Source organism: Cohnella sp. WQ 127256 (assembly GCF_024519285.1).
GTDB lineage: Bacteria > Bacillota > Bacilli > Paenibacillales > Paenibacillaceae > Cohnella.
On the sequence record NZ_JAMZCY010000002.1, the window covers coordinates 115,343 to 173,013 of the forward strand.

At 44.2% G+C, this 57,671-nt stretch carries 46 protein-coding genes (1 of these 46 cut by a window edge); 31 read left to right on the forward strand and 15 right to left on the reverse strand.

All coding sequences use genetic code 11. From position 1 onward, the window contains the following. Positions 1-14: 14 nt before the first annotated feature. The 5 genes from M1K58_RS08770 (at position 15) to M1K58_RS08790 (ending at position 5,433) form a co-directional block, all read left to right on the forward strand. The gene (locus tag M1K58_RS08770) at positions 15-941 is read left to right on the forward strand and encodes an ABC transporter permease (RefSeq protein ID WP_256758390.1); all 927 of its coding nucleotides are present in this window, start codon (positions 15-17) and stop codon (positions 939-941) included. A gap of 26 nt (positions 942-967) precedes the next feature. Beyond that, the gene (locus M1K58_RS08775; RefSeq protein WP_256758391.1) at positions 968-1,843 is read left to right on the forward strand and encodes a carbohydrate ABC transporter permease; all 876 of its coding nucleotides are present in this window, start codon (positions 968-970) and stop codon (positions 1,841-1,843) included. 51 nt (positions 1,844-1,894) lie between these two features. Next, on the forward strand, positions 1,895-3,457 hold the full coding sequence (locus tag M1K58_RS08780; RefSeq protein WP_256758392.1) for an extracellular solute-binding protein: 1,563 nt from the start codon (positions 1,895-1,897) through the stop codon (positions 3,455-3,457). Between the two features lie 180 nt (positions 3,458-3,637). Beyond that, entirely contained in the window at positions 3,638-4,540 is a 903-nt protein-coding gene (locus tag M1K58_RS08785; RefSeq protein WP_256758393.1) for an aldo/keto reductase, read from the forward strand. Between the two features lie 149 nt (positions 4,541-4,689). Continuing rightward, complete coding sequence (locus tag M1K58_RS08790) at positions 4,690-5,433, forward strand: hypothetical protein (RefSeq protein WP_256758394.1); 744 nt, start codon at positions 4,690-4,692, stop codon at positions 5,431-5,433. 338 nt (positions 5,434-5,771) lie between these two features. Here the strand turns inward: M1K58_RS08790 and vanT are convergent, their stop codons facing one another. From vanT to vanG, 3 genes are read right to left on the reverse strand one after another with little or no spacing between them, the layout of a single operon-like run. Next, positions 5,772-7,070 carry a serine racemase VanT catalytic subunit gene (gene vanT / locus M1K58_RS08795; protein ID WP_256758395.1) on the reverse strand — a complete coding sequence of 433 codons (1,299 nt, stop codon included), beginning with the start codon at positions 7,068-7,070 and terminating at the stop codon, positions 5,772-5,774. Beyond that, on the reverse strand, positions 7,067-7,870 hold the full coding sequence (locus tag M1K58_RS08800) for a D-alanyl-D-alanine carboxypeptidase family protein (RefSeq protein ID WP_256758397.1): 804 nt from the start codon (positions 7,868-7,870) through the stop codon (positions 7,067-7,069). The genes vanT and M1K58_RS08800 overlap by 4 nt, the downstream gene beginning before the upstream one ends. After that, complete coding sequence (gene vanG / locus M1K58_RS08805) at positions 7,867-8,928, reverse strand: D-alanine--D-serine ligase VanG (RefSeq protein WP_256758398.1); 1,062 nt, start codon at positions 8,926-8,928, stop codon at positions 7,867-7,869. The genes M1K58_RS08800 and vanG overlap by 4 nt, the downstream gene beginning before the upstream one ends. Before the next feature lie 301 nt (positions 8,929-9,229). On the opposite strand from vanG, the gene pdxR reads away from it, so the two are divergent. Together pdxR and M1K58_RS08815 are read left to right on the forward strand one after the other, a co-directional pair. Then, positions 9,230-10,663, forward strand: coding sequence for a MocR-like pyridoxine biosynthesis transcription factor PdxR (pdxR, locus tag M1K58_RS08810; protein WP_256758399.1), 1,434 nt, complete (start codon positions 9,230-9,232; stop codon positions 10,661-10,663). A gap of 34 nt (positions 10,664-10,697) precedes the next feature. Then, positions 10,698-11,885 carry an MFS transporter gene (locus tag M1K58_RS08815; protein ID WP_256758401.1) on the forward strand — a complete coding sequence of 396 codons (1,188 nt, stop codon included), beginning with the start codon at positions 10,698-10,700 and terminating at the stop codon, positions 11,883-11,885. A gap of 138 nt (positions 11,886-12,023) precedes the next feature. Here M1K58_RS08815 and udk read toward each other — a convergent pair whose 3' ends face one another. Further along, positions 12,024-12,638, reverse strand: a complete 615-nt coding sequence (udk, locus tag M1K58_RS08820; RefSeq protein ID WP_256758402.1) for a uridine kinase — start codon at positions 12,636-12,638, stop codon at positions 12,024-12,026. A gap of 122 nt (positions 12,639-12,760) precedes the next feature. Continuing rightward, positions 12,761-13,399 carry a hypothetical protein gene (locus M1K58_RS08825; RefSeq protein WP_256758403.1) on the reverse strand — a complete coding sequence of 213 codons (639 nt, stop codon included), beginning with the start codon at positions 13,397-13,399 and terminating at the stop codon, positions 12,761-12,763. Positions 13,400-13,554: 155 nt separating this feature from the next. Here M1K58_RS08825 and M1K58_RS08830 point away from each other — a divergent pair, with 155 nt between their 5' ends. The 3 genes from M1K58_RS08830 (at position 13,555) to M1K58_RS08840 (ending at position 17,518) form a co-directional block, all read left to right on the forward strand. Then, on the forward strand, positions 13,555-14,304 hold the full coding sequence (locus M1K58_RS08830) for a response regulator transcription factor (protein ID WP_256758405.1): 750 nt from the start codon (positions 13,555-13,557) through the stop codon (positions 14,302-14,304). Further along, a complete protein-coding gene (locus tag M1K58_RS08835; protein ID WP_256758406.1) occupies positions 14,282-15,667 on the forward strand; it encodes a sensor histidine kinase in 1,386 nt (461 codons plus the stop codon). Before M1K58_RS08830 ends, M1K58_RS08835 begins: the two co-directional genes overlap by 23 nt. A 96-nt stretch (positions 15,668-15,763) precedes the next feature. After that, positions 15,764-17,518: a methyl-accepting chemotaxis protein gene (locus tag M1K58_RS08840; RefSeq protein WP_256758407.1), complete on the forward strand. Its 1,755-nt coding sequence runs from the start codon at positions 15,764-15,766 to the stop codon at positions 17,516-17,518. A gap of 91 nt (positions 17,519-17,609) precedes the next feature. Here M1K58_RS08840 and M1K58_RS08845 read toward each other — a convergent pair whose 3' ends face one another. The 8 genes from M1K58_RS08845 to M1K58_RS08880 form a co-directional block, all read right to left on the reverse strand. Continuing rightward, the gene (locus M1K58_RS08845; RefSeq protein WP_256758408.1) at positions 17,610-18,455 is read right to left on the reverse strand and encodes a S1 family peptidase; all 846 of its coding nucleotides are present in this window, start codon (positions 18,453-18,455) and stop codon (positions 17,610-17,612) included. Between the two features lie 170 nt (positions 18,456-18,625). Continuing rightward, positions 18,626-19,084: an ion transporter gene (locus tag M1K58_RS08850; RefSeq protein WP_256758409.1), complete on the reverse strand. Its 459-nt coding sequence runs from the start codon at positions 19,082-19,084 to the stop codon at positions 18,626-18,628. 102 nt (positions 19,085-19,186) lie between these two features. After that, on the reverse strand, positions 19,187-20,953 hold the full coding sequence (locus tag M1K58_RS08855) for a sensor histidine kinase (protein WP_256758410.1): 1,767 nt from the start codon (positions 20,951-20,953) through the stop codon (positions 19,187-19,189). 19 nt (positions 20,954-20,972) lie between these two features. After that, the gene (locus M1K58_RS08860) at positions 20,973-21,794 is read right to left on the reverse strand and encodes a response regulator transcription factor (RefSeq protein WP_256758411.1); all 822 of its coding nucleotides are present in this window, start codon (positions 21,792-21,794) and stop codon (positions 20,973-20,975) included. A 78-nt stretch (positions 21,795-21,872) separates the two neighbouring features. Beyond that, positions 21,873-23,468, reverse strand: a complete 1,596-nt coding sequence (locus M1K58_RS08865) for an extracellular solute-binding protein (RefSeq protein WP_256758731.1) — start codon at positions 23,466-23,468, stop codon at positions 21,873-21,875. A 54-nt stretch (positions 23,469-23,522) separates the two neighbouring features. Then, positions 23,523-24,416 carry a carbohydrate ABC transporter permease gene (locus M1K58_RS08870; protein WP_256758412.1) on the reverse strand — a complete coding sequence of 298 codons (894 nt, stop codon included), beginning with the start codon at positions 24,414-24,416 and terminating at the stop codon, positions 23,523-23,525. A 25-nt stretch (positions 24,417-24,441) separates the two neighbouring features. Continuing rightward, positions 24,442-25,302, reverse strand: a complete 861-nt coding sequence (locus tag M1K58_RS08875; RefSeq protein ID WP_256758732.1) for an ABC transporter permease — start codon at positions 25,300-25,302, stop codon at positions 24,442-24,444. A gap of 127 nt (positions 25,303-25,429) precedes the next feature. Beyond that, positions 25,430-26,557 carry a family 10 glycosylhydrolase gene (locus M1K58_RS08880; RefSeq protein WP_256758413.1) on the reverse strand — a complete coding sequence of 376 codons (1,128 nt, stop codon included), beginning with the start codon at positions 26,555-26,557 and terminating at the stop codon, positions 25,430-25,432. A gap of 230 nt (positions 26,558-26,787) precedes the next feature. Between M1K58_RS08880 and M1K58_RS08885 the strand changes: the two genes are divergently transcribed. From M1K58_RS08885 to M1K58_RS08985, 20 genes are all read left to right on the forward strand, one after another. Continuing rightward, entirely contained in the window at positions 26,788-27,528 is a 741-nt protein-coding gene (locus M1K58_RS08885) for a Bax inhibitor-1/YccA family protein (protein ID WP_256758414.1), read from the forward strand. Positions 27,529-27,776: 248 nt separating this feature from the next. Next, entirely contained in the window at positions 27,777-28,355 is a 579-nt protein-coding gene (locus tag M1K58_RS08890) for a sigma-70 family RNA polymerase sigma factor (RefSeq protein WP_256758415.1), read from the forward strand. Next, the gene (locus M1K58_RS29640) at positions 28,345-29,313 is read left to right on the forward strand and encodes a DUF4367 domain-containing protein (RefSeq protein ID WP_256758417.1); all 969 of its coding nucleotides are present in this window, start codon (positions 28,345-28,347) and stop codon (positions 29,311-29,313) included. The genes M1K58_RS08890 and M1K58_RS29640 overlap by 11 nt, the downstream gene beginning before the upstream one ends. A gap of 255 nt (positions 29,314-29,568) precedes the next feature. Continuing rightward, complete coding sequence (locus M1K58_RS08900) at positions 29,569-31,344, forward strand: sensor histidine kinase (RefSeq protein WP_256758419.1); 1,776 nt, start codon at positions 29,569-29,571, stop codon at positions 31,342-31,344. Positions 31,345-31,374: 30 nt separating this feature from the next. After that, positions 31,375-33,033 (forward strand): response regulator transcription factor, encoded by a 1,659-nt coding sequence (locus M1K58_RS08905; protein WP_256758421.1) that lies wholly within the window; start codon positions 31,375-31,377, stop codon positions 33,031-33,033. Positions 33,034-33,138: 105 nt separating this feature from the next. Beyond that, positions 33,139-34,845 (forward strand): extracellular solute-binding protein, encoded by a 1,707-nt coding sequence (locus M1K58_RS08910; RefSeq protein WP_256758422.1) that lies wholly within the window; start codon positions 33,139-33,141, stop codon positions 34,843-34,845. Positions 34,846-34,934: 89 nt separating this feature from the next. Beyond that, complete coding sequence (locus tag M1K58_RS08915; protein ID WP_256758423.1) at positions 34,935-35,849, forward strand: ABC transporter permease; 915 nt, start codon at positions 34,935-34,937, stop codon at positions 35,847-35,849. 17 nt (positions 35,850-35,866) lie between these two features. Then, the gene (locus tag M1K58_RS08920; RefSeq protein WP_256758424.1) at positions 35,867-36,754 is read left to right on the forward strand and encodes a carbohydrate ABC transporter permease; all 888 of its coding nucleotides are present in this window, start codon (positions 35,867-35,869) and stop codon (positions 36,752-36,754) included. Between the two features lie 324 nt (positions 36,755-37,078). After that, positions 37,079-37,768: a response regulator transcription factor gene (locus M1K58_RS08925; RefSeq protein ID WP_256758425.1), complete on the forward strand. Its 690-nt coding sequence runs from the start codon at positions 37,079-37,081 to the stop codon at positions 37,766-37,768. Further along, positions 37,765-39,024: a HAMP domain-containing sensor histidine kinase gene (locus M1K58_RS08930; RefSeq protein WP_256758426.1), complete on the forward strand. Its 1,260-nt coding sequence runs from the start codon at positions 37,765-37,767 to the stop codon at positions 39,022-39,024. The genes M1K58_RS08925 and M1K58_RS08930 overlap by 4 nt, the downstream gene beginning before the upstream one ends. A 136-nt stretch (positions 39,025-39,160) precedes the next feature. Continuing rightward, complete coding sequence (locus M1K58_RS08935; protein ID WP_256758427.1) at positions 39,161-39,922, forward strand: ABC transporter ATP-binding protein; 762 nt, start codon at positions 39,161-39,163, stop codon at positions 39,920-39,922. 1 nt (position 39,923) lies between these two features. Beyond that, positions 39,924-42,269: an ABC transporter permease gene (locus tag M1K58_RS08940; RefSeq protein WP_256758428.1), complete on the forward strand. Its 2,346-nt coding sequence runs from the start codon at positions 39,924-39,926 to the stop codon at positions 42,267-42,269. 268 nt (positions 42,270-42,537) lie between these two features. Next, entirely contained in the window at positions 42,538-43,488 is a 951-nt protein-coding gene (locus tag M1K58_RS08945; protein ID WP_256758429.1) for an NEAT domain-containing protein, read from the forward strand. A gap of 24 nt (positions 43,489-43,512) precedes the next feature. Continuing rightward, positions 43,513-45,234, forward strand: coding sequence for an S-layer homology domain-containing protein (locus M1K58_RS08950; RefSeq protein ID WP_256758430.1), 1,722 nt, complete (start codon positions 43,513-43,515; stop codon positions 45,232-45,234). A 94-nt stretch (positions 45,235-45,328) separates the two neighbouring features. Next, positions 45,329-46,228 (forward strand): heme ABC transporter substrate-binding protein IsdE, encoded by a 900-nt coding sequence (isdE, locus tag M1K58_RS08955; RefSeq protein WP_256758432.1) that lies wholly within the window; start codon positions 45,329-45,331, stop codon positions 46,226-46,228. 11 nt (positions 46,229-46,239) lie between these two features. Beyond that, on the forward strand, positions 46,240-47,217 hold the full coding sequence (locus tag M1K58_RS08960) for a FecCD family ABC transporter permease (protein WP_256758434.1): 978 nt from the start codon (positions 46,240-46,242) through the stop codon (positions 47,215-47,217). After that, on the forward strand, positions 47,207-47,989 hold the full coding sequence (locus tag M1K58_RS08965) for an ABC transporter ATP-binding protein (protein ID WP_256758435.1): 783 nt from the start codon (positions 47,207-47,209) through the stop codon (positions 47,987-47,989). Before M1K58_RS08960 ends, M1K58_RS08965 begins: the two co-directional genes overlap by 11 nt. Before the next feature lie 512 nt (positions 47,990-48,501). Further along, on the forward strand, positions 48,502-50,037 hold the full coding sequence (locus M1K58_RS08975; RefSeq protein ID WP_256758436.1) for a sodium:solute symporter family transporter: 1,536 nt from the start codon (positions 48,502-48,504) through the stop codon (positions 50,035-50,037). A 5-nt stretch (positions 50,038-50,042) separates the two neighbouring features. Then, the gene (locus tag M1K58_RS08980) at positions 50,043-50,357 is read left to right on the forward strand and encodes a hypothetical protein (RefSeq protein WP_256758437.1); all 315 of its coding nucleotides are present in this window, start codon (positions 50,043-50,045) and stop codon (positions 50,355-50,357) included. 38 nt (positions 50,358-50,395) lie between these two features. Then, on the forward strand, positions 50,396-51,724 hold the full coding sequence (locus tag M1K58_RS08985) for an LLM class flavin-dependent oxidoreductase (RefSeq protein WP_256758438.1): 1,329 nt from the start codon (positions 50,396-50,398) through the stop codon (positions 51,722-51,724). Between the two features lie 96 nt (positions 51,725-51,820). Here M1K58_RS08985 and M1K58_RS08990 read toward each other — a convergent pair whose 3' ends face one another. Both M1K58_RS08990 and M1K58_RS08995 read right to left on the reverse strand, forming a co-directional pair. Further along, on the reverse strand, positions 51,821-52,591 hold the full coding sequence (locus M1K58_RS08990) for a response regulator (protein WP_256758733.1): 771 nt from the start codon (positions 52,589-52,591) through the stop codon (positions 51,821-51,823). Then, complete coding sequence (locus M1K58_RS08995) at positions 52,563-55,526, reverse strand: histidine kinase (protein WP_256758439.1); 2,964 nt, start codon at positions 55,524-55,526, stop codon at positions 52,563-52,565. Before M1K58_RS08995 ends, M1K58_RS08990 begins: the two co-directional genes overlap by 29 nt. Before the next feature lie 175 nt (positions 55,527-55,701). Here M1K58_RS08995 and M1K58_RS09000 point away from each other — a divergent pair, with 175 nt between their 5' ends. Then, positions 55,702-57,671, forward strand: the 5' portion of a protein-coding gene (locus tag M1K58_RS09000) for an S-layer homology domain-containing protein (protein ID WP_256758440.1). Its footprint extends 1,642 nt past the window's final position; the window shows 1,970 of its 3,612 coding nt (coding positions 1-1,970); it begins with the start codon at positions 55,702-55,704; its stop codon lies off the right edge, out of view.

Consider the following 57,671-nt stretch of genomic DNA (forward strand, 5'->3'; position numbering starts at 1 on the left):
AGCAGGTGAGGACATTGAGAAGCAGAAATGGATTTTTGGCGGAATTCAGAAAGAATGGCTCCTATTATGCGATGGCAGTTCCGGGATTATTGATCTTGTTTGCGTTTGCCTACCTCCCTTATCCGGGAATGATTATTGCCTTCAAAAATTTCAATCCGCTTAAGGGGATTTACGGAAGTGATTGGTCGGGCTTCGACAATTTTAAGTTTTTTCTCGATAACGGCGATTTTCTACGGATCACCTTTAATACCTTATGGATCAATTTTAATTACATCCTGTGGGGTACCCTTCTAGCTATTACTTTTGCGTTAATGTTGAACGAAATTAAAAACGCAAAAATGAAGAAGTTTTTTCAAAGCGTAATGTTCCTGCCCTACTTCTTCTCCTTCGTTATCGTAGGGAAGCTGATCCTACTTCTCTTCAAAAATGAGCATGGCCTGGTTAACGAGCTCATCCAATCCTTCAATGGCGAACCCGTTCAATGGTATATCGAAGCGGAGCATTGGGTGAAGATCATTGTCTCAACGAATATATGGAAAAACGTTGGCTACTCCGTAATCATTTACCTTGCGGTCATTGCAGGGGTTGATGAGGAGATGCTAGAAGCCGCATCATTGGACGGGGCATCACGGATGCAGAAGATCAGATATATTTTGTTTCCTAATCTGGTTCCAACCCTCATTATCTTAACGTTACTCTCGATCGGTAGAATCTTCTTCGGAGATTTCGCGCTCATATACGCCATTGTTGAGAATAACGGAATGCTCTATCCAACAACGGACGTTATTGATACCTACATTTATCGTTCCTTGATTAATGGCGGTCAAGAATACGGAATGATTACAGCAGTAGGCTTATGCCAGTCCATTGTAGGCTTTATCGTAGTTATTGGAAGTAATTGGGCTGTGAAACGTTATGACAAAGACTATTCCTTATTTTGAATGCAGCTGAGCAGAGGTGAAGCCCTATGAATCAAAGTAAAGCTTATAAAATCAGTTTCATGGATATTGCTATTTACTTCATCCTTATTGCCTTTTGCTTGGTGACTCTAGTTCCCTTTGCTTTGGCGATTATCGTCTCATTTTCTGATGAGAAATCCGTTGTGCTTCATGGCTATAGCTTTATTCCGGATAATTTTTCATTGTCAGCCTACAAGGTTATTTTTCAGGATGGTGTTGTCCTTGCCTCCTATAAAATAACGATCATTGTGACGATAGTAGGCACGATCTTCTCCCTCATCATCTCTTCCTTGCTGGGATATATGATGTCGGTTTCCAAAGTCAAATATCGTAATGTTATAGCTTTCATCCTATTTATTCCGATCGTGTTCAGTGCGGGTCTTGTCCCCTGGTATTTGAATGTGACGAATAATCTTCATTTGAAGAACACACTACTGGCCTATATTTTGCCGCTAGCCCTTAATCCTTTTAACGTGTTTCTATTGCGGAATTTTTACAAGAGCATTTCTCCCTCCTTATCTGAATCTGCTGAAATAGATGGAGCAGGGCCTTGGTATGTTTTCTATAAGATCATAACTCCGCTTTCGAAACCCATTATGGCAACGATTGGACTGTTCGCTTCCTTATCGTATTGGAACGACTTTACGATGCCTCTATGGCTTATAGACGACCGGAAGCTATTTTCCGTGCAGTATTTGCTTTATCGGATTAATACGATGGTTAAATACATCAGTACCCACTCCAATATTGCGAACGTAGGGCTTCCCTCAGAGACTCTAATATACGCATTGTTTCTCGTTGCGATTGGCCCCATTATCTTACTCTATCCTTACATTCAGAAATATTTTGTTAAGGGAATTATGATCGGTTCTATTAAAGGTTGATGCCGGCTTTCCGGACAACATATACTAATGAAGAGAAAAGGGAGCGAAAGTATGAAGACTAGCAAAAGAATGTCATTCCGCATTGTGTTAGCTTTGGTATTGATAATGTCGTTATTGGCAGGCTGCAGTAGTTCGAAAAACAATAACAAAAATCAAGGTAGCCCATCTACGGCCTCTGCACCGAACTCATCTTCGCCTGCAGACACTGCGGCGGAATCATCTGAGCCGGCTAAAGAAGTGACGCTAAAAATCTTGTTTCCTGGAGATCCGCCGAAGGATTTAGATGCCGTCAACGATGCCATTGCTAAGAAGCTGAAGGCAGACGGATTAAATTTCAAGTTGGACTATACTTGGGCGCCATGGGATACGTATTGGAATAAACAAAGCTTAGTCGTCGCGGGTGGAGAGGGATTCGATTTGACCTGGTCTCATATATCCAATCTGCCGCAAAGCGTAGCGAAGACCGTGCTGATGCCTATCGATGAATTTCTAGAAAGCGATGGACAGCAACTGAAGGAAAGCACACCTGATTATATGTGGAAGGGCGTTCAAATCGGAGGCAAAACTTATGCCATCCCACGTGTCGTTCCAACTGCGCAAAGCAATGATACGTATCAGATCCGTGGAGATTTGCGCAAGAAATATCAATTGCCCGAGATCAAAACAATTGCGGATTTTGAGAAGTTTCTAGATGCCGTCAAAGCGGATGATCCAACAATGTTACCCGTTTACGGCATAGACGGGCTTGTTCGGGAATATGCGTCGAGCTATTATACGAATGGAGATTTCTTTGCTAGCTCCTTCTATATCGACGTGAATGAACAACCGTTAAAGGTCAAAAATCTACTAGCTTCCGATGCATTCGAGCAAGTCATGAACAAAGCAAGAGAATGGTACAAGAAAGGCTACTTGGCCAAAGACCCTAGCTCAATTAATGGCGAGTTTGTAAAAGGGACAGTCGCAGCAGCGGGTTCAAACGTGCTCCGTCCAACTGAAACTATCGATGCATTGAAATCTAATGTTCCCGAAGCGGAAATGGAATACGTGCAGTTCAATTCGGATAAGCCGAAATATATTTTTAGTTCGACTGATAACTTATTAGCTGTATTATCTACGAGTAAGCATCCGAAAGAGGCGATTCAATTCGTCAACTGGATGCGGAGCAGTCAAGAGAACTATGATCTGTTCTCGCTTGGTGTACAGGATATCAACTATAAAGCAGATGGTAACAGCGCTTCTTATGAAGGAATTGCCCCTGAGAAGCAATATTTACCGATTAGTTGGGCGTGGACGGATATGCGCTTTGCCAAGTTCAGCAAAAACATTACGCCGGATCAGCTTGATGTGATCAAAAAGTGGGATGAAAATGCAGTGAAAACCCCTTTGATCGGCTTCAGCATTGACTCAGAGCCAGTAAAGAATGAATTGGCTAAAGTAGATGCGATCCGAAAAGAATATGTGCTTTCCGCTGCTGTAGGTCCGGTGTCGAGTGGGATGGTTGACTTCTCTTCGGTCAAGGAAAAAATGTTGAAGCGTGTAGAAGAAGCTGGTATCGACAAGATCCTTGCGGAATATCAGAAGCAGCTAGATGCATACTTGGCTGCTCAGCAGTAGGGATGCCAATAAATCAGTATGAATAGACAGCAAGCGCTGACTGCAAAGTCAGCGCTTGTTGCTGTGTATATAGACTGAAACGACCAAAAGGACTGTAGACAGTAGTGGTGAAATAAGGGTAACGTAGGAGGACGATGAAATGAATCTATACGAATTTATTCGGAGGTGTTAATGTTCTCGATGAAAAAAAACCGACTAGGCTCTTCTGAGCTTATGGTCAGTGAAATCGGCCTCGGCTGTATGTCATTGGGTACGGATGAACGGAAGGCAGTAGCTCTCGTCCATGAAGCGTTAGACCGAGGCGTAAATTTGCTGGACACTGCCGATTTATATGACAGCGGTCTTAACGAGGAGTTTGTTGGCAAGGCAATCCAAGGGCGCCGCGATCACATCGTGCTAGCCACGAAAGCAGGCAATCGGCGCATTCCTGGGCAAGAGGGTTGGGTTTGGGATGCATCGAAAGAACATATCAAGTCGGCGGTTAAGGCTAGCTTGATTAGACTGAATACGGATTATATCGACTTGTACCAGCTCCATGGGGGAATGATTGAGGATCCCATTGATGAAACGATAGAAGCATTTGAGGAATTGAAGCAAGAAGGTTTAATTAGGCAGTATGGGATTTCCTCTATAAGACCGAATGTGATTCGAGAATATGTTACCCGTTCTTCTATTATCAGTGTAATGAATCCCTATAGTATCGTGGATCGACGCGCGGAAGAGGAAGTGCTACCGCTGCTTCAAGACCATGGAATAAGCATGGTTGCGAGAGGTCCCTTGGCTAGTGGGATACTTGCTGGGGATAGGAAGCTAACTAAAGGGTATTTGAATTACGACTTAGAGGATCTTCGGCATCTTAGGGAGCAATTGCAACGACTAGTGACGAGTGAGCGAAGCTTATCGCAGCTGGCTATTCGTTATTCTCTCAGCAACCCAACCGTAGCCGCCGTTATACCGGGAGCGAGCTCTCGGGAACAGCTCATCCAGAACATAGATGCGGCGAACATCCCGATGCTGGTGGAGGAAGAAATACAGAAGATTCGCCGTCTGAGCAAGCCTAATCAATATGAGCTACACCGCTAGAGCTTTTACAAATGTGGAAGAATGGTTGAAAAGAGTCCGTCCTCGTGCTATATTTTTTCTATAATATTTAACACGGAAGCACCGTGCATGCAGAATTGTTCTTTTCTGCGTGCGCGGTGCTTTTTCGTGCAACCAAAGGAGGCAATATTATGTACGCTCAGGTAAAGTCACCTGGAAAGAAAGTGACAGAGAAATGGTTGGATCAAGCCTTTGCCCCGCTGAAGGATTATTTGGAAAGGGAATATCCTGAGGAGAAGGATCAGATTATGGGATATCTGATGTTCATGGGGAACGAGGACAATAAGTTTCATTATAAAAACAGCATAACGAGAAGCTACATCATATTTGATCAGGAGGGGGCAATCGTGCAGACCTGTGATTCGGCCTTACAGTATCAATTCGAAGAGATGTTTGGTCCTCGAGGGGAGTATGTGTCTTTAGAGTCTCGACGTCTACATCCGAATGTGACCCGTTGGATTGAGCAATCATTAGGTAAGCACGCTGCCAAATTTGGATTAGAAGTAGGCGTGTTTCTTCAGGAATTATGGGGACCCATTGTTAATTTTGATTTCAGTGATCTAAAGATTGGTTTTCCACTTTACAGAACTCGTGTGCCTTACTGCCTCTATATATACCCTTCGGAGTTTCATTCCTTAATTGTCTTTCATTTCGTCGGGGATGAAATTGTTGAACGAAGATGTAACTCCAGCCAGTATTCGGATTATCTCCAAAGGGAACGTGAGTTGATGTTAGAGGATTGGCGAAACGTCGTCATTATTCGCGAAATGCTTGAACGGATCGATGGGCTAAGAAGAGATCTGCCTATGCTGCTTCAGAACGCTAGTTTACGCGATCCCGCGTATGAGTTGAACCCTGCGCTGTTCTCGAAATAGGCTAAGTCAGAGGCAGAAGATTAAGTCGCTGCTCCTAATTTCATTATGGCAGAATCATTTTTCCGGTCAGGAATACTCCCTGTAGAATTAACCCAAACCCATCAATACTGCTAAGGTCCCCTATTGTAAGGAAAACGAAGGCAGTTTTTTGGCCTTGGTGAACCAAATGTAACTGTGGCGGCTAAATAAAGGCAGTTTTTTGGCCTTGGTGAACCAAACGCAACTGTTGCGGCTAAATGAAGGCTTGGTTTGTTTACAGATTTCGCACCTCCTCAGTCCATTAACTGAGGAGTATTACCTTCAGTGCTGAATCAAATCTGCCATGTTCTTGCAGCCTTTTAGGAAATATAAACACGTTCAACTCGACTTCCGATGCGACTCACGATTTCATTGGTTACTGTTCCACATCGTTTGGCGATCTGGCCCGCTGTGATGATTTCCATTCCATCCTGTCCAATTATCGTTACTACATCTCCTTGGTTAACCCCATCTATAGAAGTGACATCTACGATAAATTGATCCATACAAATGCTTCCCTTGATACTCGCTCGTTGACCGTGGATAAGTACGTACCCACCCTGATCAGCTAAAGTATTCGGAACGCCATCAGCATAACCGATGGACACTGTTGCAATCCGAACATCCTGATCTGGAATAAACTTATGTCCATATCCGATCGGACAACGAGCGTGTATGTCTTTGACTTGTGTGACCGTAGCCTTGAGTGAAAGGACAGGTCGCAGTGTGACTTGTGCTGCCGTTTGATCATAATCATTGCTGAGCAAGCCATATAGCGCAATACCAGGGCGCACTAAATCGTGTTCAAGAGTCGGATAATTCAATATTCCGTAGCTGCTCTGGATGTGGACGACACCGGGATTATATCCTGCTGACTTAATGTGATGAATCACGCTGTTGAAATTGTCCACTTGCCTATTCGTAAATGCGATATCCTCATGAACAAGTCGGTCGGATACGGACAAGTGACTGAATGTGCCCGTCACTTGCAAATACTTGTACTCATAACAGGAAAGGATTTCGGTGGTGTTCTGATAAGGCTCACCAATACGATTCATGCCGGTATCAATCTTCACATGTACCTTCAGCTTACGTTGGCATTCCTCAAGTACTCGTCCATATTGTGCGCTGACAATCGTCTGAGTTAGCTTATAGCGAGATAAGTCATATACACGGTCAGGTGAAGTATAGCTTAAGATTAGAAGTTCGCCTTTGACCCCCTGCTTACGTAACTGAATCCCTTCATCGATCTCGGCGACCGCAAAATGGTTAACAGCTATCCGATTAAGAAACTGCGCTACCTTTACGCTTCCGTGACCATAAGCATTTGCTTTGACTACCGCCATTATGACAGAGGGAGAGGGAAGCACCCGCTTTAACTCCAACAAATTATGCTGCAAGTGATTCAGGTTAACTTCTGCCCAAGCCCGATGAGAAGTAGGAGCTTTGTAAGTGGTTCTGTTCCTGAATAGGTTTATTCGAATCACACGCTTAGCTAATAGAACGGAAAGTAGAGTAACGACTATATAGAGTAAGAGACTATTCGAAATGAGGGGTGTGACAAGTAAGGCGGCCATCAGCTTAAACAAATCAATAGGATAACTATTGTGCTGATTCACTGGGACCCCTGCTCTTGTTCATGGAACATCGTAATAATAAATCCATCGCTATTATTGCCAGACCACTCATACTTGGAATCACTCTTAATCGGTAACCAGGTCTCGATATCCTCAGCACGAATATAGTAAATCTCAATGTATTGATTGTTCATCTTTGTGTGCAGGTGGGAGCCCCCAAAAGGAAATTGTTTCAAAAACATAATATATTCTTCTAAACACAGCTCATGCTGTTCCATCAAAATAGAGTGCGGAACTCCAACATAGCGGTAATGCCATGGCTCACATGCGATGTTCGTTATGTGCTCCTTACCTTCTTGATATCTTTGGATAAAGCCGTATTCAGCAGCGAGCTGCTTGAATGAGGCATATATACCATGGTCGGGGAAGGAGGGACAAAGGTAATCTACATCCTCAAGCAATTGTCCAACATCAACGGCTAGTCCGGTTTGGTGTTCACTTTCACCCGGCCGGGCGACATAGCTTGCGGTAAACTCGGCTCCATGATCTAGGAGGGAAGTGTCATAAATATGCTTCTGCTGCTCCTGAGAGCGATAACCACTCACCACTCCAATATTTTCGAGGGCATGGCAAGCTTCAAGTAAAGAAGCCAACTGCTGTAAGCAGGTCTGATTCAAGCGCAACTCTTGTTCTTCTGTACCTGCCTGTTGAATTGTCGTAAGGGGTACAAGGCGACAATCCTGAAGGGACGTCACTACCGGATTTGTTTGATTAACCAACACTAATTGCCCGCTGTGGATCATATCGGGATGAAGCCTGATTACAGGGTTTGTATGTTTCATCCGTGTGTCTCCCGCGCAACGGCTAGCTCGATAAGCTTGTCCATTAACTGGGGATACGAAATATCGCTATGACCCATCATGTTCGGATATCGGCTTGAAGCCGTGAATCCTGGCATCGTATTAACTTCATTAAATACGATTCGCCCATCCTCCGTCAGGAACATATCCACCCGCGCAAGACCTGTACAACCGAGCGTTTTGTAGATCAGCAGAGCTGACTCCTTCACCTTAATTGCTATGTCAGCATTAATTCGCGCAGGAAGGTGGATCTTCGAAGATCGTAACGAGTATTTTTCTTCAAAGTCAAAAAACGCACCCGTTAGTTCAATCTCATCAATCTCAGCGATGAGCGGGTCTGATTGCCCTAATACCGCACAGCCGACTTCAAATCCATGTACGTTTTGCTCAATAATGACCTTGCGGTCATGTAAGAATGCATCGCGAATGCCATTCTTTAACTCTAATTTGTTATGTGCTTTCGTAATGCCGAAGGAAGAGCCTGATTTGGCTGGTTTAATGTATAAGGGGAAGCCTAACTTCTCAGTATCTCTGATAGCTAGATCAAGGTCATCCCCCACAAATACCGTAACAGAAGGGGCTGTTTCAATGCCCGCAAGTCGAACTAACTGACTAGCTATCCCCTTATCCATACTGATTGCGGAGGATAAAGTATCACAACCGACGAAGGGGATTCCGGAAAGCTCTAGCAAGCCTTGAACGGTTCCATCCTCTCCGTTCTTACCATGAAGAACAGGAAAGACAACGTCCACGGCCGTAGTACGATATTCTGTGCCAATGAGTTCAATTACTCCAGCTGTACTCCTGCTAGGAGAGATAAAGGCTGGAATGCAGCTAGAATGTGTATGCCAGCTGTCATTGCGTATATCTTCCGTTTTCCCATTGTATCTCAGCCATGATCCTTCTCTGGTAATGCCAATTAGAATAACATCATATTTACTACGATCTACATGGTCGATTACGGAAGCGGCCGATTGTAAAGATACCTTATATTCAGTGGAGCAACCGCCGAATAGTACAGCTACATTAATTATTGTCATCGTTAAATCCCCCTGTTCCCTGTTGAGAGTATAGAATGAATTGTAAGGAACAGAGTTAAAGCAATTGACAAGAAAAGGTTAAGAATTCTTAAAAATCTATGAATAATCATAAACGAAAACAATTGGTGAAATACCGGCTCCAAGTTTGTCACTCATAATTACTTGCGCATGCATTGAAACATTTCTTTTCTACTATCAAAATCCTATTGCTGAAATCTTCAATCAAACCTTATAATGAAACTGACCTTCTATAAGTGGTCGTTTTTATATATTTCAAAAAGACAGTAGTGCGAGGGACTCTATGTTTGATATATTGCTTGCGGATTCGGATGAAACAGATCAGCCCCTCTATATGCAGCTTTATACGCAAATTCGTAAACACATTCGAAGTGGTGTTAAGAACGGTACGCGGATGCCCTCCGTCCGATCACTTCAAATGCAATTGAATATAAGCAAAACCCCCATTGAAACGGCATATCAGATGTTATTGGCTGAGGGATATGTGAGGAGTAAGCCACGTTCTGGGATGTACACGGTAAATCCGCATGATACAATCCCCTCATTGCTCCATAACGGGAACGCAAACCCCATTCTCAAGGACCAGCAGCATGACGTCCAGAACTCCGAAGTGCAGGACTACCTCATCGATTTCAATCCTGCAGTCGTGGATGAAGAAACTTTTCCGAATCGGGCATGGAGAAAAATGATAGTTGAAGCACTAGAGGATAAGGGGAAGAGTATTTATCAATATGGTGATCCTCAAGGGGAGTATCCGCTCCGCAGTGTTCTGGCTGACTATTTAAGGAGCTCCAGAGGCGTTAATTGTACACCCGAACAACTGATTATCGGCTCGGGACTTTCTTACAGTATTGGTATCCTTACGAAGCTACTTACAGGCATTCAGTACGTGGCTATGGAGGAGCCGGGTTTTGCACCGGTTAGGGAACAACTCAGCCATCATGGATATGACCTTATTCCGATTTCCGTTCAAGAGAAAGGACTTTCGCTAGAGCAATTAGAGCAGAGTAAAGCACAAGCCGTATATGTGACACCTTCTCACCAATTCCCTACTGGAAGCATTATCCCTTATGCCGAACGAGAGTATTTGCTAGAATGGGCGAATACGAGAAATGCCTATATCATTGAAGATGATTACGATGGTGAATTTCGTTATTATGGTAAGCCAATTCCCTCTTTGCAAAGTCTCGACCATAAGGGAAGGGTTATTTACATTGGCACCTTCTCAAAAGCATTTACGCCTGCAATCCGCATGAATTATATGGTTGTTCCCATAGAAATGATGGACAAGTTGCTGAAATTGCAACATCTGTTATCGAGCCCCTCACGTGTGGAGCAATTAGCTATGCACTCTTTTATCGAGCAAGGGCACTGGTATCGTCATATTCGGAAGATGCGCAACACCTATCGGAAAAAGCATCATCGTTTAATACAATTGCTGCATACTCATTTTGCCGACGAGATTGTAATCACAGGACATAGCGCGGGGCTTCATATCCAATTAACGGTGAGAACAGAACGACAAACGTCTCAAGATTTACTGAAGCTAGCTGCGGCTAAAGGTGTGAGGGTGTATGACTTTCAACAAATGTGGATGGGGAAGAGTCCACCTGGTTATCCGGTCATTTACTTGGGCTTTAGCGGATTAAGTGAAGCCGAACTAGAGAGAGGCGTTTTATTGTTAAGAGAAGCATGGGCTTGCATGAAAGAGGAATAAAAAACCAATCGTATTGCTAGGAGAGTGCAACAGTTTGTCATCAAGTGTATTACCTTCAGAATCTCTTTCCTTTCGTTATCGTTTAATCACTTTACTTCTGGTCGTTGTGGTCGCGGGTATGAGCCAAGGGTTATTACTACCGCTGCTATCGATCATGCTTGAGGATGCCGGTGTCTCATCAGAAATGAATGGGATGAACTCGGCGGCTATGTATATCGGGATTTTCTGTACGATGTTTTTTGTAGAAAAGCCAGTTTTGCGTTTTGGGTATAAAAAAGTAATATTAACAGGCATCACGCTAGTTACGATGTGCAGTATAATGTTCCCATTCACCGAGTCGTTAGCGGTCTGGTTCGTCTTAAGGCTGCTTGTAGGTGTAGGTGACAGTGCACTCCACTTTACAACTCAGCTATGGATTGTCAGTTCAAGCCCTGCCAGTGGGCGAGGGAAATATATCTCTTATTATGGGATGGCATACGGACTTGGCTTCAGCTTGGGCCCCCTTGGAATTAATCTACTGCCTCTAGGCAGAATGGTGCCGTTCCTTGTGACAAGCTCGTTTTTTGTTTGTGTTATATTGCTCGTGCTTCGGATGAAAAATGAGGTACCCGAGCGGGCTAAGAAAAATGCTAAGAGCGAGAATCGGTTCGTGGCAACGTATCGTGTCGCGTGGTTTGTGCTCATACCAGGTATCTTATACGGTTTGATGGAAGCATCAATGAACAGTAGCTTTCCGTTGTACGGCTTGCGTATTGATCTGAGCCAGCATTGGATATCCCTTCTGTTATTGTCATTTGGCGTTGGCGGTCTGATCCTCCAATTACCGCTTGGGATACTGAGTGATAGGATCGGTCGCAAACCAATACTGATTGTCTGTGGATTAGTAGGTTCGCTAGCTTTCTTCGCGGTTCCCATAGCAGGAAATAATGTTACGATGCTGTTCGTGTTGTTCGCTATTGCAGGCGGAGTCGTCGGTTCTTTCTTTACGTTGGGTCTTGCTTATGCAGCGGATATTTTGCCTCGGGCGATATTGCCAGCGGCGAACGTCATCGCTTCCATCCATTTCAGCATAGGAAGTATGATGGGCCCAACTCTCGGTGGTTATGGTATGCGTTATGTATCTGATCACAGTATCTTTCTATTTTTGGGTGCTGCGTTTCTTATCTTTGCGCTGCTCGGTCTTGGATTTCGTCCGAAGAGCAAGGCGGAGGTTGGGGGTTAGGCTGGGTTTGAATACAATTGAATGGAATAGAAGAGGCTGCAGCCTCTGCTGGTTAAATACAAAGAAAACACAACCTCATGCGGTTGTGTTTTTTCGTGGTGTCGAGTTAGTCCGACTAACGCTAATGCAGACGTATAATTAGTTCGTTAAATACTTCTCGGTCAGAACGGACAGAAGCTGGATGCCGACCTCATTCTGGCCCCCTTCAGGGAGGATCAGATCGGCGTATTTCTTGGATGGCTCAATAAAAGCTTCGTGCATGGGTTTTACTGAATTCAAATATTGCTTATGAATCGACTGGATCGTCCGGCCGCGTTCCTCGATATCTCGGAGAACCCTGCGTAGCACGCGTACATCGGGATCCGTATCCACGAATACTTTGATGTCGAGTAATGAGCGTAGATTCTCGTCAGACAATACATGGAGCCCTTCGAGTATGACAATGTTATTCGCCTTAAGCTCTACTGTATCTACAGCGGAACGGGCATGAACGGTGAAATCATATACTGGAGCGCGAGCGGGCAGGCCCATTTTAAGACAATTAAGGTGCTGAATTAATAGATCGTTGTCAAAGACAAGAGGATGGTCGTAATTAAGCGCTTCTCGTTCTGGCATGCTGAGATGTGGTTGGTCCTTGTAGTAGTTATCCTGAGAAATGAACGTGACTTTGTCTTGTCCTAGACGGTCAATGACGGAGCGGGCAACCGTTGTTTTGCCTGATCCTGTGCCACCGGCGATTCCAATAATTAGCATGGTGAATGAAGAAGCCTCCCAGAGAGGATTGAAGTTGTAAAAATAACATTCTAGCATAGCTATCTTATGTAATACAAAAAAAAGCACCTTCTCGTAATCGAGATAGGTGCTATTATGCTGGATTATTTAGCTGCGGATTCCAAATGGGTGATTTGCTGTTTGTATTGCACATGTAGCTTTTCTAATGATTGCTTGATCACTGTAGCATCTTTGGATTGAACGGCTTCGGTTAACTCGATTTGCGCTTGGAAGAAGGCCATGTGAGTATCTGTATTATCATTTTCAATTTTTTCTACATTCATGGATTGTAGCTCGATCTTCTTCATCGGTGTAAATTCGGCTGCAAGGGATTCCACGGGCTTAGCAAGAGTCGTTATCGTTGCACTAAGCGGGGTATCCACTTTAGTGACAGCAGCATTTCCGAGTGAACCCGCTGCTGTCACTTCTGTTGTAGAGGAAAAGCTAGTAATAGGAGTTGCTCCGATTAGCTTATCATACTGTGCCATTGTTTTATTCCAGTCGGCTAAGGTGTCAGGTGCGTACTTCTTAACGATTTCTATAGGATTTGTAAGAGTCGCAATAGGTACGGCCTTAATCGATGTAACGGCTGGAGTTGAAGCCATCCTCTGTGCGGATTCAAGCTTGGTAAGCGTCTGAGTATGCTTATCGGCAGCGTTCGTAATGGCAGGGCCAGTAGCGACGACGGATGCAAATAATGCGGATGAAAGGGCAATCTTAGACAAGGTTATTGAGTTAATCATAGTTTCACACTCCTAATGGGTTTGTCTTACAAGATCTACTCTATAGAAGGGCTGTGGCAGAACATTGGTGTATTTGTGGAAAAACAATGGCACAGCCCAAATGCATTTGGAGCCTTGGTATACTTACAAAGGAAGGAAATAAGGAGGTTGTTGCATTGAGTAGCCATTATCGCATCGCCGTTGTGGACGATGACCAACATATACGTAATCTGGTTGAGGCTTATTTGAATAAGGAAAGCTATCAAACCATTGGCTTAGAAAGCGCAGAGGAAGCATTGCGTTTGTGGAAGCAAGATCCACCTGATCTGTGGGTACTGGATATTATGTTACCTGGAATGGATGGGTACGAATTGTGCAGGCAGATTAGGAATGAGGCTGAAGTGCCGATCATTATGATTTCGGCTAAAGATACAGAGGTAGATAAAATATTAGGCTTAGAGCTGGGGAGTGATGATTATTTGGTTAAGCCGTTTAGTCCCCGCGAGCTGGTTGCCCGCATTAAACGTCAGCTTCAGCGTTCATACAAACTGAACCACTCCGAAGATAAGGGGACGCTCCAGCAACCTCCTATACCATCAGTATCAAGGATGGAGAGTGGGAAGCTTCAATTAGTACTGGAGGAAAGACGTGTATTCTGGCACGGTGAAGAAGTGGACATGACCAGCAAGGAATTCGAAATGCTTAAAGTCTTCTTAGAGCAGCCGAATCGTGCCTTTACGAGAGAGGATCTGCTGACGTTAGTCTGGGGTGAAGATTATTTCGGAAGCGACCGTGCTGTCGATCATCTGATTAAACGCATACGCAAAAAAATCGAAGATTTGCCCATTGAGTCCGTATGGGGACATGGCTATCGGATGAGAACAGATCGGAGTGTGCAATCCTATGAAGCTAGTCCATCAAATTAATCTCGCGATCGGTGTCGCACTCGTGCTCGTCTTATCTATAACAGCGGTCTTGATTCACTATGTGCTTCTGGACCACTTCATGGGGACACAGAAGCAGGATATGAAGAAATTCGGAGCGGCTTTAACGGCTACAATGGTGCAGGAAGCTTCTATTCGTTCAGAAGTTGGAGTAACAAAACCTTCAACTCTTACGACGTTACCAGCTACGTCCATATCTCCTGTTGCTTCTGGTATTTCGGCCATTGTCACAGATGTTACAGGCAATCCGATAGTCTTGGAAGACCCGCTACCCATAGCTCCTCAACAAATAGGGCAGTTTACCAAAATGGAATCTTTTGAAGCAACGGGTATGCAGCATATATGGGATGGGAAGGACAATCGGTTTCTTGTAGAAGTAAGTACTGTTCCACAAGGTACTTTGACACTTCTTACGCCGATTAGCAAAATCAAAGAAATCGAACGGGCGTTACTGGATCGACTGCTTCTAGTGTTCTTAGTCGGAGGCATCCTTATGCTTGTCCTCAGCCAGTTCATAACGAGGAAGCTCATTAAGCCACTCATGAAATTGAAAGAAGAATTAAAGAAGGTGAAGGGGCGTCAATTTGCTCACGTTAATCTGGTCCATGCAGGAGGAGAGATTGGATCTGTCGCTGAGACGGTTTATGAAATGGCGGATGAATTGAATCGATTTAGTCGGACGCAGAAGCAATTTTTCCAGAATGCTTCACATGAACTGAAGTCGCCATTAATGTCCATCGTCGGCTATACGGAGGGGATCAGAGACGGTGTGTTTGAAGGAGAGGACGTTCGTAAAGGCTTGGACATTATTCTAAGTGAGAGCGGGCGATTAAAGAATATCGTAACGGAAATGACATTGTTGGCAAAATTGGATAGCGAGGAGGATATTTATAAGCCTTCTGAGGTTTGCTTGAAGGATTTGTTAACGGAGACGATTGAACGGATCAACCCTCTGCTAGTTAAAAAAGAAATCATGCTGCACCCTTCCTTCAATGAACAGGAAGAGGGACTTTTGACGATTCGTGCAGATAGAGACAAGCTACTACAAGCGCTGCTTAACGTTACTTCAAATGCCATTCGGCATGCGAATAAACATGTTTATGTTCATGCTACTGTAAACAAAGGTCGCGTAGAAATTTCAGTGTCCGATGACGGTAAGGGAATTCCAGACGAGCTGCTTCCTTATTTGTTTCATCGCTTTGTGAAAGGGAAGGATGGCGAAACGGGGCTAGGCTTGGCGATATCACGAGCGATCGTTGAAAGAAGCGGGGGGCTAATCTCGGCGGGGAATCGCAAAGAGGGTGGAGCGATATTCTCTCTTGGATTTCCGATGGTCGCTCAATAGTCCTACCCAGGAGGAAAAGTTAGGGGATTTGTCGAATGAACTATAAAGTTCATTTTAGCAGAATTCGGAAACTAGGGTCAGAGGGGTATGGACACCATGATTAGATTAAGGAGCCGCTTGGTATTAAAGCTATCTGTTACTATTTTGACAATACTTATTATCTTGTGTACGACCCTCATAACGATGCAAATACAGAACACCAAGAAGGCAAGCGAAGAAGCGATTGGTAATTTCAGTGTGCATATCGCGGAAGCCTATGCGGGACAATTCAATTTGAAGTCTTATGAAAGCTTTATACAGGACGCCCAAGAGAACGATCTCTATTGGAGCCTTCGTGAAGAGATGAATCGGTATCGCCTGCAAATCGGTGCTATGTATGTCTATACGGTAAAAATAGACGATAAAGGACAACCCCTTATTCTGATCGACGGCCAACCGAAGGACTCGGATGCGGCATCTCCGATCGGTGAGGTCACCGATATGCCGAAGGAAGCGGTAGAAGCGGTAATGAAAGGGCAGACAGCCAAATCCGGCATTATTCGAAATCCAGAATACGGCGATTATATCTCTTCCTATGCTCCGCTGCGCAATTCTGCTGGAGCAGTGATTGGGGTTCTCGGGATTGATACGGACGTATCTGTATCGAAAACAATTTACCGGGAGGTTATTAAGGAAAGTACGTCGCTATTCGTCTTGATGGGGATTATAGCAATCATTTTTTTCACCTTGATCGTATTGTTCCTGGCTCGTGCATTACGGCCCCTCGGAATGATCGTACAAGGTGCAGAAGCTATGGCGCGAGGAGATCTCGTAGAAGCCAAAGCCCGCTTAAGTGTGAAGAAAGTAAGCTCTAAGGATGAAATCGGACAAGCCTATTCTGCGATGTTGAAGATGACCGAAAGACTTGGCGTTACGCTTGGGGACGTCATGCATGATATCACCCTTACAGCTCGGAATCTGGTGAATTCTACGGATGGGTTCAGTTCAGAGGCGGAGCAGATGGTCATCTTAAACAAGGAGCTCGAGCAGGCGATCGTGAACCTGACTGACGGAGCTCAGCATCAACGTATGGGGGCAGAGCAAAGCGCCAAATCGATGGAGGATATTACGATAGCTATTCAGCGAGCCTCCGAAGCATCAATTAGTGTTTCGAGAGCTTCCAGTGAAGCATTGGAAGCGGCGGAGGAAGGAAAGAAATCCATCCACAGATTGAGAGAACAAGTCGCTTCAATGTCCGATGTTGCCTCACAGACGACGCAATCTGTACAGGTTCTCAATACGTACATGAGCGAGATCGAACCTGTGCTTCGGTCGATTACGGATATCGCCGATCAAACTAAGCTCTTGGCACTTAATGCCTCAATAGAAGCCGCAAGAGCGGGAGAGCATGGAGCGGGCTTCGCGGTCGTAGCCGGAGAAGTACGCAAGCTCGCAGAGGCGGCTTCCGTTTCTGCAACGCACGTTACTTCGTTATTGCTTCAAATTAAGCGAGAGTCCGCGGATATCGGCGAGCGAATGCTGGCAGGAAGCACGGAGATGATCAAGGGATCTGAGCTATCCGACCGTGCGGAATCTTTGTTTGACGATACGATGGATCGATTTGTTCTCGTGAATGGAGAGATTCAGGAAATCTCTACGGTAATGGAGGAGGTTCTGGCGGGCTCCGAAGAGGTGGCTGCTTCCGTAGAACAGATTTCTCGCATATCGATAGGGTCAGCGGAGAATACGGTATCGATCCAACGGATGTCCACGCATCAATTGGAAGCGGCGAAACGAATTGCCGATACAACCGAGCAGTTAAAGGAGCGGAGCACCGGTCTGGAAGCCGCGGTTGTTAAGTTCAAGCTGTAAGATGAGAAAAGGGGGGCGATCGATTCACCCCCGGCAAAACGTAAAAAGAGACCCTTACAGGTCTCTTTTTTACGTATTCGTAGAAAAAAGTCTATTCGTCTTGCAACGGCAGAAGATCTCCCAGTAGGTTGTCTAGGTCGTCGAGCGGTACAGCCAAACCAGCCTGTACGATTTTATCTTCATGCGAGATCTCCGCTGTGGCATAAATAACGGCAATGGCTTTACCATATTCGTTGATGACTGGAGAGCCGCTATTACCATTAAATACGGGTGCATCAAGGGCCATGACCGGCTTTTCTCGTCCTTGAATCGGCACCATGCCCAGTATTTGTCCTTCGTTGGCGATTTGCGTGAAATAAAGCGGGTTCCCGATAACGTAGACGTGCTCCCCGGGCTCCCATTGCCGCTTCTTCCGCTCGATTTCAATGAAAGGAAGTTCTTGACTGCCCATGTCCACCTTCAATAGGGCAATATCCAGATCGGGGTCGCTCCCCGCCAACTCCGCTTTGTATTCTCTATCCTTATTCGGGAATTTAACTAAGGTATAAGCGTTGTCATCGATCACATGAAAGTTGGTCACAATATATCCACCTGAAATGTGGAATCCCGTGCCTTTGCCTTTATCCGTGCTGACCAAGACAACCGCCTCTTTATAGCTTTGGATTTCTTCCTGGCTGGATAGCTCCTTAGATTTGAACAAGAAGGGCAGTGTCTTCGTGTTATATATTTGCGGCCAGAACGCCAATATATTTCCGACTAGAGCGGCCACAAGTACGATAATGATGGTATTCCTGACCCACTTTCTCCGAGCGGGAGGAGGAGCATCGGATTGTTCTTCCTCCTCGTCCCACTCGTCATACCTATCCGTCTCGATGTCTCGTTCCTCCTCGGAAGAATGCAAAGATTTCTCGTCGGTTCTATTCGGATTGTTTTCCACATGTGTCCCTCCTCGGCGTTAACCTGTCCTGTCATTGTATCATAGTGGGTTGTAGGTAAAGGCTGGAAGGTGCAGAGCATTTCGGTACAATAAGTAAAAGACTGTCTCCAAGGTCTGAATAGACGCGAGGGGACAGTCTGTATGTCGAATCACATGGATATTAGCGTTTGTTATTTCTTTTCTTTTTCCAAATCCGAAACCACTTTTACAGCTTTAGAAGCCTTTTTGCCGATTTTGTACGATTTGGCTACCTTTACACTTTTGGTTGCTTTGAACAGTTTCATCGATTTGAATGCTTTTAAGGATTTTATTCCTTTGAAAGCTTTTAATCCTGTTAATGAACCGATCCCAGCAATCCCGTTCATAAGCTGCGTGACAGAAATCGATGTTCCTACTGCTAGAATACTTAGCCATTGTTCTTTGAAAAATGTACGAGCATCCTTGGTGATAAAGAACAGCACAACTAACTCAGCAATGAAAAACCATAGGACATAGTGAGCTATCGTATCGAGCGGCGCTTTGATTTCTTTGGAAACGGAAGTGAAGCCGACAATGGTAACCAGCACAAGATAAAAAGAGAGAATAAAAGATGAAATGAGATACCACTTTTTGAAATATTTTCGTTGCATTCGTATTCCTCCTGAGTAAAACCAGAACTAGTGTAGCATGTTTATCTGGGGAAATACCAGTGTGAGCACCAGCAACGATTGTGAGGAGTTGACGTCCCAAAATCACTTTGGGTTTAATCTTTGTCTAGTCGTTGCGGGGATTGTAATCGCAATCGTGGTGCCGCCACCGATCGTGCTCGTTATGGATACCCCATACTCTTGTCCAAAATATAATTTGATCCGCTGTTCGACGTTGCGAATGCCATAACCCAGATAAACGCCGTCATTAGGCGTAAATATTTGGGTAATCGTGTCCTCGCTCATTCCTGAACCATCGTCTATGATGCGGAATACAATTAGCCCTGCGTCCATTGTGACACGAATCGTGACTCGAATGATTCCTTCTCCGCTCCATCCGTGCTCAATTGCGTTCTCGACGAAGGGCTGTAAAATCAGCTTCACGGTGTCGGAGGTCAGGACTGACGGATCCACATCGAATTGTGCCACCAATCGATCTGTGTATTTGATTTTTTGGATTTCGATATAGGCTTTCACTTGCTCAATTTCCTTGGCTACTGAGATGAGCGTTTCCCCATTGTTCAATGAATATCTGTAAAACTTGGATAACTCCATAACCATCAATTGAAGCTTCTCCAGCTCGCCGAACTTGGCCAACCGGCTTATGGAGGAGAGAGTATTATATAGAAAATGGGGGTTGATTTGCGCTTGCAGCGATTCCAGCTCAAGCTCTTGTTTTTCTATTTTGGTCAAGTATGTTTCTTTAATCATCCGATTCATATGCTCACCTAACTGATTCAACGCAGTCGCAATATATGTAAATTCGTCGCCGCCCTTATATCTGATTCGTTTATCGAATTCACCTTCCTGAAATAAACGGAGTAAGGAAACCACCTTGCCAATACGTTTCGAGAACACTCGAGAAATGAAAATACTGGCTACGGCGCATACAGATATACTGATCAGACATACGAGGATGGTCCAATTTGCGAGTCGCTTCGCTTTATTTTCTAAAATCTCGATCGGAATAACCGCAGCTAAATTCATATTAATTCCCGGAAGCTCTTGTGAGATGACCATCTTGTCAGATGACGTATAGTCCACCCAATTGTGATGAATTAAAGTATCCTCAGACGAATACATAATCCTATCCTGAGAATCGATTGCAAATACTAATGTGCCGGTTCCCAATTTGCGATAATCTAAGCTTTGAAAAATTCCGGCGATCTTGGTCGTAATACGGATAAAGCCAATTTGACTGTGGGTGAAGGGGTCGCTTGAATCAACAAGCCTTCGTAGAAAAGAGATATTGCCATGTTCACGATCATCTCCAACCTGCCGCCATAACATCGTCTTCCCATACTGTTCTTCAGGAAACTGCCTGTACCATTCCTCGTCCTCAATGCGTTGAATGTTATACATTTCGAAAGAGCGCCTCTGCATAACTAGGGGGTCAGTCTTAAGCTCAGATGTCCCGTAGATTTCGGGGAACGCCGGATTGTTCATGTAAACGGTCAGTTGAATATCCTGTCCTGTGGCGTTAATGGTGCTTTGGAATTTAGGGATAATATATCTAACGGTGCTCTCATAGCTATCCCAGCCGTTGTTATAGTTCTGAATGTCTCCTGCAAGGGTATTATCGTTGTAAAGGAGATCGGATATACGCCGTATATCGTCGAGCTTGAAGGCGACATTGTCACCGATCTGCTGAAGCGTTTCCATCATATTGCTGCTAGTTTGCTCTTTCATGGATTTCATGAAGGTTGTGTAGGAGAATAAACCAATCGCTATAATCGGCACAAGGCAAATAAGGATGTAGGAGATTAATAGCTTATAGCCGAAGGGGAGATACCTCTTTCGTTTGTCGTCCATCTGCTTTCCTGCCTCCCGATCAGCTTTGCCTTCTGAATTCCAGTGGAGATATACCGAAGCTAATCTTAAATTGCTTACTGAAATAATTCAGATTCCGATAGCCTACCTTGTCTGCAATTTCATATATTTTAAGGTTTGTATCCGTTAGTAGCTCCTGAGCCTTCAAGAGACGTGCTTGGATCACGTAATCTGTGAAGGTGACACCAGTTTCCTCTCTGAACATAAAACCGAGGTAATTAGGGGTGTAGGAGAAGGCGTTGGCCGCGTTCCGCAAAGTAATAACTTCATGAATGTGCGTGTGAATATAGGCGATGATTTCTTGAGCCAATTTTTGATTTTTCTTGTATTGTTTTTTATCGTAATCCGTAAGGTCCTGTTTGATTTCAGACAATGGAGATGTGGGGGTGGAACCCAGCGACTGAACCATTTCCAAATAGGCTTTCTCGGTTTTCTTCTGACTTTGCTCATGGTCCAGCAGTTCCTTCACTTTGGATAAAGCTTCATAAACCTCGTCATCGTTGACTGGCTTTAAGATATAAGAGCAGGCGTTAAGGCTTAAGGCTTGCTTCGCGTAGGTGAAATCCTCATACCCACTAATGAAAATGATTCGTACACTCTTGTTTCTCTCTTGCGCAAGCTTAGCTAGCTCCAATCCAGACATCTGGGGCATACGAATGTCGGTTATCAGGACATCCAGCTCCGCTTGGCTAATATATTTGGCTGCGGTAATCGCGCTGTTCATTGCACTTACTACCTGCATATTCAGCTGATCCCATGGAATGAATCTTCGTAGCGCCTCCAGGTCTAAATCTTCATCATCCACAAGCAGCACATTGTACATTTGGATTCCTCCTGATCCTGTTTCATGCCGAAAGAGCATACTATTTCTAGTATACTCTCTCTTTTACTTCAAATAGAGTTATTTACCACTCATCTTCTTAAGATTTTCCTGCCACCTTGCTGTTTCATATTCCAGCAGCTTAACGTAGCCTGCTTTGTTAGCCGCATTCTCGCCATCCACGATGATTTTCTCAACTTCTGCATCGCTTCCAGCATATAAGCCTTTGGCAATGACGCTTGTCTCGATATCCGCCACTTTTTGTAGGGCTTTGCCTTCTTCTGATGCGGGATCAGGAGTTAGATTGGAAAATTGCGTTGTGTTAAAGGAAGTTTTCCATGCAATCGTCAATTGGGATTCTGCTGCCCAATCTCGTTGATCTTCCGGAAGCTTCATGTTGTTGCTAGCCTTGGAGCCATCGATGAAGCTCGTATTCCCGGCCCACTGGAAGCTATCCGTAGCAGCCATGAATTTGGTTCTCTCTTCCACGTCTGTTTTGAATTTCTCCGTCCAGATCGGGGCGCCATCGTCTTCCGTTCCTTCCCAATACAACCCTTCAGGTCCCCAGAAGACGATACGTTCTCCTTCTTCTCCTGTTAACCAATCCAGGTAAGCGAATATACCTTCCGGATTTGTGGCTTCCGTTGTAATGACATTGACATTCCAACCGATGCTATCGTAGTTATTAGGATAGACTTTATTGGGGTCTACACCTTCCTTGTGTAGGGGCCAAATCATTGTATATCCTGCATTAGGGTCCTTCTTCTTCAACTCAACCGTAGCTTGGCTGCCTAAATCCGACGTGTCGTAGGACGCATATACAGCTACTTTACCTGTATTTAGCTTCTCGACAACTTGATCTCTCGTTTGCGTAAGCGCATCTTGAGTGATGAGCTTCTCCCGGAACAGCGTACTAGCAAACGTAATCGTTTCCTTGAACGCCGGGTTCGTGAAGAGAGACTTCAGTTCATTCCCGGAAGGTACGAATCCATACGAAGTGTAAGCGGCAGTATGATCCTCGCCGAATCCGGAATAGAGGATGCTGATGCCCTGAGTTCCGTAACCGATATCAAATGGGACGACATCGGGGAACTTTGCTTTGACTAGCTTCAAGTAGCTATATAGATCATCGAATGTTTCCAGCTTAGGTGAGCCAAGCTCTTTGTATATCGTTTTATTGATCATATAGCCACCGTTACCCATCGGCGTAGACGTATACCAGTTTGGAAATTGATAGAGCTTGCCATCTTCGGAGCGGAGCATATTTAGCGTTTCTTCTCCGGCGTATTTCTTAAGGTTCGGGTATTTATCCAGATAATCGTCAAGCGGGACGAGTTTCCCGGCTTGGCGTAACTTTTCTACTAATGGGCCACGATCCATGAAGAGGACATCGGGTAAATCCTTGGAGGCGACCATCGTATTAAACTTTTGAACGGATGCTCCTTGAGCGGGCACCGGAATAACATTTACTTTTTTATTTTCTTTAATCCATTTGGAGGCAGGGTCCTCTCCCCAAGGCTGCATAGTATACCAGTCATAGTTACCGTAGAAGGAGAACTCCACAGGCGTTTCACCAAACACGAAGGCGCTTGATTCCGTAACGGGAGTGTTACTTTCCTTTTCTTTACTCGAACATCCCGAGATAATGACAGCTAAGCTTAACGAAATGGACAGCATACCAACGACAAAGCTTCTTTTCTTCAACAGAAATCCCCTCGATTCATCTATTTGTTATTCTTTCAACGAGCCTACCATGACACCTTTGACAAAATACTTCTGAACAAAGGGATACACGAGAATGATAGGAATCGTAGCTACCATCATGGTGGCCATGGTCAGTGACTTAGTCGTAATCGTGCGGGCGGATGCCATATGGCTTTGAGCCGCTGAGCTTGTCTGCATCATCTGCTCCGACATGATATTGGAGCTAAGGATCTGCTGAAGTAGAGTCTGGATAGGCAACAGCTTGGCATTCGAAATATACAGTGTCGCTGTGAACCAATCGTTCCAATGCGCTACGGCCGTGAATAAGGCTAATGTTGCAACGACCGGTCCTGAGATGGGTAAGACGATTCGGAATAGCGTTTTCCAATATCCACATCCATCAATCTTAGCTGATTCTTCAAGACTATCGGGCAGTTGCTGGAAGAAAGTCCGAAATACAATCATATTCCATATACTGATTAGACCCGGAATGACCATCACCCAGAACGAGTTCATTAACCCCAGAGAGCGCACTAGCATGTAGGAGGGGATCAAGCCCCCGTCAAAATATAAGGGAATGATGCAAAATATCATGTAATACTTGCGACCAACAAGCTCTTTCTTAGACATCCCGTAAGCGAAAATAGCTGTCATCACGATGGAGAGCAGCGTTCCAGATAGGGTTCTCAGCACGGATATGAGGAAGGCTTGGTTAAGTCGTTTATCCTGAAAGACAACGTCGTAGTTGTCTAAAGTGAAGTCTCTTGGCCAGAAGGTAACCCCACCGAGCGATGTGTCCGATCCGGTGTTGAAGGAGATAACCGCTGAATTCCAAAAGGGATAGAAGGTAACGAATACGAGCAGTGCCAAGAGAAAGTAGATGATCCCGGACGACATTCGCTCACCATACGATAGTTTCATGAAGTGATCTCCAAATCCATATTTTTTACCATAGGCTATTGCCAGATCTCCGAGCCAAGGAGTTGGCGATTGTCAGTAAGACAACGCTGATGATCGCTTTGAACAATCCAACTGCGGCGGCATAAGAGAATAGTGAATTTCGGATGCCTACTCTGTACACGTACGTATCTAGGACATCAGAGACATCTCGGACAATATCGGATTGCAGCAACAGAATATCCTCGAACCCGGCACTGAGCAGATCCCCGATGGCTAGAATGAGAAAAATAGAGATGACCGGCATAATACAAGGTAGGGTAATCGCATAGATTTTCTTGAATCGACCTGCTCCATCGATGGAAGCAGCTTCATATAAATCTGGATTTACACCTGAGATCGCGGCAAGATATACGATGGATGCAAAGCCAACGCCTTTCCATAAGCCGGTTGCGATTAAGATGGTCCAGAAGTAGTTAGGGATCGTCAACCAATTGACGGGCTCATGGATCAGATTTAACTTCTCCAAGGCGATATTCAAGCTTCCGTAATCAGCGGAGAGCATAGTGACCACAAATCCGGACACGATGACCCAGGATAAGAAATGAGGAAGGTAGCTGATCGTTTGCACCACTCGTTTGAAGAACGGGATTTTCACCTCGTTCAGCAGCAATGCCAACACGATTGGAGCAGGAAAGCCAAGGACAAGCTTCAGGAAGCTGATGCCGAGCGTGTTGCGCATAATGGTCTTAAATTCGTCAGCATATAGAAACTCCTTGAAGTTGTCTAATCCGACCCATGGACTCGCGGAAAAGCCTTGAAAAATGTCATACTCCTTGAACGCGATCAGAATACCGTACATGGGAATGTAGCTAAAGATGAATATAAAGATAAGTGCCGGGACCACCATCAATTGTAGATCCCATTGACGAATAATCAATCGTCTTGTCTTCACGGCGTTCCTCCTTGAGTAGGCTTGCTTTGAGCTTCACGAACTGCAGTAGCCGGTTGCTGTGCAGTTCGTACTGTGGACGTACTTACCAGGATCTGCGGTTGTCAATTTTTTTGAGGTCGTTGTCTGTCCACTTGCCATAGAGGAAGAAGGACAGATTTTGGATTTCTGGAAGCTGGCTTCTGATTCCCGCATAGATCTGATGATATTCCGCGTTACTCCACCAGACATCCAGTCCAGGAATGATTTCTTTTGTGCCGATTTTGGCCTTTGTTTGCGCCAAAATTCCCGTGTTATTGTAAACCCAAGAAGGCGTGAAGTCCCAATCGGCGAAATAAGCCATCGGTGAAATGAAATCCACGTAGTCCTTAAATTTCTCAACATCTTGGCCGACTTCTACGAATTCCGGCGGTAAAATGTAAACTCCTGTGAAGAGTCCGGGAACGATGCTTTCGATATCCGCTTCAACATCGCGCACATAATTGGCGATTTGGGTTGTTCTCCAATCGTTCCACTGAGCTCGCTGAGTGTTGGCAGTCGTGAAGTCGATCGTAACAGGGTCGTAGCCGTAAGCGGTGTTATAAAACTGCCTAGTATAATTGCTCATATCCATGTTGTAATCATCGAAGCGCAGCCAATCTAATACAACCCCATCAATGTCGTAGTTGGATACAATCTCTCTAATGATAGAGCGTTCATACTCCTGAACATCCGGATGGATCGGATTCACGAAATATTCATTTCCATTAGATCCGGTAAAGGGGACAACTTGACCGTTATTAAGTGCCATCATTCTCCAAGAAACATTTTGATCAAATGCAGCCTTATCGTGGAACTGCGGGATCCAAGCCCTGACTTGAATATCCCGGATATGTGCTTCCTGGATGACATCCGCGAGAGCATCAAATTGGGCATATCCTTGGGCAATAGGAGCAATCGAGCTGTTATAGAACACATGACCAGAAGGGACTGTATCGTCCTCGTCTTCCTTGACGTTCAGATTGATGACGGACACATGGCGCTTGGCCGCACTTTTCATGAATGTAACGACATCCGAATGATTTTTGAAATTTTCAACGGTTCTTACGATGACTTCGGTAACGAATGGGCCATTCGCCGCTTGTGCCGTTTGGGTTTGTGGAAGACTTGCACTGCTCACTAGCAATACAACAGCCAGGACAAAGGCTAGCTTAGAACAATATTTCTTAGCCATGATATCAATACCCACCTTCATGGATTTTTCGACCGGTCGATGACTTTATAGTAAGCGTTTTCGAAAACTGAAACCACAGCAATATCCAACAATAAGTGCAACAAAACAATGATGGTTATGTGGACGAATTGAAGTGTATAGGAATCTACTTGGAGGAAAATTAGGACTTGTCTACAACTTCACAAGCTATGTTATAATTGGAATAAAATAACGGTTGAGGTGATTCTCTAGTGATAGGTCGTAGTGGAAATCCCGCATTGAATGACAGTTCATTTGAACGAACGAATGGTTACGACGGATCGGAAAAGATGACGATTGAAGGAACGGTAAACAAAGCGTTTATCATGCTCGCAATCCTTCTTGGAGGAGCCTTCGTTACCTGGACGATGTACTTCGACGGAAAGAATGTTCTCCCGCTTGCGATCGGAGGAGCGATTGGTGGGTTGATCCTCGGGCTAATAATCAGCTTTAAGCCGACAGCTTCCCCTTTTCTGGTGCCGTTATATGCTGCACTTGAGGGCATATTTCTAGGAGGAATTTCAGCAAATTATGAAGCACGCTTCAATGGAATAACGCTGCAAGCCGCCTTGTTGACGATGTGTGTGTTCGTGGCCCTACTTCTAGCTTATAAAACAAGGATTATTAAGGCGACGGAAAACTTCAAGCTCGGAGTGTTTGCGGCTACGGGTGGAGTTATGCTCATCTATCTCGTTAGCTTTATTCTGGGTATGTTTGGCATCACAGTTCCTTATTTGCACGATAGCAGCTTGATCGGTATCGGCATTTCGCTCGTCATCGTCGTTATTGCTGCCTTGAATCTGGTCCTTGATTTCGATTTTATCGAGAAGGGTACGGAAAATGGGGCTCCTAAGCATATGGAATGGTATGGGGCATTTGGCTTGATGGTGACGCTAGTGTGGTTGTATCTGGAGATGCTTCGTCTGCTCTCGAAGATTATGAGCCGCGATTAGTCTATTAGTCTAAGGGAAATAGAAAAATCCTCACCCCACAATGAATTGTGGGGTGAGGATTTTTTGATTCCGTTACTCGAATATTTCGATTTCCGTCCAACCAAGGTTGTGGATTTTACATTTTACGGAGTTAATTGCATTCTGATGGTTCGGCTATTGTATAGTTAATGTTAGAAAATAACAAAAAAATCGAACCTTTTAAGTCGATCGAACCAATAGAGGATGAATACCCTTTAGGAGGCGCCCCTATGCAGGATCATGAAATACATCCATGGCTCACCAGAATGATCCAGGGTGATTCACAAGCATTCTATCCCATCTATCAAGCTACGAAGGATCATGTGTACCGAATGCTACGTTTTTTGCTAAATAACAAGGAAGATGCTGCGGATGTGATGAGTGAGGTGTATTTGAATGTCTGGCATTCTCTTCCGAGCTATGATTTCAATCAACCTTTTCGTTCGTGGCTGAATGGTCTGATTATTCGACAGGCTAGTAATTGGAGACGTAAGCTTTGGCGAAAAATGCGACTCTTCGAACGAGCGCAAAGATTAGCGACGGAATCGTTATCGAATCAATCAGAGGAAGGTTATCTAGCACGTGAACAAAGCTCAGAAATCCTCAGCCTTGTGAATAAGCTTCCTTACAAGCTTAGAGAGGTTATTGTTTTAAGGCATTATCAGGATTGCTCATTGGAAGAGGTGGCGGATGTGCTTCAAGTCCCACTCGGAACCGTCAAATCTAGACATCACTCCGCCATTCGTAAGCTTCGTCAGTTGACCGAGCATCATTACGTTCCTAAGGAGGCATCCATTCGTGCAGATTGAGAAACAAGTGGCGGAAGCCTATAAAGTGCAAGCGATGGACATTCAGAGCCCCGAAGAGGTTGATGCTCGGATCATTCACCAATACGAGAATCACATTCGGAATAAGAGGGGAATGCCTATGCGTCCAGCCAAGAAGAGAACGATTCAACTTATCCTTATCGGATTATTAGTGCTCATGATTAGTGCGTTTACCGTGCAATATTTCGTTAAAATTGGGGATGACCGCTATAGCATTGAAAATACAGTTTCTAAATATGAGAACTATAACCCAGAAACAGCCAGTGTCATTCGAGCGCAGCTGGAGCAGGTGAAATCTCAGCTGAGCGTGGGTGAAAGTGCAATTGTCTACTCGAAAGAGATGGGGGAGATTGTGCTCAAGTCATTGCAAATGCCCTATGCTGAAGTCGTCTCAAATCCATATGTTTATACAGATTACGTGACATGGCAGGACAAACTAAATAGCCAGCTTTCCGAATTTAAGCTCCCAGTCGTATTAGAAGGTGACTTATTGTTTGAAGGGGGAGTGGAGGAGCGACCTTATGGTGGGTTAATCATGTCTGAGCATTTTCCGATCGTCGATAAGCTTCATGAAGAGGTTAATCAGATGGGGAAGGATGTCGCCTGGCAGAAATTTGACCAAGACATGGAGAAGTTCCCTGTATTTACGACACTTTACAGGGACGGTCATCAAGATGTGATTAAAGTATCGATGGAAATCATCAAACAGAAAATGAAGTTCGTAGGTGTCGTAGATGGTACGCAGGAAAAAGTTACGGTTAACGGGCAGGAAGCTTTATATTCTGCGAGTGATAAGTTCCTTTACAGCGAGACGAATGAATATCAAAGCCTGACTTGGGTGGAAACTCTTGAGGACAAGTCAGTGGTCTATAGCGTAGGTAGCTCTGGTAAACAAATAACGAAGGAGAAGCTTGTGGCAATTGCTGAGAGCATGAAGTAAAGCGAGAAAGAGGTAATACAGAGGATTTATCTGTATTACCTCTTTTTCTATGTGGCACAAGGGCAGCCGCTACTCTTTGACGAAGGTAGTTTTTTTGGCCTTGGTGAGCGAAACTTGAACGCGGTCGGGCTTTTGATTTGCTCGAAATTATAGACAATCTCCTAATGCTACCTTATGCTAGTTTCAACTATTTTCAAGGAATTGTTGTCTATTTTATTGTCAAATAGCCACACACTAGGAAGGGTGCTTAGACCAATGGTATCTATAAAGGCGTTTATTAAATCAAAGTGGAAAATGTCCATCTTCAGTAGATTGGTCATTACGTTTCTTCTCATTATTTGCCCCGTCTACGTTCTAAGTATCGAAATCTATCAATGGGCTGTACAAACTCAAAAACAGGAAATTTCCAATACGATGCTCTCACAGGTCAATTTTTATAAGGAGAATCTTGAAGAAGAAATACAAAGAATAAAGCTCCTTCAGTTTTACTTCACGGACGATGTGAATTTGCAACAGCTTGCTCTTGTCCCAGAATCTCTCGATGATTATGGGAAAGCGCAAACGATATTACAGCTTCAACAGCATTTGAAATCGATAGCGAGCAGTAGTTCTTACGTTCTCAGCGCAAGCGCTTACATTCCTTCAGTAGATAGGGTAATCACTTCATCATCTTTTGAAAGCTCTATCCCTAATGAGGAATTTAATGTTCTTAAATCAAACTCCTACTATTCTAAAGACGCGCAAACGATTTATTGGAACAATCGTCTTTTTCTAAGTATCTCTAACTTATCCAATACTCCTATCGATACAGAAAGCAAAGTAAAGAAGAATCCCGCGTACATCATTGCCCTGGAACTGAACCTGGAAGTGTTAGAAGACGCATTAAAGCAGTTCAATAACTACAATGACGGAGGGGCTTTGTTAGTCGATCATCGCAACAATTTCGTATTGACGAGTACGAATAACGCTGAAGAAAATTCAATCATTTCGGCATATGTAAAGGAAGCTGCAAAAACCTCCAAAAGCGGCTTTAGGAATATAAAAATCATGGACAAGTCTTATTGGACGATCTATACGAGCTCCGATTATCTCGGTATCACGTTGTCTAAGTTCGTACCGGAAAGCGAAGTCCTTAAAGCCTTTGAGAAGTACTCCAACTGGTTTTGGATTTTTACCGCGACGGCGATTCTGCTTATTCTGATCTATTCCTTATCTACTTACCGGTTAATATATAAACCTTTGTCGTTGCTAGTAAAATCCTTCCGCAAGATGGAGAAAGGAGATTTAGACATATCCATTACGCATAAATCCGATAACGAGTTCAGATACCTATACGGTGCTTTTAATAAAATGGTCGATAAGTTCGGTACTTTAATCGAACAGGTGTATAAACAGAAAATACTTGCGCAGAACGCACAATTGAAACAGCTCCAGACGCAAATCGTCCCGCACTTTCTTTACAACAGCTATTTCATCCTGCATAGGATGGTGATCGATGAAGATATCGACAATGCGGCTCGTTTCTCCCAACAGCTTGGAAATTATCTCAAATTCATAACGCGAAGCGGAGCGGACGAGGTTACGTTAGTTAGCGAAATCGAGCATGCACGGATTTATACGGAAATATTGAGTATGCGTTTTGCCAGCAGGATGACAATTGAATTTGAACAGACGCCAGAGGAATGTAGTCATATTAAAGTGCCTCGTCTGATTATACAGCCCATTATAGAGAATGCGCTTGAGCATAGTCTTGAGAATAAGGCCAGTGGAGGAATACTGAGCATCTCGTTCTTAAAGCTGGAAAAAACGTTGAATGTTATTGTCGAAGATAACGGTAATAGTCTGGACGACCAGGAATTAGAGGCACTGCAGAAGTCTCTTATCGAAAAGGATAATATGGACGAGGTGGAAACGACCGGGATCAAAAATATACATAGGAGGCTTCAATATGGTATAGGGAACGACAGTGGATTGATATTTTCTAGAAGTGATTTGGGTGGGTTAAAGGTGATTATCAGCATTGAAATATAGCCTATTGGAATGATTAAACGAAGGAGTGAGATGATGTATAAACTGTTGATCGTGGACGACGAGCAGATGATCGTGGATTGGCTTTATCGGCTTTTTAGTGGTCTGACGCAACATGATCTGGATATATACAAAGCTTACACGGGAGAGCAAGCCATGAGTTGGCTGAACAGGACAAAGATCGATATCGTACTGACGGACATCAATATGCCCGAGATGAACGGAATACAGCTCCTTGATAACATAAAGAGCAGGTGGCCGGACTGCAAAGTCATATTTTTGACCGGATACAACCAATTCGATTATGTATATGCGGCAATAAAACATGACGGAGTAAGTTATTTGTTGAAAACGGAAGACGACTCCGAAATCATAAAGACGGTAGAAAAAGCCATCAGCGAAATAGAGAATAGTTATAGAAACAAAGAGCTGCTTAGCAGGGTGAGACTTCAAGTAAGCAAGGCGCTGCCGCTGCTTCAAAAGGAATATCTAACTACGTTGCTCCGGGGGGAAAAGTCCGTACTTCCGGTTACGCAGCAGCAACTGGATGAAATGGAGATCTCTCTTAACGCCGAGCTCCCTGTAATTATGCTGCTAGGAACAACGGACAATCTATCCAAGAAGCTGGCTCTAGCCGAGAAGACCCGACTGATCTATACCGCAAAGAACATAGTGGAAGAGTATTTATTTGAGAACATCTATTCCGCATACCTATTTTACGAAGAGTCGTACTCCGTATGGTTAATTCAGCCTGCCGATCCTGAGGTCACTTGGGAAAGGTCCAGACTATTCATTAAGGAAATGCTGGAAACGGCACAGAAAACTTGCATGGAATCCCTTCAGGTAAGTATGTCTTTCGCGATTGCTAAGGATTTAAGTCGTTGGGATTCGCTTTCCGAAAAGTACTACGGTCTAAAACAGCTGCTTAACTACCGTATCGGTTCTAAAAGCGGCATTATCCTTTCTGAGAATGAATCTGATTCTATTGCACAAGATCAATCTCAAATTACAAGCCGGTATGAAGGGAATATTCACGCGCATCTGAATAAGATCAGTAAGCTGGAGAACTGTTTGGAGCGAGGCCAGAAGCAGGATTACTTCGATAACTATTCAGAGATCGGGGATTTTCTGACCAAGATTCATAGCATGCATCACATTCCTGCGTTGGAAATCTATTTTTCATTGTCATTAAAGTTGTTGTCTTACATTAACCGGAGGGGACTTGTTGCAGAGCAGGTATTCCATTCAAGCATAAGCAAGCTTACCCGGATAGATGAATTCGATTGCTGGGCGGATGCCGTTGACTATTTGCATGGGATTGCAAGCGATATCTTTAAGCTACAGGAACGCGATCTAGAAAAGCGGGAAGAGGATATCATCATGCTTGTGCAGCAATATATTTTTGAACATTTATCGGAGGACATATCCCTGGTCAGGCTAGGTGAGCTTACCTATTTCAACCCTTCGTACCTATCGCGGTTGTTTAAACAGATAACCGGCACTAATATTTCAGACCATATTCAGCTCGCTCGGATAAATAAGGCAAAGGAGCTTCTAGGAGGGACGGGAATGAAAATACATGAGGTCGCCTTATCGATCGGCTTTGATTCTCCCGCTTACTTTGCTAAGTTTTTCAAAAAATCCATTGGGATGACACCGCAGGAGTATCGCGATTCTAGAATCATGAAGTAAACGGAAAGCTCAATAGTAAAGAATGTCATATATTAAACGCTTTCATTCACTGATTATAATAAATTCAGAGGCCTCGCTCAAACACATAAAAAACGGAGGGTTTATATGAAACACCAAAGAATCGCAAAGCTCATTACTCTTGTGCTTGTGGCTTCTATGATATTAGTATTGGCAGCTTGCAGTTCTTCGAAAAATACGCAACAAGAAACAACATCCTCACAAGCCAGCGACTCGGTATCCTCGGAAGCATCGGCAAATCCCGAAATATCCGATCCTATGGCCAAGTATGATCCCCCAATTACAATTACAAGCGTAAGGCCAGATCTTGGCACAAACTATAAATATGATGCAGATGAAACGATCGACAACAACGTCTGGACTAAAGCGTATCAAGATAATCTGGGAATAAATATCAAATTTAATTGGGTTGTTCCAGTCGAACAATATCCGCAAAAATTTGGTGTTGCCATTGCATCAAATGATTTGCCCGATGTATTTGATGTCAATATGAAGGACTTCAAGCTGTTGATTGACAATGATGCAATTGCCGATTTAACGAGCGTATATGAGCAATATGCCTCACCGTTAACCAAAAGCGTTATTGAAGCTGATGGTGGCTTGGTGCTTGGAACAGCCAAATTCAACGGAAAGCTGATGGCTATTCCGGAGACTCAATCGATGTTGGACAATATCGAAATGATCTGGATCCGCCAAGATTGGCTCAAAAAGTTAAATTTGCCGATGCCCAAGACAATGGATGAATTGGTAAAGACCGCGGAAGCGTTTGTCTCGCAGGATCCTGATGGAAACGGAAAAGCTGATACGCTAGGCATTGCAATCAATAAGGAGGCTATTAGCGGCGCATTAACAGGTTGGGCTGATATTGCTCCGATATTCTATGCCTATCATGCGTATCCAGGGGGATGGATCAAGGATGCTTCAGGCAATCTGGTCTTTGGCACCATACAGCCCGAAGTAAAGACCGCACTGGCCGCTTTACAAGACATGTACAGTAAAAAGCTGATTGATCGTGAATTTGGTGTTAAAGACGGTACAAAAGTGGCAGAGTCCACGACTGCAGGCAAAATTGGAATCGTGTTCGGAGCGATGTGGAATTCCCTTTGGCCGCTGAATTCAAGTAAAGAAAATGAGAAAGACCCTGGTGACTGGATCGCGATTCCGTTGGTTTCTTCAGATGATAAGCCGGTACTGTCCTTGGTCTCGTCTCCTGCTACGAATTATCATGTAGTAAACAAAAATTTCGAGCATCCTGAAGCACTTATTAAAATGATAAACGAATGGGTAGAGAATACAATGGGACCTAATGCTGATAAGAACAAATATGGTACTACGCCTCAAGGTAAGGAAGTATTCAAGATGTCCATGTTCCGTATATGGGGACCTAAGCAGAATCTTGAAATTTACCAGACGGTTCTAGCGGCATTGCAAAGCAAGGATCCTTCACAGCTGAACGCCTCCGACAAAACTACCTATGACAAAGTTATTGCTTATCAAGGTGGAGATATCAAGAACTGGGGTACTGCAGCAATATTTGGACCGGGTGGATCACAATCCATATTAGAGCAAGTAGATAAAAATAATCAATGGATCTTTAATGAGTACTATGGCGCTCCTACTCAGACCCAGATAGACAAGGGAGCTACTCTTAGCAAAATACAAAACGAAGTATTCCTTAAGATTATCATGGGCAAAGAGTCCATTGATGAATTCGATAAATTCGTAGAACAATGGAAAAAGCTAGGTGGAGATCAGCTTACAAAAGAAGTCAACGACTGGTATAAATCCAAGTAGCAATAATCGGTTGTAAAGAGGAAAAAGGAAGTTGGCAGAACCAACTTCCTTCTTCCGGAAATTGAAATGCAATACAACGGAGGAATAGCATGGAGGTCCTAAGCTCGAAGGGGAAAAAATGGATAAGAGAAATGCCGTTACACCTGATGATGGTACCTGGGATCCTATTACTGCTGATATTCAGCTATGGACCTATGGTCGGAATTGTAATGGCATTCCAAAGATTCAATGCTACTAAAGGATTTTTCAGATCAGAATGGATAGGACTTGATAATTTTGAGTTCATTTTACAAATACCTGATGTACGTCAAGTGTTCTGGAATACGATCTTTATAGCCTTCATGAAGATTATTGCAAGTTTGATTGTTCCTGTCGGATTAGCGCTTCTGTTAAATGAATTACGAGCAAAGTATATTAAAAGAAGCATTCAAACGATCATATACCTGCCGTACTTTTTATCCTGGGTACTCCTTGCAGGTATTTTAATTGACATCTTATCTCCCTCTAGTGGTATCGTAAATCAACTTTTAGGGATATTTGGAGTCGAACCTATATTTTTTCTAGGGAATGAAAAGATATTTCCGTATTTGCTTGTCGTTACACATGTATGGAAGGAAGCTGGATTTGGAACAATCATCTATCTGGCCGCATTGACGGGAATAAATCCAACACTATATGAGGCGGCTGTAGTAGATGGAGCAAACCGATGGAGGCAAATCTGGCATATCACCTTGCCTGGGTTGACCCCTATCGTAATTCTTATGACTGTATTGAGTCTTGGCGGTATATTGAATGCAGGGTTTGATCAGGTTTTCAATTTATACAACCCGCTCGTATACAGTACCGGAGATATCATAGATACGATGGTTTACAGAATGGGTTTGATCGATAACCAATACAGCATTGCAACAGCTGTCGGCTTATTCAAATCGGTTGTTTCCGTTATTCTCATTATGGTTTCGTACAAACTGGCAGATAAATATGCAGGATATAAAGTTTTATGATCCTTTGGAGGAAAGATATGAAGGTTAAAACTTCAATTGGAAGATTCGTATTTCCTATTTTCAATTATACGTTTCTTATTGCTTTCGCCCTGCTATGCCTATTGCCTTTAATCCACGTACTGGCAATTTCATTCAGCAGCGGTACCGCAGCTGCAACAGGTCAAGTCACCTTACGGCCTATTAACTTCACATTTAAAGCCTATGAGTTTGTTGCCAATAAACCGGAATTCATCCGATCCATGATTATTTCTTTTGAAAGAGTATTAATTGGCGTGCCTCTCGATATGCTTCTAATTATATTGATTGCTTATCCACTTTCTAAAGACGGAAGAATGCTATCATTCCGTAGGGGCTATGTTATCTTTTTTATGATTACGATCCTCTTTGGAGGCGGATTAATTCCTTGGTATATGGTAATCAAAATGACGGGGTTGATCGATTCCATTTTCGCGCTGATTTTACCCGGTGCTGTTTCTGTATTTAGTGTAATCATTTTGCTTAATTTCTTTAGGAATTTGCCCAAGGAAATCGAAGAGGCGGCCTTTATAGATGGTGCTAGCCATTGGTATACTTTATGGAAAATATACGTACCGCTTTCTATGCCTGCAATTGCGACTTTGATATTGTTTTCTTGTGTAGGCCACTGGAATAGCTGGTTTGACGGTATTATCCTGATGAACAGAACAGAACATTATCCATTGCAGAGTTATCTTCAAACTGTTGTGGTGCAGCAGGGTCTGATCAAGATGCTTACCATTCAGGACACGCAACTGCTCCTCGAAGTATCCGATAGGACCAACAAGGCAGCGCAGATCTTTATTGGGGCATTGCCGATCCTGCTGGTATACCCATTCCTGCAAAGATATTTCATGAGCGGGATCGTAATGGGGAGCGTTAAAGGGTGAAGAGTGAAGGATTATTATATCGTGGTGGCGAAGTTGAATCGTTATCCTGGTGATGCTGAAGAGCTTCATGCCGATGCTAAATTATTGTTACTACTCAGGTCTCCCGAATTTGGGGAGGCTTCTTTTTATAATGTTAGGGAGTAGACTTATGTTAAGTCGGAGGCCGAGCTGTAGCACAGTAAACTTAAACCATATTAATCGCAATCCGCGCACCTTTCCTCCGTTGAAGCCTTAATTCATGAATTAACATATCGAAATACTGAGTTCTCATGGTATCTTATGGAAGTGTCTAACTATCATTTTATAACCTAATGGAGAACACTTATGAACTATGATTGTTTAATTGTGGATGACGAGGCTGTCCTCGCGGAAACGACGAGTGAGTACTTTAATATGTTTGAGGTTAAATCTGCTTATGTGACTAGTGCGGAGGCGTGCGAACATTTTCTGCGGGAAAACGAGACCTCTCTGATTCTACTGGACATCAATCTCGGGCAAACCTCGGGCTTTGACCTGTGCAAGAAGCTTCGACTAACGACGCAGATTCCGATTCTGTTTATTAGTGCGCGATCTAGCGATGACGACATCCTGATTGCCCTTAACATAGGTGGAGACGATTATATACAGAAGCCTTACACGCTCAGCGTATTGCTTGCCAAGGTTAAAGCCGTGCTCAAGAGATACGGGGGTGGAAATAGCCAGCCGACTGAAATACTGGAGTTCGGCGAGGTCAAGATCGACAGCATGCTTTGTCGTGTCCGCGTAAATGGGGTGGAGATCAAGCTCAAAACCTTAGAATTCAAGCTCCTCTCTTATTTGGCCAAAAACAAAAACAGAGTCATTACCAAGGAGGAGCTGTTTCACAATGTGTGGGGAGATTCCTTTACCGGAGATGGAACGCTCAATGTCCATATCCGTCATTTGCGTGAGAAGATTGAAGCCAATCCCAATGAACCGCAATATATCAAGACCATATGGGGAACGGGTTATGTTCTAGAGGATAGCAGCCTATGAGAGCCAAGTGGCTGTTCCTGACGATCGCTGCTATTTTTGCCGCAGGCGTTGTACTTTCTGCTCTCATCCTCAACACTAAGGAAGACAAAGGCGTGGATCTGGTTGCTATCAATGAAGTAGTCAAAACAATCGAAAGCCAATGGGGGCACATCGAGCAAGGGGATTACAGCGCCATCAAGCAGCCTTTTACTGTAATCGATAACAGTGGTAATGTCCTCTACCAAACGGCAGAGGGGCTTTCCACCACGATCAATGATGCGATCAGAGACAGAAATGCGATCGTCGACGTTACCATTAACGGTAGTATCCAAGGCAAGCTCATTATTCACAATGAGGAAAAAGAATTGGTGCAGCATATGAAGGAGCAGCTTGTAATCGTCATCCTGCTGACTTTTACCGTGTTAACGGTGCTGTGCGCCTTGTATGTTGTATTTATTAATCATGCTGTATTTAAACCCTTCAAGAAGCTGCAAGGCTTTGCGGTTAATGTGGCGAGAGGGAACCTAGACATTCCACTAATCATGGATAAAAATAACCTGTTCGGAGCGTTTACTGAAAGCTTCGATATTATGCGTGAAGAGCTAGCGGCTGCACGGCAGAGTGAATATATGGCTAATCGAAGTAAGAAAGAGCTTGTTGCTAGCTTAAGTCATGATATTAAGACACCAGTGGCCTCTATTAAAGCAGTGAGTGAATTGATGCTGATGCGGGCAACCGATGACAAAGTGATCAAGCAGTTAAACACGATCTATTCGAAGGCAGAGCAGATTAACCTGCTGGTCACCGATATGTTCCATGCAACTTTAGAGGAGCTACAGCAGTTAAAGGTAACCGTTACGGAGGAATCCAGTGCTGTCATTCATGGAATGGTTAGCAACGTGAATTACGATGATCATATTAGCTGCGACCCGATTCCGGAATGCATTATTTTAACGGATGTGACACGCCTGCAGCAGGTATTGGATAATGTTCTGAGTAACTCCTACAAGTATGCGGGCACGCCAGTCACGATTACTTCCACAATCAACCGTACACATCTGGAGCTGTGCATCAAGGATTATGGCCAAGGAATCAACGAGGATGAATTGCCGCTTCTGTTCAACAAATTTTATCGGGGGAATAACGCAGAGGGGAAGAGCGGCTCGGGGCTTGGCTTGTATATCTCCCACTATCTCATGCACAGCATGCAGGGGGATATTGAATGTCAGAACTGGGATAACGGATTTACCGTGACTCTGCGAATCAAGCTGGCCTGAACGAATTAAGAAACGGTTAAGGATTGAACAAAGTTTAGCTAAGAATTGCTCCTGTATGATAAGACTGTAATCTACTTTGCAGTCTTATTTGTCTAGAGTCGATGATAGCTAATTCAAATAGAAGGATGGTTAATCCATGTCTAACGTGATCTTAAGAACAGAGAAGCTATGCAAAACATTTTCCAGTGGCGGCGTTCAGCAGCATGTGTTGAAAAATCTAGATATCAGCCTGATCGAGGGCGACTTTACGGTTATTATGGGTAGCTCGGGTTCGGGGAAATCCACTCTGCTCTATGCACTGAGCGGAATGGATAAGCCGACACTAGGGGAGATCAACTTTGAGAAGCAAAATCTCTCTAAGCTGAATAACGATAAGCTTGCGATCTTCAGAAGAAATAATTGCGGGTTCGTGTTCCAACAGGTGTATTTACTAGACAACATGAGTGTGCTGGACAATGCGCTGGCGAGCGGCTTACTGGTAAATAAGAATAAGCGGGCTATTGTGGCCAAAGCCAAACAGCTGCTCGCCCAAGTGGGATTAAACGAAGCCTCATGGGGGAAATTCCCCTCCCAGCTCTCCGGTGGCGAAGCACAGCGGGCAGGTATCGTGCGTGCGCTGATCAACAGTCCGAAAATCGTTTTTGCAGATGAGCCTACCGGTGCACTTAATTCCGCTGCAAGCGATAGCGTGCTAGACGTTATGACTGAGGTCAACCAGAATGGACAGAGCATTGTGATGGTCACTCATGATATTAAGACAGCATTAAGAGGGAATAGAATCCTTTATCTGCGTGATGGCGTGATCTGTGGTGATCTTAAGCTCGATGCCTTCCATGTGCAGCACAACCATGCCCGACATGAGAAGCTCAAAGCCTTCTTAGCCGAGATGGGGTGGTAGGATGAAGATCGTTAATCTTGCCATAGCCAATATTAGAAAAGGCAAAAGCGCAACCTTCTCTCTGTTTATCTTGATTTTCATTGCGGCGCTATTGCTTAACATAGGAATGACGGTGAATACCAAGGTGGGGACCTTCTATGATGAGAAGGTTAAAGAGCTAAACGATGCACATGTACTTATGATGATGAACACCGCAGAATTCAAGCAGCCCTATGAAGAATTCCTCAAGAGCTATCCTGGCGTGCAAGAGATCGAGAAGGAAAATATTATTCTCATGAACACAGCTAAGTTTCGTTATGGGGATAGCGATATGAATGTTGGCGCCGCTCTGTTTAATGCAGATGACGAGCGAAAATTCTCTCCTCTGAAGCTGATTGAGAAGCTAGATTCTATTCAGGACGATGACATTTATATGTCTAACAGCTTTAAATCAACCGGTGGCTACAAGCTGGGTGATCCCTTCACCCTAATCTATCAGGACAAATCCTATAGCTATCGGATCGCTGGATTCTTCGAGGCGACTATGCTAGGAACGAACAGTATGGGCATCATGAAATTCTTACTTCCGGATGCTGCATATCGTCAAATGAGCACTGGGCTTGGAGAGACAGCAAGCGGAACGATCCTGTCCGCGAGCCTTATGGATTCCACACAATCGACTAAGCTGGTTAATGATTACAATAAGAAATTTCCGCATCCAAGTACGGACATGATCTCGCAATTATTTTGGGACATGGATATCGAGACGGTGAAAAATGCAAATACAATGACGATAAATATCGTATCCATGATACTGGTCGCTTTCGCGGCAGTCATTGTACTGGTCTCCTTAATTGTCATCAAGTTCCGTGTGACGAACAGTATTGATGATGGAATCGTTAATATCGGGGTTCTTAAAGCGGTAGGCTATACGAGCAGGCAGATTCTTGCCTCGATTACTTTGCAGTTCATGCTCATTACGCTATCCGGAGGAATTGTTGGCGTAGCGGTTTCTTATGCGGTTCTTCCCGTCTTTGGCGGAATTATAACTTCCTTATCCGGATTGCTGTGGACACAGAGCTTCGATGCAGTCATTAATGCTGCTAGTATTCTCATTGTTGCTGTATTGGTCATGACCGTGACTCTGCTTTCTGCTATACGCATAAGGAAGCTTCACCCTGTGACAGCGCTGCGGAATGGGATTATGACGCACAGCTTTAAGAAGAACCATTTTCCTCTGGATAGAGCCAAGGGTGGGCTGCAGTTCGTACTTGCTTGCAAAACCATGATTATGAATAGTAAACAGAACCTGATGATTGCTTTTATTATTGCCGCGATTACTTTCGCATCGGTGTTCTCCATTGTGCTGTACTATAATGTCGCGACAGATAAGAAGGCGTTCTTCGACCTTGTTGGTGTGGAGACGTCGAATATCATCGTTCAGGCTAAGTCCGCAGAGGATAGTCCTAAGCTACTTACAGCTATCAAACAAATGGATGGTGTAGCGAAGACGGCTATCCTAGACACGATTCCAATGCTGCTTGATGGTCAAACCATCTATATGAGTCTCACGGACGATTATAGTATGCTGAATAACCAGATGGTCTATGAAGGTCGAAACCCACAATTCGATAATGAAATTGCTGTATCCTGGGGGACGGCGAAGCTAATTGAGAAAAGGATCGGCGATTCCGTAACGATAGAAGTGGGTGAGGCATCACAGTCGTATTTGATTACGGGAATAAGCCAGTCTATCAGTAATATGGGGCAGGCCGCCTATTTAACTCTTCCAGGTGTACAGCACGTCATTCCCGACTATACAGGCATTATGATCAATGTTTATTTGAAGGGGATAGCTAATAAGGACTTTATCCAAAACCTCAATGATAGTTACAAGAATCTGACTGCGGATATCATTGATGTTGATGAGACTTTAGAAAGTCAAAGTAGTATCTATATCTCCGCTGTGTTTTCTGTCATGGTCATGATTATTATCATAACGGTGCTCGTCGTCATTCTGATCCTGTATTTGGTTATCAAAACCATGATCCTCAAGCGTAAGAAAGAATTCGGGATACTGAAAGCGACAGGCTATACCACGCTTCAATTGATGTCTCAGATTGCGCTAAGCTTTGTCCCGATTGTCATCGCAGGGACCATTATCGGCGGTGTGCTCGGTTATCTATACACCAATTCCATGCTCACTTTACTACTCTCTGGGGCAGGCATTCATAACGTGCAGTTCAATGTGAAGATTTCTCTTGTCATCATGCTTTGCGTTGGGATTATTATTCTGGCCTATCTAGTATCCATGCTAGTCTCTCGCCGGATTAAGCACATTTCGGCTTATGGGTTGATTACGGAGTAGGTGGGTTGTATATTCAGGGCATGGCGGAGAAATACCTAGTTTAGGGGAGCTAAACGATTCCTCACATTAGCGCTCGGTATCGACGAAAGGCTTCTACTATTTGGCGCATGCCTTAAGTAGAAGCCTTTTAGTTGCGCTTGCTCGTATAATCAACTTCTTACAAATCTATGAACTCGATTGACTCCTATACGTTTTATCAGGTATATTTTCAATAGTGTTAATTATTGAGAAACGTTCTCAACTAAGAGTTGGGAAATGGAGGTTGGACATGCTTTTTAAGGCTTCATCAAGAGTGAACATCGCCGGGACATTCCTTGTAATGATGATGGTCATACTGCTGCTTGTGCCACAGCCAGCGCATGCAGAGCAGGTGAATGGAGAATATACAATTGGGTTCAATATTATGCATGCGGATAAGAAGAATGCATCTATAGCGGAAGGCTATTGGAATCAGCCTGCGAAAGTTTTTATTAAGGATGGCAGTATAAGAGTACAGACGACTATAAACAAACATGCTTGGGTAACCCAATTTGCAATAAGCTACAACGGCAGTATGAGTGAGGTTAGGACGATATCCATTGATGAGGTTGCTAATGCAAGGATTACGGAGTTCCAAGCTTCCAATTTCACAGATTTGATAGAATCGAAAGTTAGTGTCAACATAGAAGAAATGGATTATGAGCACAGCTATACGATGTATTTCAAGTTTAAGCCCGATACCTTAACGCTAGTCAAAGCTGACAAGCCACAAGTGCCTGATGCTTCACAAAATCCAACACCAGCCCCTGCTCTAGAGGTTAAGCCTGCAGATCAGGCAAAGAAACCAAAGGAAATCCCAGCTTCAACACCTGCTCCAACAGAATCCGCGACTTCCGAACCAAGGGGTACGGAGCCAGCATTACAGGTGGATCAGTCCGATAAGGACATTACGGCTTCTGAAGCTAAGGAACAAACGGCTGAATCAGCAGGAAAGGCTGGATCCGATGAAGGATCAGGCAATGAGCCAAGCGATGCAGCCCAGCAGGAGAAGGATGCTTCAGAAACAAGCGTTATGGAAGAAACAGCAGATGCCTCTGCTGTCCCTACAGAAGAAACATTGGAGCAAGCGGAAGGCGGCAATGGTAGTCAGATTGCCATAGTCATCGCAATTATAATCGTGTTGATAGCCATAATCGCAGTTATCGTCAATAAAACACGTCATAATAAAAAAACGAATTAACAACAGAGAGGAAGATCATTCGATATGTATTCAAAACTAGTAAAAAGAGGTGCAGTGTTACTTACTGCAGCTATGCTTGTAGGTACAATTCCAGCTTATGCGGCAGCAGCAGAGGCTACTGCGGTTGTAACATCAGCAACCGATGTTGCACAGCCAGCCATCATTCACTATGTTAATTCTGAGGACCCGACTAAAGCCTCATCCGTCGCTACATTCTTAGCTAATCCGAAAGTCTACACGAAGGATGGCAAAAGTTACTTCCGTGTAGATATTCAGCAAGTGTACGACGTTACTCTGACGGTTGCGGGCAAGGAAGGCACCAAGGTCGCTGAATATCAGGCAACTGTTCAAGGTCGTAATGGAGCGCAAGAGGTTACTTACTTTACGTACGATTATGGAGTGGAGAGCCTCTCAGAGATCATCAAAGCGAATACAACATACATGGTTCCTGGCGTCTTCACAGAGCCGCAAGCTCATGACTTATACCTTGTTATTAACAATGATATCGATGGAGTAATCAAGCAATTAGGTACTGCAATTGTAGCAGCTGAATCTGCTGAGCCTAAGACAGAACCCTTAACAAAAGCTCTTGCGAGTGCAAAGAAAGTAAATAATCTGTTAGCCAAAAAGGCTGATATTGAAGCGGCATTAGCAGCTCTGACTAAGGTAGCGTCTGAAAGTCCGACAAACGCTCAGGTTTATTATGTTAATGATTCGGATCCAAGTAAAATTTCGTCCATGGCTGCTTACATAGCTAATCCAAAGACGTATGCGAAGGACGGCGTTAGCTATTTACGCATAGATGTCATGCAGAAATATGATGTGAAAGTTTCGGTTGAAGGCAAGGAAGGAACCAAGGTAGCAGAACATACAGCTACGGTTCAAGGTCGTCAAGGCTCTGAAGAAGTTACATTCTTCACATTCGATTATGCTGTAAAGGATTTAAACACTGCCTTTACTGCTAGCGCAAGCTATTTTGTTCCCGGCGTTTTCACTGAACCGCAGTCCCACTCCATTTCTGTTGTGGTAAATCATAACATTGATGCTGAGCTCGCTACTATTCAAGCGAAAATCACTTTGGCAGAAGCAGCGGTTGAGCAAACTGACGCTTTAAAGGCTACTGTTGAGAAGGCTAAGCAAGCCATTTCTTATTTGAACGCTAAATCAAATATCCAAAATGCGACTGATGCGCTAGTTGAAGCATTAAGTAAAGTGAATGTGTTTACGGATACTGAAAAACATTGGGCTAAACCCAATATCTCCCAAGCTTATGCGCAAGGAATCGTTAATGGTTATGTTAATGGAAGCTATGCTCCGGATCGAACCATGACTCGCGCTGAATTTACTAAGCTAGTAGTTACTGGCTTGAACCTCCCTGCAGCAAAGCAGGAATTAACCTTTGCTGACAAGGATCAAATTGCAGCTTGGGCTACAGACTCTGTTAAAAATGCGGTAGCAGCTGGCGTTATTACGGGCTATGGGGACAACACGTTCGCACCTGGCAAAAATATTAGCCGCGCTGAGCTGGCCGTTATGGTTGTTAAAGCATTGAAGTTAAGTGTGGACAAGGCGCCTAAGCTTACCTTTGAAGATGCAGCTGGAATTCCTGAATATGCGAAGCCATATGTTGCGATTGCGGTAGAAAAAGGCTTAGTGAATGGAGTCGGGAAAAACAAATTTGCTCCAGCCAAAGCGGCTACGCGTGCAGAAGCAACTGCAATTGTTCTTCGTGCGGCTAGCTTGTAAGGGATAGACTTAATTTAAGATATACTCATAAGAGGACCTCAATATGGGTTTATATATTGAGCGTCCTCCTATGTATTTGTAGGAGGAATTAAGTATGCCAACATGGAAATGGCCACAGTATCGGCTTTTACTATGTATCTTGGGATGCATAATGCTGATGACAGCATGTGGGGCTACGAAGCAATCAGAAGAGAGTCAAAGTAAGGGGAATAATAATGAGGTCGCAGCTCGTATCGTCTCTACAACGGTAGCGATCACGGAAATTTTGGATGCACTTGAATTGGATGCAGTAGGTATTCCAAGCACGAATAAAGAGCTGCCTAGCAGGTTTGATGGAGTGCCGGAGGTAGGAAATCCAATGAGCCCAGATATGGAGATCATACGTTCATTAATGCCGACACATGTACTTTCCGTTAGCACGTTAGAAGATGATTTGAAGGATGGCTTTGCCGCTGCCAAAATAGATGCTGGATTTCTAGATTTCACGAATTTGCAAAGCATGAAGCAGGAAATTCGCAGCCTTGGCGAACAATTTGATCGCAGCGAGCTGGCTGAGAAATTGATTGCTGATTATGATACCCAAATCGCCGAGCTTAAGCAGAGGGCAACGGGTGAAGCTCCGAAGGTTATGATTTTGATGGGAGTACCAGGTTCCTATTTGGTTGCTACGGATAACAGTTACATTGGCGATCTTGTTAAGCAACTAGGTGGCTTGAACATTGTTACGGATTCTGATGTCGAGTATATTTCAGCGAATACAGAATATTTGCATCAAGGGGATGCTGATATTATTTTGCGTGCTGCTCACGGTATGCCTGAAGAGGTTATTGAAATGTTCGATAAGGAATTCAGATCAAACGATATTTGGAAGCACTTTAAAGCCGTGCAGAATGATCGCGTTTATGATCTGCCCGAGGAGCTGTTCGGTACGACTGGCAACATGGCAGTTGGAGAGGCCTTAGAGCTTCTGGCTGACGTGTTATATCCGAACTAAAGGAGATCAAGATGAAGAAGTGGGTATCTTTTATTGTAGCCCTATGCCTGCTTATTGGTTTAGCTCTATATTCCATGTCAACGGGCAGTATACAAATAGGCTTTGGTGAGCTGGTTCACGGTTTAATAGTGGGCGATAATCCTCAAGTCGACGTTATTCGTGATTTAAGATTACCACGTATTTTTGTAGCCATGCTGAGTGGAGCAGCTTTAGCGGTATCAGGTGTGCTGCTTCAATCTGTGATGCGCAATCCTCTAGCGGATGCAGGTGTAATCGGTATTTCTGCTGGAGCCGGATTTGCTTCATTAATTGTTACAGCTGTATTCCCTGCATTATTTTTCTTTAATCCTCTCTTCTCCGTTATCGGCGGATTATTTGCATGTTTCCTAGTCTACTTATTTTCATGGAAGTCAGGCTTACAGCCGCTTCGTCTCCTATTGGTAGGGGTAGCGATTAACGCCATGTTTACAGGCTTTAACCAGGTTTTTAGCTCTTTCGGAAGCTCTAGTTCATCAGCCGGCCGCACTGCTATCTCAACTTTTAATATGCAAACATGGCAAAATGTAGATATTCTACTGATCTATGTCGGAATAGCGTTGATCCTATCGGTCTTCCTAGCAACATGGTGCAATATGCTTGCGCTACAAGATCGAACGGCAAGCAATCTGGGCCTGAATGTCATGCGCTCCCGAATTGTGATATCACTGATAGCTGTTATACTTGCCTCTGTAGCCACCGCTGTAGGGGGACTTATTGTTTTTGTCGGACTGCTTGTGCCACACATTGCCAGACAATTCGTGGGCTCCGATCATAGAATCTTAATTCCATTCAGCGCGGTTGGCGGCGCTGTGCTAATCTTGTTTGCAGATACGTTAGGGCGTACGATTATTGCTCCTATAGAGATTCCTGCTTCCGTTATCATGATGATCATCGGTGGCCCGTTTTTAATTTTCATGCTGTTAAAGGGGGATCGCGTTTATGGACGTTAACAAGCTGCAATTTCAATATCACAATAGCGGACCGATTATTCGCGATCTATCCACTTCCATTACAGCAGGAAAGATAACAACCATCATTGGACCTAATGGAAGCGGCAAGTCTACCTTGCTAAGTCTTCTTGCTAAGAATCTGCAGCCTACAGCCGGTCAAATTGTTCTGAGTGGCCGTGATTTACAGCAGTTTACTCATAAGGAACTGGCTAGACAATTGGCGGTTGTCCATCAACAGAATGAAGCTCCGATTGATTTAACTGTAGAAAAATTAGTTGAGTTTGGCCGTCTTCCTTATCGACATTTGTTCTCATCAGAGACCAAGGAGGATCATGAGGCAGTTGCTTGGGCGCTAGATTGTACCCAGCTTACTCCTTTAAGGAAGAGTAAGCTTGTTGAGCTTTCTGGTGGGCAAAGGCAGCGGGCCTGGATCGCGATGGCGCTAGCGCAGAAAACAAATCTATTGATCCTAGATGAGCCCACAACTTATTTGGATATCTATTATCAAATCGAGCTGCTAGAGCTTGTTCGCTCATTGAATGAGAGGCTTGGTCTTACGATTGTGATGGTGCTGCATGATGTCAATCAGGCTGTACGTTATAGTGATGAAATAAAGGTCATGAAGCAAGGACAAGTATGGGCTGAGGGCGAGCCTAAGAAAATTATAAGCAGTGAGTTAATGCAGCTTGTTTATGATGTTCAAGCTGTCATACGCGAGGATGAGGAAGCTGGCTTTTATGTCGTACCTCTTGCTGCAAAGCTGGCGGATTGAAGGATGGGATTTCATTTTTCATTAGAAAGCCAATAGATAAAGGCGAATTCTCATTCGAAGTTGAATGGAAATTCGCCTTTATCTATTTAGATGCGTTTCAGGCGATTTGGCTTTACTGAATCGCGTTATTCTTAATACGAAAACTCCTATTCCAAATCCGTGTATACAGAAATGAGAACAACGGCTGTATCATCATCTATATTCTTGACCAGATGCGGCGTGCAGGCATTCCAACTAAAGGAATCACCCTCCTTTAGCTCGACCGAGTTAATTGGAACATTTAATTGAAAAATTCAAATAGGAATTGACTCGGAAATATTAAAGGTGGTAGTATGACGAAAGCATAGTTATTTAATGGGAATACTATGTTTTAATATGGTGTCAACTGGACAACCAGAGACAAAGACGATCCTTAGGGGAGAGTCTTTTTTTTTGTTGCTGTAGGGACTATCTAATCTCTGCTGCTTCTCGAATTGTTGAGCACGATCATTCTACTGTGATGGAGGTAAACTATGCTGCAAACTAATAACATTGAACCCTATATCGGATATGTTCTGATGGTAGGGTTAGGCCTAATTATGCTTTTCATTGCATTAGCCGTCCGTAAATCTCTTGTTCGCAACACGCACGATTTCATTATTGCAGATCGAAAAATTGGTCTCGGGTTCGGTGTGGGATCGGTCATTGCGGTGTGGACATGGGCTATGGCCGTTATGATGTCATCAGGACAGGCGTATACATGGGGGCTGTCAGGACTATTCTGGTTTACTGTTCCTAATGGGATCGCAGTTATGGCGATGGTTCCTTTCGCAATTAAACTGAGGAAGGTGATTCCCAACGGCTATACAATTACGGGATTCATTCGTTCCCGATTTCAGAACCGACCAGCGCTTATTATTGCGATTATCGGGATGATTTTCGGTATTTTCCTTGAAATCATCATTAACCTGAAGGGGGCAGTGCTGCTCATTCAGACGATTTTTGGTATTAAAGAAATTGTGGTACTTGCGATTGTCATTTTCATCGTCACGGTATACTCGTATTTTGGAGGAATATGGACATCTGCTATCACAGCAACGATCAACACTTTGTTTATTACGGTGCCAGCTGCTGTCGTTACTTTGTATGTCCTATATAAGGTCGGTGGAGCAGGCTTTATTTTCGATACGATTAAGAAACAGGATCCGGAGTTGCTATCGATCTTCCGCCCGGAGGCTGCGGCTGGATTCGGTATTACTTTGGCGCTGGGCCTGCTTGCCTCCACTGTGGCCGATCAGACCTTCTGGCAGAAGGTATGGGCGATCAAACCCAAATACGTTAAGCGTACTTTCATATGGGCTGGAGCCTGGTTCTATCCGATTCCGATTGCAATCGGGCTGCTCGGCCTGGTGGCGCTTGGTATTGGTCTAAACTTGGATGATATAGGTGGAGATGCAGCAGCTGTCGGGCCTTACTTGATCTCTCACTTAGGATTACCGCTGATTATTATCATCCTATACGTGTTGTTAGTGTTGAACGCTTGTTATTCGACAATCGATGGTGCCTTCTCTGCACTGTCATCACTAGTGGCGGTCGATATTGTCAAGCCACTGTGGCCCAACCTCGCGGAGAAACGATTGTTTGCCGTCACCAAGCTAAGTATCATTGCTTGCGCTTTCGTGGCTGGGTTGATTGTAATGTCCGGTGTGAATTTCGTCAGTCTCGTATTGACGACGTATGCGATCAAAACTTCGCTGCTTATTCCATTGGTACTCGCCATATTCTGGAGACGCTTAACGAGCAAGGGATTTCTTTGGGGAATTGTACTAAGCATCGCGATCGGTTTGCCTATCCGGATCATCTATGATGAGCTGCTGGGAACGTTAGTTATTTTCGGAATTAGCGCCGTCGTCCCAATTGTATGGAGTTTGATCTCTAAGGAGAAACCGTTTGACTTTTCTGTTCTGAGAAATACGGAGCAGTTAAGTGTCGCTGAAGCAGATCAGACAGTACCGAGTATCGTTGCTTCGACTACTGTTTCGAACAAATCGATTAGAGGGGAAGCGTGATTAACATGGCATACGTAATCGTAGCTTCGATAATATCAGTCGTTGTAAGCCTCATCTACTTGGGGTATGTGTGGATATCCTTTCGGCAAGTGAAAAATAACAGGAAAACGGAACAATCAGATATAAGCTCTGAGTCTTCCGAGTGGGAGTCCGAATCGTGGTTCAGCTGGAAAGCATTTATTAGCATCATCCTATCGAGTGTAATCCTCTTCTTCTTGGGGAAGTCAGCACAATTTTGGAATTTCGTACCTTTCATCGCAATTGGAACGGCAATCGCGGTCATCTTCGCCCTTGCAATTGATATTCGGAAGAAGGCTTAAGATTAGATTGAGGATACCTAGAAGGGAAGTCATTATCAATGAGCATACAGCCGCACAAGAAGCACGCACACTTACTCGGATTTATTCAACATGGGGTTAATAGCCACGCGATTGGCATGTGGCGGCATCCCAAGGACAAAGTAAACTGGGATTGGAAGCTTCCAGAATACTGGCAGCATATGGCGCGCACGATGGAACGTGGCTTATTCGATGCCATGTTCATCGCCGACGAATTAGCGCCTTATAACACCTATCAAGGCAGTTCGGATGCATGTGTCAAATATGGGGTGCAGTGCCCGACGCATGAGCCGTCTACGATTGTGCCAATTATTACAACCGCAACCGAAAGGCTTGGCGTAGGCGTGACGCTGTCGACTGCATTCGAGCATCCGTATTCGATGGCGCGTCGGCTCTCTAGCTTAGACCACCTCTCCGCAGGTCGAATTGCTTGGAACATCGTCAGCTCATACTCCAAGAGTGAATGGGATGCGTATGGTCAAGAGATGACGATGCGTACGGATCGCTATGATCGCATGGAAGAATACGTGGATCTGTGCTGTCAGCTATGGGATTCCTGGGAGCCTGATGCCATCGTTGCAGATCAAGCCAGTGGAATATTTGCCGATCCAGACAAAGTAAAGGTGATAGATTACGACGGCAAATATTTTAAGAGTAAAGGCAGACATTTCTGCGCACCGTCCCCTCAGGGCCGCCCTGTGTTCTGGCAGGCGGGATCGTCTGAAAGAGGTCGGGACTTCGCGGCTCAATACTCCGAGGCGATATTCGCTGTTCACCCGAATGTAGAACGTATGAGGCAATATACCGACGATATTAACGTTCGTCTTGCGAAGTTTGGACGCCCGGAGAACTCCGTGGTCCGTATCTATGGCCTACAAACGGTCGTTGGATTGAGTCGCGGTGAGGCTGAGGAGAAATACGCACGTATCCAAGAAGGTATTCTTCCAGAAGCTGCCTTGGCTTGGATGTCTGGACACTTCGGATTGGACTTCTCGCAATACAGTCCAGACGAGTATGTTCAGAATATTGAGGTTCCCGGCATTCAGGGACTATTCGAATCTGTTATATACGCCAAGGGTGGTGCTCCGGTTACAGTACGTGAGGCTGCACTTCATTATGCACAAGGTATGGGTATGCCAATCGCTGTAGGAACACCTGCAGATATCGCGGATCAAATGGAGCATTACATGGACGAAGGTGGCGCAGATGGATTCATGCTGATTGCGACGAACACACCAGGCTGCTTCGAAGAGTTCGTTGATCTAGTCGTTCCAGAGCTACAGAGGAGAGGACGTTACCGTACATCCTATCCGGGTATTACCCTACGGGAGAATCTATTGAACGATTAATCCGTGGAATACAAATGGGGGGCTACCCCAAGTCATCTATTGATGATTTGGGATAGTCCCTATTACATTATCATTACCAAAAGAGGACATTGGGACTTAATCAATTGATTCAAAACCATAGGCCCATAGATATCCTTTCGATTCCAGCAGAAGCGCATCCGGCCTATCCTTGGGTTCTATGATGATACTGTTGTTGGTGTTCATGATGTAACCATCATTTATTCGATCGATTACGATTGGCACATCCAGCTCCATGAAAAGCTGCCGCATACGGTATATCGTATTATACAGATTTGAAAGCGCTCGTTTATCCTCTACATGAGTCCATATATCATCTATGATTCTCCACTTTAAGCACAATTTATTTTCATGCAGCAGAAAATAGTAGAATAGCTCCTCCGTTATGCGAGTAGGCCATTTTGCGAGATGCGCTCCTTTCTTAACGTATGCTTCTCCATACAGCTGGACATAGAGTTCATTCTTAATGGTTTGCTTCTGTTTCTGACCATAATATTTCTGAAGGCGTTCATCTAATTGCTTAACCGTATTGGGGGTCATCGGTTTCAAGATATAATCCAATGCTTGAACACGAAAGGCTTGCACTGCATATTGTTGGTGAGCTGTTGTGAAGATCACGGGCACGTCAATACCGTTCTCCACTAATTTCTGAGCTAGCTGAAGTCCCGTCATTCTCGGCATTTCAATGTCGAGAATGAGTGCATCCAAATCTAGCTTCGGTATTTCCTGCAGCGCTTCGAATGGCGATTCGAAGCAGCCTAAAATTTGAAAGGGGCCGTAAGCTTCTAATAATCTGGCATGCAGTCCCAGAATCGGTTTTTCATCCTCTACGATGATTACTCTCCACATCATTTCGTCCCTCCTTGATGGGAATCTTTAATTGAACGGTTGTTCCTTTGCCCGGCAGGGAGTTAATCTCCAGAGTGCCCTGGGTGAGATCATGCACGCGTCGACGAACATTCGTAAATCCGATGCCGACATTGGCAGTCGCTCCCGCCATTAATTGAGCACATTTTATTGCGGACATGCCTACACCATTATCGGAGATTCGTATGTTCAAGAAAGAATCGTGCGAGTTAATCGAAACCTGGACATGTCCAGGACCTTCTTTGTCGAATAGGCCATGGCGAATCGCATTCTCGACTAAAGGCTGTAAGAGCAAGCTAGGAATCAGAACGTTCTCAACAGCAATTAGCGGATCGATGTCATAGGCGAATGTAAGTCGTTCACCAAATCTAGCTTTCTCCACCTCTACATAGGCTTCAATAATTTCCAGTTCCTTCTGAAGGGAAGAAGATTGTCCATCCCGACTCGTCTCAAATATATAACGAAGGAAAGAACTGAGCATCGTCAGAAGATGAGCTGCACGCTCTCCATCCGTGTAACAAAAGGCAATAATGTTGCTGAGTGCGTTATATAAAAAATGCGGTTTGATCTGGATCTGCAGAAATGCCATTTCATACTCAATAGCTTTCAGCATAGACTGCTTCGTTTGTTCAGTGGCATTCAAGCGAGCCATCAATGTCTCTATCGAGAAAGGCTTTATTAAATAATCATTAGCGCCGGAAGCAAAGATCTTCTCAATATGTCTTGGATATTCGGAAGAAGTCATCATTAAGATCGGCAGATCCATTAAAGACGCTTGCATACGGATTTGCTGAAGCAATTCGAGACTATTCATGCTGCCTGGAATGATGTCATCAATGATCATCATCGCTGTTTCCGGGTGATTGCTATAGTAGTCAAGCGCCTCTTGAGCCGTATAAGCAATTCGTATCTTATAGGTATCGCTCAGCATGCCTCTCATGACTTCCGCGTGCATCACATCGTCATCAACAATTAGGAGTGTCCTTAGCTCTCGATCTTCTGTGAACATGGCAGATCGTATGTTGTACTCGTATTCTGTTGCGGCCACTGGCTCTTTGAGCTCGCTGAATACCAGCTTGAGCGTGAAGCGGATGCCGTTCCCTATACGTTCATACGTTATACTTCCATTCATTTGTTGGATGAGCGCCTCCGTCATCATGAGCCCTGAAGAATTCTGTCGATCCCTGATCGCTGTCGTTGGCTCGCGGGTTGACGTCACATAAAGAAGGGCATCCGTTCCAACTTGAATGGATTCGATGGTCAAGCTGTCTTCCGCTGTATCGTGAGATATTTCTGTCATCATGCGTATGAGCACCTGCGTCAGACGTTGCTCGTCCGCCCATACATAAAGCTGCTTCGAAATTTTTTCGTTTATATGGATCTTCTTCTTCGCGAAGGTAAGCTGCATCAGCTGGATGACATGGAGCATGACCATCCGGAGATTGGTAGATTTAAGCTGGATTGCGTAATCATCAAATCGAATGCGTGTAAAATCGTGCAGATCTCTCAGTAAATAAACCATGTTTCCAATGAGTTGCTCAGCCAAGTATAATTGCTCGCCTTGCTTCTCGTGATCGCGTTCGCGGGTAATCGACTTGATCAAGTGGACGGTATCTTGTAGAGGTCTCTGTAAATCTAGCGTAGCGACTTTCAAGAAATCATCCTTCGCATCACTTGCCTTCTGCAATCGAACGGTCAGTTGTTCCGATTCCTCAGCTCGATTCATGAGACGTATGCCGAGAAACACATTCATCGTCATAATAACCCCGATTAATCCGATTCTGTTCATACTGTTGCGGCCGGAGAAGAATAAGCTGTCCGACGAACTGCTTAGAGCGAAGATGGTTAGAAACAAAAGAACCGACAAGAGAATGATGGCTTCGTTTCTACGTATGGTAACTTTATTTTTAACCGTTAAATAGAATAGTCGAACAATAATGACTAGGAATAATCCGTCGATGTAATAAAAGAACGGATACTGAACGAACGACAGGGTTCTGGCTGGGAGAATTGCATTTAGAAATGTATAGATCAGGACTGGAATAAATAGAAAAAACAGCGACTTTCGATTCATGAGGGTAGGGACCATTTTGACAATAAAGACAATAATCGAGATGGCCATCAAGAAGGTGCCGGTGTCTTGCAGACGAAAGTAGAGATCAAAAGGAATTGACGGAAATTCTCGTATCAATAGTCGCTCTCCGCGCAAAACAATGACGAATGCTAACAGCAGAAAGTGCAATCCGCTGTATAAGAAGGCTTCGTCCTTCGTTCGCAGCAAGTAGATGGTCATATGGAACATGCTGAACAGTAGCAAGCATAAGGCTGCTGTCCATTCCAGAGAAAGATCGCGATTCAATTCTTCCTTTATATGTTCGGCGTCGCCGATATCAATCGGCAGGACGATACCGCCTCTTGCGTTGTAGAAGTTGGATACGTGGACGGTAATAAGAAGTTGCCGGCTACCCGGTTTAAAATACACTTCATAGGTAGGATTATCCGGGACTGTCTCTTGTTTGGAAGTGGCCACTTTTCCTTTTTCGGAGATTATTGCTCCATCGACGTAGAGGGTATGAGCGGACCAAATATTTCGAACACGGAGTCCGATATCGGACCAGTGATCGGGTAGATACACGATGAGTTGATAGGAGCCCCATTGTACATCGGGGGTCCAAGGACCTGGTACCCGCACATTATTCGCTTTTTGTGAAAAGTTAGTTGGGGTGACAAAGGATTCGGCTGTGAATTTCCAATCGCCAGCTAACGATACAAACGGTGAATCAGCGAGCTCACGCAGGTCAAGCACGCCGTCTACGGCTTTTATTTTGACGGAGCCTGTACCCTGGTCGCTAAAAATTATATAGAGAGTGGCAATTAAGGCGCATACCGCACCCAGCCAGCCAATCCATTTCTTCATGTCTAGTCACACCCCTATAGCTACTATCTTACGTTAAAGAACTCTCAAAAAACTACCAATTGATAGCTGAGTTTGAGAGATTTTTGAGAGATGCCTCTGTTAAGTTGTAATCTACAACTTGAAAAGCTTGGGATAATAGAGGGAGTAAACTAATCATACAGAATGGGTGAAGCAGATGAAGAAAAAAATGATTTCAATGGTAGTGGCTTTCATATTAATTGTTACGAATACGTCAATGGCGTATGCACTAGCGCCGGTAGCAGAGGTTTACTATAGTACCGGAATAAGTACATATGATTCTAGTGATTTTGAAAGCCAGTTAAATGATGCTATTAAAGCCAAACTGATAGCAGGGGGTGTGAAATCTAAATATGTATCTATCATGGACTCAAGTGCAGACCCGGCAGCTGTAACGGATACGACACACGTGCATTACGGATATAACAGCTGGTATAACGGCAGTACCCCGGAGGTTGAAACTCCCGATTACAATCATGTTCAAATTTCCAGCGACAGGAAAACATTTACTTTTTACGGGTATACCGCACCTGCTTACAAGGATTTTATGCTGACGACTGGAAGTCCTTCTGGCAAGAAGATCATCACCTTCGATATGGATGAGTCCAAAGTGGATTATCATAGCATGGAAGGCGGAGGCTTTCTATTCAATTCGCAGATTGATAACGATGGGAAATTAAGCGGATACGCTATTTTATATGTTCAGGGCGCTGTCAAAGTGTATAAGATCAGTGGGGTAAAAGCAATTGACCTACACAATGAGACGTCGCGTGCTCTGAGTTCGGTAGCAGGAGTTACTCAAATTGGAAGTTATCCAAAAGGGGCAGACACTCACCACAGTATTAAAATTAATGTAACGGATTCGAAGCTGAATATGTGGGATAATGGAGAGCAAATCATTAGAGGCTTAACTCTCCCCGACATTTACGGTGACGAATTTGGTCCAATTGTTAGTCATGTCAGTCATGGCTGCGGAATCATCTCGATTTTTTCGTTTGATAATATGAAGTTATTCTCTACTTCGAGTAAGACGTTTGATCAAGCCGTAAATAATATCCATTGGGAGACCTATTCACCTTTACGTTATATCGTAAATATTAACGATGACCCTAGCGTGATTTTGGATGGAGGACCGAATCAAGCCAATCTGACGAACACGTTCAATAACAACGGTGCACAATATGTTGGGGTATCTAGCTCGGTATATTCAAACCTCAACACAACCTTTATCGGTAACATTCCGCAAGGCGGACTGGATGTCAATTCTGGAGGGACCAGCGCCGCTATCGTTGAAGCAATCGCTGATCGCATCGCGAATCAAATCCTCGGGAATTATAAAGCAGCTATTCTGGCTATTGAAACAGCAGAGAACGAGACAGTTATCGGGTTTAATTCCGGTGACACGAAAGATGCGGTAAAAAACAATATCACACTGAATCAAGGCGATGGTGTAACCACTGTCTGGTCCTCGGATCAGCCTTCGGTAATCGCACCCGACGGAACCGTGACGAGACCAGCTATCGCTCAATCTGGAACTTATGTGAACTTGAAGGCAACCATTACAAAAGACGGGCTTACCAGCGAGAAAACCTTTACTGTTTATGTTAAAGCGGCAGACCCGGCTCCGTTAACCACTTTGTCGTCTACAGCAGGAAATGGTCAAGTGACATTGAATTTCCCGTCTTTGATTGGCGCCTTGAATGGAGATATTGTTGTTGAACAATCTACGGACGGTACTGTCTTTACACCGGTTAGCCCATTGGAGACGTTGGATGCGTCCTCAACGAGCGCAACAGTAACCGGTTTAACGAACGGTGAAACCTACTATTTCCGATTAACAATCGGATCGGGATTGTATACAGGTCCATCCAATGTCGTCGAAATCTCGCCCTCTGAATCCTTAACTACTTTGTCGGCTGTTGCTGGCAATCAACAAGTTACATTGAATTTCCCTGCCTTAACAGGGGCATCGGCCATCGTTGTTGAACAATCTACAGACGGTATTACCTTCACTCCGGCAACGACATCGGAGACGTTGGATGCTGCTTCTACGAGCGCAATTGTAACTGGATTAACGAACGGAACAAAGTACCATATACGTTTGTCCATCGATTCGGGTAAATATGC

Coding starts and splice junctions, on each gene's coding strand:
- M1K58_RS08840 (WP_256758407.1), top strand. CDS start 15,764: ATGATTAGATTAAGGAGCCGCTTGGTATTAAAGCTATCTGTTACTATT.
- udk (WP_256758402.1), bottom strand. CDS start 12,638: ATGCTAATTATTGGAATCGCCGGTGGCACAGGATCAGGCAAAACAACG.
- M1K58_RS08910 (WP_256758422.1), top strand. CDS start 33,139: ATGAAACACCAAAGAATCGCAAAGCTCATTACTCTTGTGCTTGTGGCT.
- M1K58_RS08790 (WP_256758394.1), top strand. CDS start 4,690: ATGTACGCTCAGGTAAAGTCACCTGGAAAGAAAGTGACAGAGAAATGG.
- M1K58_RS08930 (WP_256758426.1), top strand. CDS start 37,765: ATGAGAGCCAAGTGGCTGTTCCTGACGATCGCTGCTATTTTTGCCGCA.
- M1K58_RS08875 (WP_256758732.1), bottom strand. CDS start 25,302: ATGGTGGTCCCGGCACTTATCTTTATATTCATCTTTAGCTACATTCCC.
- M1K58_RS08835 (WP_256758406.1), top strand. CDS start 14,282: ATGAAGCTAGTCCATCAAATTAATCTCGCGATCGGTGTCGCACTCGTG.
- vanG (WP_256758398.1), bottom strand. CDS start 8,928: ATGACAATAATTAATGTAGCTGTACTATTCGGCGGTTGCTCCACTGAA.
- M1K58_RS08935 (WP_256758427.1), top strand. CDS start 39,161: ATGTCTAACGTGATCTTAAGAACAGAGAAGCTATGCAAAACATTTTCC.
- M1K58_RS08945 (WP_256758429.1), top strand. CDS start 42,538: ATGCTTTTTAAGGCTTCATCAAGAGTGAACATCGCCGGGACATTCCTT.
- M1K58_RS08975 (WP_256758436.1), top strand. CDS start 48,502: ATGCTGCAAACTAATAACATTGAACCCTATATCGGATATGTTCTGATG.
- M1K58_RS08960 (WP_256758434.1), top strand. CDS start 46,240: ATGAAGAAGTGGGTATCTTTTATTGTAGCCCTATGCCTGCTTATTGGT.
- M1K58_RS08850 (WP_256758409.1), bottom strand. CDS start 19,084: ATGCAACGAAAATATTTCAAAAAGTGGTATCTCATTTCATCTTTTATT.
- M1K58_RS08825 (WP_256758403.1), bottom strand. CDS start 13,399: ATGATTAACTCAATAACCTTGTCTAAGATTGCCCTTTCATCCGCATTA.
- M1K58_RS08915 (WP_256758423.1), top strand. CDS start 34,935: ATGGAGGTCCTAAGCTCGAAGGGGAAAAAATGGATAAGAGAAATGCCG.
- M1K58_RS08965 (WP_256758435.1), top strand. CDS start 47,207: ATGGACGTTAACAAGCTGCAATTTCAATATCACAATAGCGGACCGATT.
- M1K58_RS08775 (WP_256758391.1), top strand. CDS start 968: ATGAATCAAAGTAAAGCTTATAAAATCAGTTTCATGGATATTGCTATT.
- pdxR (WP_256758399.1), top strand. CDS start 9,230: ATGTTTGATATATTGCTTGCGGATTCGGATGAAACAGATCAGCCCCTC.
- M1K58_RS08995 (WP_256758439.1), bottom strand. CDS start 55,526: ATGAAGAAATGGATTGGCTGGCTGGGTGCGGTATGCGCCTTAATTGCC.
- M1K58_RS08780 (WP_256758392.1), top strand. CDS start 1,895: ATGAAGACTAGCAAAAGAATGTCATTCCGCATTGTGTTAGCTTTGGTA.
- M1K58_RS08940 (WP_256758428.1), top strand. CDS start 39,924: ATGAAGATCGTTAATCTTGCCATAGCCAATATTAGAAAAGGCAAAAGC.
- M1K58_RS08800 (WP_256758397.1), bottom strand. CDS start 7,870: ATGAAACATACAAACCCTGTAATCAGGCTTCATCCCGATATGATCCAC.
- M1K58_RS08860 (WP_256758411.1), bottom strand. CDS start 21,794: ATGTACAATGTGCTGCTTGTGGATGATGAAGATTTAGACCTGGAGGCG.
- M1K58_RS08890 (WP_256758415.1), top strand. CDS start 27,777: ATGCAGGATCATGAAATACATCCATGGCTCACCAGAATGATCCAGGGT.
- M1K58_RS08985 (WP_256758438.1), top strand. CDS start 50,396: ATGAGCATACAGCCGCACAAGAAGCACGCACACTTACTCGGATTTATT.
- isdE (WP_256758432.1), top strand. CDS start 45,329: ATGCCAACATGGAAATGGCCACAGTATCGGCTTTTACTATGTATCTTG.
- M1K58_RS08880 (WP_256758413.1), bottom strand. CDS start 26,557: ATGGCTAAGAAATATTGTTCTAAGCTAGCCTTTGTCCTGGCTGTTGTA.
- M1K58_RS08925 (WP_256758425.1), top strand. CDS start 37,079: ATGAACTATGATTGTTTAATTGTGGATGACGAGGCTGTCCTCGCGGAA.
- M1K58_RS08855 (WP_256758410.1), bottom strand. CDS start 20,953: ATGGACGACAAACGAAAGAGGTATCTCCCCTTCGGCTATAAGCTATTA.
- M1K58_RS08980 (WP_256758437.1), top strand. CDS start 50,043: ATGGCATACGTAATCGTAGCTTCGATAATATCAGTCGTTGTAAGCCTC.
- M1K58_RS08865 (WP_256758731.1), bottom strand. CDS start 23,468: ATGCTGTCCATTTCGTTAAGCTTAGCTGTCATTATCTCGGGATGTTCG.
- M1K58_RS08905 (WP_256758421.1), top strand. CDS start 31,375: ATGATGTATAAACTGTTGATCGTGGACGACGAGCAGATGATCGTGGAT.
- M1K58_RS08785 (WP_256758393.1), top strand. CDS start 3,638: ATGAAAAAAAACCGACTAGGCTCTTCTGAGCTTATGGTCAGTGAAATC.
- M1K58_RS08950 (WP_256758430.1), top strand. CDS start 43,513: ATGTATTCAAAACTAGTAAAAAGAGGTGCAGTGTTACTTACTGCAGCT.
- M1K58_RS08990 (WP_256758733.1), bottom strand. CDS start 52,591: ATGTGGAGAGTAATCATCGTAGAGGATGAAAAACCGATTCTGGGACTG.
- M1K58_RS08920 (WP_256758424.1), top strand. CDS start 35,867: ATGAAGGTTAAAACTTCAATTGGAAGATTCGTATTTCCTATTTTCAAT.
- M1K58_RS08870 (WP_256758412.1), bottom strand. CDS start 24,416: ATGAAACTATCGTATGGTGAGCGAATGTCGTCCGGGATCATCTACTTT.
- M1K58_RS08900 (WP_256758419.1), top strand. CDS start 29,569: ATGGTATCTATAAAGGCGTTTATTAAATCAAAGTGGAAAATGTCCATC.